This is a genomic window from Rathayibacter sp. AY1B7 (assembly GCF_002932735.1).
Classification (GTDB): domain Bacteria; phylum Actinomycetota; class Actinomycetes; order Actinomycetales; family Microbacteriaceae; genus Rathayibacter.
Window position 1 is genome coordinate 1 of the sequence record NZ_PSWK01000022.1, and the last position, 56511, is coordinate 56511.

Consider the following 56511-nt stretch of genomic DNA (forward strand, 5'->3'; position numbering starts at 1 on the left):
GACCCCGTCCCGCCCGGCCCTCGCCCGGTCTCGATCCGCCGCTCCGCGGCTACTCGACCAGCATCTACGGGCGCTCGCCCGGTCTCGATACGCCGCCGCGCGGCTACTCGACCACCAGGAGGACACCGGCGGCCGCAGGCTCGCCCTCCGATCCGCCACCCTCTCGCCGCACCCTCCGAGGCGAACCGGCGATCCGCGTGTCAGCGGATCGTCGTAGCCGGACGCACGACGCTCTCACGAACCCGGCCACCCTCCCCAGCCGACCGCGCCGAGCCGGTCGGGGACCGGCTCGGAATTCAATACAGACAGTTCGGCCCCAGCAGGCTCTTCAGCTCGCCGAAGAGGTCCGGGGTGATGCGCACGGGGAACGGGACCTCGAACACGCGGGCCGTGTCGCCCTTGATGAGCTTCAGCCGCACCTCGGTCTGGCCGGAGTGGCGGATGAGCACGTCGCTGAGCTGCGAGACCGTGTCGGTGGTCGCGCGCGATTCGGGCATCGAGACGGTGAGCGGTCCCGAGTCGCCGTCCTGGCTCATCTCGGGGGCGAACAGGCTGAACGCGTGCAGGTTCATCCCGTCGTCGCGCATGCTGACGCGGCCTCTGACGACGACGATGGAGTCGTTCGTGAGCGCCGGGGCGAACTCCTGGTACGCCTTCCCCATGAACATGCAGGTGATCTCGCCGCCGAAGTCCTCGACCTGGATCATCCCGTACTGGTTGCCGGACGCCTTGGCCATGCGGTGCTGGACGCTCGTCACCAGGCCCGCGACGACCACGGTCTCGCCGTCGGCGATCGTCTCCGAGATCAGCAGGTCGGCGATCGTGGTGCTGTAGTGCTTGGCGAGCTCGGTCTCGAGTCCGGCGAGCGGATGGTCGGACACGTAGAGCCCGAGCATGTCGCGCTCGAAGGCGAGCTTGTCGCGCTTGGCCCATTCGGGCCGCTCGGGCACCTGGATCGCGGCCTGCGGCTCGTCCCAGAGGCTGTCGAAGTCGAAGCCGACCTGGCCGTTCGCCTCGTTGCGCTTCTCCCCCACCGCCGCCTCGACGGCGTCCTCGTGCACCTCGACCAGGGCGCGGCGCGTCGAGCCGAGCGAGTCGAAGGCGCCGGCCTTGATCAGCGACTCGATGGTGCGCTTGTTGGTCACCTGCAGCGGCACCTTGCGGAGGAAGTCGTGGAACGTCTCGAAGCGGCCCTTCTCCTCGCGGGCGGCCCGGATGCCCTCGACGACGTTCATGCCGACGTTGCGGACGGCGCCGAGGCCGAAGCGGATGTCGGTGCCGACGGCGGTGAAGAAGCCGATCGACTCGTTGACGTCCGGCGGGAGCACCTTGATCCCCATCCGCCGGCACTCGTTGAGGTAGGCGGCCATCTTGTCCTTGGAGTCGCCGACGCTGGTGAGCAGCGCGGCCATGTACTCCGCGGGGTAGTGCGCCTTCAGGTACGCCGTCCAGTAGGAGACGACGCCGTACGCCGCCGAGTGCGCCTTGTTGAAGGCGTAGTCGGAGAAGGGCAGCAGGATGTCCCATAGGGTCTTGACGGCCTCCATCGAGTAGCCGTTGGCGATCATGCCGCCCGAGAAGCCCTCGAACTGCTTGTCCAGCTCGGACTTCTTCTTCTTGCCCATCGCGCGCCGCAGCAGGTCGGCCTGCGCGAGCGTGAAGCCCGCGAGCTTCTGCGCGATCGACATGACCTGCTCCTGGTACACGATCAGGCCGTAGGTCCCTCCGAGCACCTCCGAGAGCGGCTCCTCGAGCTCCGGATGGATCGGAGTGATCTCCTGCACGCCGTTCTTCCGCAGCGCGTAGTTGGTGTGGGAGTCGGCGCCCATCGGGCCCGGCCGGTAGAGCGCGAGGACTGCGGAGATGTCCTCGAAGTTGTCGGGCTTCATCAGCCGGAGAAGGCCGCGCATCGGGCCGCCGTCGAGCTGGAACACGCCGAGCGTGTCGCCTCGGGCGAGGAGGTCGTAGGCGGCCTGATCGTCGAGCTCGAGGTCCTCGAGCACGAGGTCCTGTCCGCGGTTGGCGCGGATGTTGTCGAGGGCGTCGTCGATGATCGTGAGGTTCCGCAGCCCCAGGAAGTCCATCTTGATCAGCCCGAGCGACTCGCACGCGGGGTAGTCGAACTGCGTGACGATCTGGCCGTCCTGCTCCCGCTTCATGATCGGGATGATGTCCAGCAGCGGATCGCTGGACATGATGACGCCGGCCGCGTGCACGCCCCACTGGCGCTTGAGGTTCTCGAGTCCGAGCGCGGTGTCGAAGACCAGCTTGGCCTGCGGGTCCTCGGCGATGACGTTGCGCACGTCGAGCGCTTCCTTGTAGCGCGCGTGGGCGGGGTCGTTGATGCCGCTGAGCGGGATGTCCTTGCCCATGATCGCGGGCGGCATGGCCTTCGTCAGCTTCTCGCCCATCCCGAACGGGAAGCCGAGGACGCGCGAGGCGTCCTTGAGAGCCTGCTTCGCCTTGATGGTGCCGTAGGTGACGATCTGCGCGACGCGCTCGTCGCCGTACTTCTCGGTGACGTAGCGGATGACCTCGCCGCGGCGACGGTCGTCGAAGTCGACGTCGAAGTCGGGCATGGAGACGCGGTCGGGGTTGAGGAAGCGCTCGAAGATCAGGCCGTGGCGCAGCGGATCGAGGTCGGTGATCTTCATCGCGTAGGCCGCCATCGAGCCGGCACCGGAGCCGCGGCCGGGACCGACGCGGATCCCGTTGCGCTTGGACCAGTTGATGAAGTCGGCGACGACGAGGAAGTAGCCGGGGAAGCCCATCTGCAGGATGACGCGGGTCTCGTAGTCCGCCCGGTCGCGCACCTCCTGGGAGATGCCGTCCGGGTAGCGCTCGCGCAGTCCGGCCTCGACCTCCTTCACGAACCACGTGTCCTCCGTCTCGCCCTCCGGCACGGGAAAGCGGGGCATGTAGTTCGCCGAGGTGTCGAACTGGACGTCGCAGCGCTCCGCGATGAGGAGCGTGTTGTCGCAGGCCTCGGGGTGGTCGCGGAAGACCTGGCGCATCTCGCGCGGCGACTTGAGGTAGAACTCGTCCGCGTCGAACTTGAAGCGCTTGGGGTCGTCGAGGGTGGTTCCGGACTGCACGCAGAGCAGCGCCGCGTGCGACGTCGCGTCGTGCGCGTGCGTGTAGTGAAGGTCGTTGGTGGCGACCAGCGGGAGGTCGAGGTCCTTCGCGAGCCGGATGACGTCGCCGATCACCCGCCGCTCGATGTCGAGGCCGTGATCCATGATCTCGGCGAAGAAGTTCTCCTTGCCGAAGATGTCGCGGTAGTCGGCGGCCGCCTGGCGGGCCTCCTTGTACTGGCCGAGGCGCAGGCGCGTCTGGACCTCGCCGCTCGGGCAGCCCGTGGTGCCGATCAGGCCCTCGGAGTACTGCGAGAGGATCTCGCGGTCCATGCGCGGCTTGAAGTAGTAGCCCTCGATCGACGCGCGCGAGGAGAGGCGGAAGAGGTTGTGCATGCCCGTCGTGGTCGAGCTGAGCAGCGTCATGTGGGTGTACGCGCCGGAGCCGGACACGTCGTCCCCTCCGCCGTCGCCCCAGCGGATGCGGGTCTTGTCGGAGCGGTGCGTCCCCGGGGTGAGGTAGGCCTCGGTGCCGATGATCGGCTTGATCCCCGCCGCCGTCGCGGTGCGCCAGAAGTCGAAAGCGCCGAACACGTTCCCGTGGTCGGTCACGGCGATGGCCGGCATGCCCTCCTCGACCGCCGCGTCGATCAGCGGCTTCACCCGCGCTGCACCGTCGAGCATCGAGTACTCGCTGTGCACGTGGAGGTGGACGAAGGAATCGTTACTCGGCAAGGATGCGCCTCCGGCGGACTGCGGGCAGGGGAGGGATGGCCGGCGACCCGGGAGGGCCCGTGGACACGGCGGGAAGAAGTCTAACCGCGCCGGACGCGGGTCCGGCCGGGAGAGCGCGGATCACTCCCCGCGCAGCACCTCGAGGGCGTGCACCAGGTCGTCGGGGTACGACGCCTCGAACTGCACCCACTCCCCCGAGCCCGGGTGGGTGAAGCCGAGCCGGACTGCGTCGAGCCACTGGCGGGTGAGGCCGAGCCGCTTCGAGAGGGTCGGATCGGCGCCGTACATCGCGTCGCCGACGCACGGGTGGCGCTGGGCGGCCATGTGCACGCGGATCTGGTGGGTGCGGCCGGTCTCGAGGTGGATCTCGAGGAGGGAGGCGAACGGGAAGGCCTCGATCGTCTCGTAGTGGGTCACCGAGGGCTTGCCGTCGGCGCGGACCGCGAACTTCCAGTCCGAGGACGGGTGGCGGCCGAGCGGGGCGTCGATCGTCCCGGCGAGCGGGTCGGGGTGGCCCTGCACGACCGCGTGGTAGACCTTCTCGACCGTGCGGTCGTGGAACGCGCGCTTGAGGTGCGTGTAGGCGCGCTCGGACTTCGCGACGACCATGAGGCCGCTCGTGCCGGCGTCGAGCCGGTGCACGATGCCCGCGCGCTCGGCCGCACCGGAGGTCGACACGGTGAAGCCCGCGGCGGCGAGGGCGCCGAGCACCGTCGGTCCCTCCCAGCCCACGGCGGGGTGCGCGGCCACTCCGACGGGCTTGTCGATCACCACGATGTCGTCGTCGTCGTGCACGATACCGAGGCCGGGGACCGCCATCGGCACGATCCGCGGCTCCTCGCGCGGGCTCCACTCGACGCTCAGCCAGGTGCCGGCGTGCACGCGGTCGCTCTTGTCGAGGACCCGTCCGTCGGCGCTCACTCCGCCCGCCTCGGCGACCTCGGCCGCGAAGGTGCGCGAGAAGCCGAGCAGCTTCGCGACGGCCGCGTCCACGCGGAGGCCGTCGAGCCCGTCCGGGACCGGCAGCTCTCGGGACTGCGCCATCAGCGTCCGCCGGGGCGGTCGGCGTCGCGGGCCGCCTCCTCGACGGAGGAGGCCGCTGCGGGGGCGCCCGCTCCGGGGGCGGCGGGAGCGCCGTTCTCGGACACGACCTGGTCCTGCTCGTCGCGGCCCGCGCGCTCACGGGTGCCGTCGAGGCCGACGCCCCGCACGCTCAGGAGGACGAACAGCGCCATCGCCGTGCAGATCGCGATGTCGGCGACGTTGTAGATCGCCGGGAGCAGCCACGGCGTGAAGAGGAAGTCGACGACGTGTCCGAGCCCGAAGGAGGGCTCTCGGAACAGCCGGTCGAAGAGGTTGCCGAGGGTGCCGCCGAGCAGCAGGCCGAAGAAGACGCCCCACGCGGTGGAGCGGATCCGGCGCGAGAACCAGATCACGGCGACGACGACGCACGCCGCGATGATCGAGAAGATCCAGGTCGACCCGCTCGCGAGGGAGAAGGCGGCGCCCGGGTTCTTCACGTAGTGCAGGATCAGGACGTCGCCGAGGACATGGACGTCCTCGCCCAGGGTCAGGTTCGTCGTGACCAGGAACTTCGCGGTCTGATCGATCGCGAAGACCGCGAGCGCGACGAGGCCGAGGGTGACGAGCACCCTCGGCCTGACGTCCGCTGCGGCGGGACTACGCCCCAAAGCCCGACAGCGAGGACTCCGTCGACGCCGGCTGGGTGTCGAGGTCGCGGAGCTGGCCCTCGATGTAGCTCTTCAGCTTCTGGCGGTACTCGCGCTCGAAGGTGCGGAGCTCGTCGATGCGGTGCTCGACCGTCGCGCGCTCCTCCTCGAGCTTCGCGACCTGCTGGCGCTGCTTGGCCTCGGCCTCGGCGACGATGCGGGCGGCCGTGGCACGGCCCTCGGCGACGAGAGCGTCGCGCTTCTCGGCACCCTCGCGCACGTGCTCCTCGTGGAGGCGGCGGGCGAGCTGCAGGAGTCCGCTGGAGCTCTCGGCCTCGTCGACCGGAGCCGACTGCGAGGAGCTGACGGGAGCGACGACCGGTGCGGGAGCCGGGGTGGGCTCGGGCTCGGGCTGCGGCTCCGGCTCGGGTGCCTCATCGACCACCGGGGCGGGAGCAGGAGTGCTCTCGCGCGGGGCGTCGGGGACTCGGGCGTCCGACGGGCGGCTGTCGCCGGAGGAGAGGCGCTGACGAAGCTCCTCGTTCTCCTGGTTCAGGCGGCGGAGCTCCACGACGACCTCGTCGAGGAAGTCGTCGACCTCGTCCTGGTCGTATCCCTCACGGAACTTGGTCGGCTGGAACCGCTTGTTGACAACGTCTTCGGGAGTGAGCGCCATGGCTTTCCACCTTCGATTTCAAGTAGGTACACGTTTAACAACGCGCGACTAAAGCTAGCAACTTCAGGCGCACGGCGCAGTGCTGACACCGCGGGGAACGTCCGGACGTGCCAACGATACAGGGACGGTCAGGCGCGCTGGAGCCACGTGGCGATGTACATGCCCACGATGACGCAGAGCATGGTGAGGCTCCAGCCGAAATCGAGCGCGATCGGACCGATCGAGACCGGCTTGATCAGGCGTCGGAAGAAGCCGATCGGCGGGTCCGTGACAGTGTAGACGCCCTCCGCGGCGACGAGGCCGGCACCGCGGGGGCGCCAGTCGCGTCGGATCACGCGGACGAGGTCGAGCACGAACCGCGCCCACATCGCGAAGAAGTAGAGCAGCAGCACGAAGTACAGGACGCTCCCGAGGAGCGAGACGACGGAGGTCACCGGGGGCCAGGGCTCCCCGGGATCAGGACTTCGCGAAGAACGACGCGTCGGCGTCGCTCTCGGCGGAGGCGGAGTCGCCGGCGACGGTGATGTGCGACGGCGAGAGCAGGAAGACCTTGCTCGTCACGCGCTCGATGCGGCCGTAGAGGCCCTGCGAGAGTCCGCTCGCGAAGTCGATGAGGCGGCGGGCGTCCGCATCGCTCATCTGCGAGAGGTTGATGATCACGGGGATGCCGTCGCGGAAGTTCTCCGCGATGACCTGCGCGTCGCGGTACTGCTTCGGGTGGACGGTGAGGATCTCGTTCATCTCGGCGGGTGCCGTCGCCTTCGGGGTCTGGGGGGTGGGCTTGCGGAGCGGGGTGACCGTCGCGCGGGGCTGCTGCACCGGCTCGACGGGAGGGACGGGCTGCACCGGGGAGACCGGTGCGCGGTGGGCCGTCGCCGGGGCCGCCTCGACGGGCTCTGCGCGCTCGTACTCGACCTCTTCGTCGGCGAGTCCGAGGTAGACCATCGTCTTCTTCAGCGGGTTGGCCATGGGGTGTCCTCCGTGTCGTGTGTGCTCCCACAGGTGGGTCACCACGAGGTTAGGTGCGGGCGGGGCGTTCTCCGGTGATTGCCGATCCGATTCGCAGGTGTGTCGCACCCTCCGCGATCGCCTCGGCGAAGTCGTTCGACATGCCCGCCGAGATCGCCGTGGCGGAGGGCTCGACGGCGCGCACGCGGTCGGAGATCGACCGGAGCCGGGCGAAAGCCGGACGGGGCTCCTCGTCCAGCGGAGCGACCGCCATCACGCCGCGCAGCGTGAGGCCGGGCGCCCCGGCGAGAGCCTCGGCGAGGGGCTCGACGTCGGCGGGCGACGCTCCCCCGCGGTCGGGATCCTCGGTGAGGTTGACCTGCAGGAACACGTCGAGCGGCTCCTCCCCCGCCTCCAGCAGCGGGACGAGCGCGAGCCGGTCGACGGAGTGGACCGCGTCGGCGTAGCGCCGCACCTGGCGCGCCTTCTTGCTCTGGAGCTGCCCGATGAAGTGCCAGCGCGCAGCAGTCCCCGCCAGCTCGGCCGACTTCTCCTGCGCCTCCTGGTGCCGGTTCTCGCCGAAGTCGACGACGCCCAGCTCGAGGAGGTCGCGGAGCAGCGACACGGGGTGGAACTTGGTCACCACGATGGTCGTGACCGAGGACGCCTCGCGACCGGCCGAGCGGGTCGCGTCGGCGACCCGCTCGGAGACCTCGGCCCAGCGCGCGGCCAGCTCCGGATCCGGCACGACTACTTGAGGAAGTCGGGGATGTCCAGGTCGCTGTCGTCGTCGTCGAAGGACGGGTCGGCGACAGGGGCCGGGGCGGCGACGGGGGTGCTCGACCAGATCGAGCCGGCCGCAGGAGCGGCGGCGGGAGCCGGGACGGGCTCGGCGGCCGACTCGCTCGCCGAGCTCTGCTGCTGGCGCGGCTGGGCGATCGCGGCCTGAGCGGTCCCGCCCGGCTCTCCGCCGTCGAAGCCCGCGGCGATGACGGTGACGCGCACCTCGTCGCCGAGCGTGTCGTCGATCACGGCACCGAAGATGATGTTCGCCTCGGCGTGCACCGCCTCCTGGACGAGGCGCGCCGCGTCGTTGATCTCGAAGATGCCGAGGTTCGAGCCGCCCTGGATCGAGAGGAGCACGCCGTGCGCGCCGTCGATGCTGGCCTCGAGCAGCGGTGAGGCGACGGCCAGCTCGGCCGCCTTGATCGCGCGATCGGCGCCGCGCGACGAGCCGATGCCCATCAGCGCCGAGCCCGCGCCCTGCATGACCGACTTCACGTCGGCGAAGTCGAGGTTGATCAGGCCGGGCGTGGTGATCAGGTCGGTGATGCCCTGGACACCGGCGAGGAGCACCTGGTCGGCGGTCGCGAAGGCCTCGAGCATCGAGATGCCGCGGTCGCTGATCTCGAGCAGGCGGTCGTTCGGGACGACGATGAGCGTGTCGACCTCGTTCTTCAGCGTCGCGACGCCGGCCTCGGCCTGCGTCTGCCGACGGCGTCCCTCGAACCCGAAGGGCTTGGTCACGACGCCGATGGTGAGGGCGCCGATCGACTTGGCGATCCGCGCGACGACGGGCGCGCCGCCGGTGCCGGTGCCGCCGCCCTCGCCCGCGGTGACGAAGACCATGTCGGCCCCCGCGAGGACCTCCTCGATCTCCTCGGCGTGGTCCTCGGCGGCGCGGCGGCCGACCTCGGGGTCGGCGCCGGCGCCGAGTCCGCGGGTCAGCTCGCGGCCCACGTCGAGCTTGACGTCGGCGTCGCTGAGCAGGAGCGCCTGGGCGTCCGTGTTGATCGCGATGAATTCGACACCGCGCAGGCCGAGCTCGATCATGCGGTTGACGGCGTTGACGCCGCCACCGCCGATGCCGACGACCTTGATCACGGCGAGGTAGTTCTGGTTTGAAGTCACGTCTCCGGCCTCCGGGCTGAACCTTAAACCTGTAGTTGAGGCTTAAAGTTATGCTGAGTATGCATTTGGGTTTCGGCTCCGACGGTAGGCGGAGTCCGGTCGCGCTCCCAGCAGACACGCCCGCAACGCTCGAAAGAACGCGCGGATCCGTCGCCGGTCAGGGCCGGGGCGCCACGACGGCGGCCTGGGGCGAGGACACGTCGTAGGTGCCGACGACGGCGGGGTCGGTCGCGGCCATCAGCTTCTCGAGCACGACGGCCTTGAGCGCCGACTCGTCCGACCCGCCCCAGACGACTTCCGTGCCGTTCTGCAGGGTGAGCGAGACGTCGTCGCCGGTCGTGGCCGTGGCGGCCGTCACCTGCGGAGCGAGCGACGCGGGCAGGGAGCGCAGCACCCGCGCGGTCGCGCGGAAGCCGGCTCCCGAGGCGTCGCCGGACGCGGTGGTGAGGACCGGGTAGCCGGGCTGCGCCGAGTCCGCCGTCTCGATGACGACTCCGGCCGCGTCCACGAGCTCGAAGCGGCCCCCCGCCGCGATCACGCCGAGGGGCGTGCGCTCGACGATCGACACCACGAGGGTGCTCGGCGGCCGGGTCTGCACCGAGTAGCTCTGGATGAGCGGGGACGCGCCCAGCACGCGGCCGACCTCGTCCCGGTCCACCAGGGTGAGCGGGACGCCGAGCTGGTCGTCGAGCTCGCTCTGCAGGGCGGCGGCGTCGACGCGCTGGGTGCCCGAGATCTCGATCGTGCGCACGGCCATGAGCGGCGAGAAGGCCGCGACTCCGACGATGAGGGCGAGGGCGACGAGCGATCCGGCCACGACCAGGGCGATCAGGCGGCGCCGACGCGCGCGCTTCGTGAAGCGGCGGACCTCCCCCCGCTCGTAGCGCCTCCGCTCGCGGGCGGCCCGGGAGACGGCCCGGTTCTCGGCACCGGGCAGGCGCAGGCCCGAGAGGGTGCGGCGGACCGCGCCCGCGCGCGACGGAGTGCGCTCGGCCGGCTCCGGGTCCACGCGGATCGCGGAGACGATCCGGATCGGCTCGGTGTCCGGCTCCGGCTCGCCGCCGCGCGCGGGGACGCTCCGACCGGGCGCCGGAGGGCGTCCGCCGTCGGGCCGCTTCACGGCCGCTCCCCCGCTTCGGGCGCGAGGACCGCGGTCATCGTGCGACCGGCGCGGCCTCGCTCGCGCCGAGCGACTCGAGCACCTGCGGGATGATCCGGTAGACGTCGCCGCAGCCGAGGGTGATGACGAAGTCGCCCTCGCGCGCGATGCCGGCCGTGAGGCGGGCCGCCTCCGCCCAGTCCGGGACGAACGAGACGTGCGACGGGTCGGCGAACTTCTCGCTGACCAGCGCTCCGGTCACTCCGGGCTCCGGATCCTCGCGCGCCCCGTAGACGTCGAGGACGATCGTCTCGTCGGCGTAGCGCTCGAGCGTCTCGGCGAACTCGCGGGCGAAGAGGCGGGTGCGGCTGTAGAGGTGCGGCTGGTGCACGGCGATGATGCGGCCCTCGCCGACCACGGTGCGCGCGGCGGAGAGGGCGGCGGCCACCTCGGTGGGGTGGTGGGCGTAGTCGTCGTAGACGCTGACTCCGCGGACCGCTCCGTGCAGCTCGAAACGGCGCTCCGTGCCTCCGAACGCCGACACGGCCTCGAGCGAGGCGGCCGGATCGAAGCCCAGGCCCACCAGCACTGCGAACGCGCCGGCCGCGTTGATCGCGTTGTGCCGGCCGGGGATGCGGAGGCGGGCCGAGTAGCGCCTGCCCTCGTACTCGACCGAGAAGCCGACGGGGCCGACGAGGTCGAGGTCGACGACGCGGACGTCCGCCCCCTCGGCCTCGCCGAAGGTCAGCACCCGTCCGCCGACCAGCCGCTCGGTGACGCGGACGGCGCCAGGGTCGTCGGAGGAGATGACGACGAGCTCGCTCGCGGAGGAGGCGAAGGTGACGAAGGCCTCCTCGAACGCCTCCAGCGATCCGTAGTGGTCGAGGTGGTCCGGGTCGACGTTCGTGATGAGGGCGACCGCGGTGTCGTAGAGGAGGAAGCTGCCGTCCGACTCGTCGGCCTCGACGACGAAGACCTCGCCGGAGCCGGCGGCGGAGGAGGTGCCGAGGCTCTCGATGATGCCGCCGTTGACGAAGCTGGGGTCGGCGTCGACGCCGAGCAGGCCGGTGACGATCATGCCGGTCGACGTGGTCTTGCCGTGCGCTCCGGCCACCGCGACCAGGCGCCTGCCGCGCACCAGCCAGGCGAGGGCCTGCGAGCGGTGCAGCACGGGCAGGCCGCGCTCCTTCGCGAGCAGGTACTCGGGATTGTCGGGCCACAGGGCGGAGGTGACGACGACCGCCTCGGCGTCCCCGAGGTTCGCCGCGTCGTGGCCGATGGCGACTGGGACGCCGAGCTCCCGCAGCTGCTCGATGGGGTGGGACTCGCGGACGTCGGACCCGGTGACCCGGTGCCCGGCGTGGTGGAACAGCCGGGCGATCCCGCTCATCCCGGAGCCGCCGATGCCGATGAAGTGGACCGAGCCGAGCTCGTCGGGGACGGTGATGCCGAGGTCGGGCTTGATCACGGGGCTCTCGCTTTCGGGTGGGTCGCGGCGGGCGGGAGGGGCCTCCCGCGGTGCGCCGGATCAGTGTAGACGGTGGGCGGGAGTGCTCTCACGAGCCGCGCGGAGCGGGCTCAGCGCGGAGCGGAGAGGGTCGACTCGATCAGGTCGACGAGCCGCCCGGAGCCGTCGCGGACTCCCACGCGGGCGGCCCGGCGCGCCATCTCGTCGCGACGGGCGGTGTCGCCCAGGAGCGGTACGAGCTCCCGCTGGACCCAGCCGGGGAGGAAGGCGGCGTCCTCGACGAGGACCGCTCCCCCGGCGTCGACGACGCCGCGCGCGTTGTAGCGCTGCTCGCCGTTGCCGACCGGGTACGGGACGTAGACCGCGGGCAGGCCGAGGGCTGTCAGCTCGCTGACGGTCGCCGCCCCCGCGCGGGAGACGGCCACGTCCGCGGCGGACAGCGCGAGGTCCATCCGGTCGCAGTAGGCGAGGAGGTGGTAGCCGGCCACCCCCGGGTCCGTGATCTCGGCGCGGTCGCCCGTGATGTGGAGGACCTGGAAGCCGGTGGCGACGAGATCCCGGGCGGCGGCGTGCACCGTCGCGTTGATCCGTCGAGCGCCGAGGGAGCCGCCGGTCACCAGGAGGGTCTGCCGGGACGGGTCGAGGCCCAGCGCCGCCATCGCCTCGTCGCGGCGCGCGGCCCGGTCGAGCTCGGCGATCTCGCGGCGCAGCGGCATGCCGACCACCTGCGCGTGCGGCAGGGGCGTGCCCTCGAAGGCCACGCCGACCGAGCGGGTCGCGCGCGCGCCGAGGCGGTTGGCGAGCCCGGGGCGCGCGTTGGCCTCGTGGACGGTGAAGGGGACGCCGGCGCGGCGGGCCGCCAGGTAGGCGGGTGCTGCCGCGTACCCTCCGAAGCCGACCACCGCGTCGATCCGCCGGTCGCGGATCGTCCGGACGATGCCGGCGATGGTCGCGCGGAAGGCTCCGGGGAACCGCAGCGCCGCCGCGTTCGGGCGGCGCGGGAACGGCAGCCGCGGGATCACCGAGAGCTCGTAGCCGCGGAGGGGGACGAGGCGCGCCTCGAGCCCCTCGGCGGTGCCGAGCACGAGCACTTCGTCGCGCGGGTTCCGCCTGCGGATCTCGTCGGCCGTCGCGAGCAGCGGATTGACGTGGCCGGCGGTGCCGCCGCCGGCGAGCAGGTAGCGGGTCACTCCGCCGCCGCCTTCCTGCGGCGCAGCACGCCAGCGCCGGGCAGGGGCGCGGTCTGGGTGCGGGCGAAGGAGAGGACGACGCCGATGGCGAGGAGCGAGCTGAGCAGGGCGGTGCCTCCGGAGGAGATCAGCGGCAGCGGGACCCCCAGCACCGGGAGCACCCCCAGGACGACGCCGATGTTGACGAACGCCTGGCCGATCAGCCAGACCATGATCGCGCCGGTGCTGATCCGCACGAACGGATCGGAGGACGCGTGGATGACGCGGAAGAAGGCGACCGCGAGGACCACGAACAGCGCCAGGACGACGATCGCTCCGATCAGCCCGAGCTCCTCGCCGATGATGGCGAAGATGTAGTCGTTGTCCGCGGCGGGCAGCCAGGACCACTTGGCCTTGGAGTTGCCGAGGCCCACGCCGAAGATCCCGCCGGAGGCCATCGCCCAGGTGCCGTGCACAGGCTGCCAGCACGAGTTCTGGTACTCCTCGACGTTGGAGCAGTCGCCGAGGAAGGACATGATCCGGGTGAGGCGGTTGTCGCTGGAGACGGCGAACAGCACCGCTCCGATCGCACCGACCACCACGATCGGCACGAGGACCTTCATCTGGACGTTCGCGTAGAAGAGTGCGGCGAGGACGATGCCCGCCATGATCACGACCGTGCCCAGGTCGCCTCCGATGAGGACCAGTCCGATCGCCGCGCCGCCGACGATCAGGACGGGGATGAGCGCGTCCTTCCAGTCCTTCGGCGACCGGTAGCGGCGGGCGAGCAGGAGCCCCAGCCAGAGGGCGAGCGCGAGCTTGATGATCTCGGAGGGCTGCATGCTGAAGGCGCCGAGGCGGATCCAGTTGCGGTTCCCGCCGACGGAGTTGCCGAGCGGTGTGAAGAGCACGAGGCACTGGAGGACGCAGCCGGCGATGAGCAGGATCGGCGTCACGCGCTTCCACACGCCGAGGGGCAGCCGCGAGACCACCAGCATCATCGGGATCCCGAGGAGGGCGAACCCGCCCTGGCGCAGGAAGCCCCCGAAGGAGTCGTCGCTCGACACGTAGGAGGTGACCGACGAGGAGGAGAGCACCATCGTCAGTCCGAACAGCACCAGGAAGAGCGTGGTGCCGAAGAGGAGGTAGAAGTTCGGCGAGTGGGAGGCGAAGACCTTCGAGAGGACGATCCGCGCGGAGCGGGCCCCGCTCCGGTCCTTCCCGCGCGGCTCAGTGCGCGAGCGGCCCGCGGGGCGGCTCGTCGTCGGAGCGGTCATCGGCTCCCCCTCCCAGGTGTGTCGCCACGGCGGCCGCGAAGGAGCGGCCCCGAGCCGCGTAGTCGAGGAACTGGTCCATCGAGGCCGCGGCGGGTGCGAGCAGGACGACGTCCCCCGAGCGGGCGAGCGTCGCGGCCGCCTCGACGGCCGCCTGCATCACCGCACCAGTGTCGTCCGGCACCGCCTCGCTCACGGGGAGGGCGGGCGCGTGTCGTCGGAATGCCGCGAGCAGCGCCGAGCGGTCGGCGCCGATCACCACGGCGCCCCGCAGGCGGCCGACGTGCGCGGCCACGAGGGCGTCCACGTCGACGCCCTTGAGCAGCCCGCCGACGACCCAGACGACCGACGGGTACGCGCGCAGCGAGGCGTCGGCGGCGTGCGGGTTCGTGGCCTTGGAGTCGTTCACCCAGGTCACCCCGTCGTGCTCGGCGACGACCTGGATGCGGTGGGCGTCGAGCTCGAAGGACGCCAGCGCGGTGCGGACGGCCGCGACCTCGATCCCGCACGCTCGGGAGAGCGCTGCCGCGGCGAGCACGTTCTGGACGATGTGCGGAGCGGCGAGGTTCCGTGCGGCGAGCTCGTCCACGGTGGTGATCTCGAGGGCACTGGTGCGGCGGTCCTCGAGGAAGGCGCGGTCGCAGAGGATGCCGTCGACGATCCCGAAGTCGCTCGGGCCGGGCACGCCGAGGCCGAACCCGATCGCCCGGGCGCCCTCCACCACCTCGGCGTCGAGGACCATCTGCTCGGTCGCCGCGTCGGCGCGGTTGTACACGCAGGCGACGCGGGTGCCGGCGTAGACCTTGCCCTTGGCCGCGCGGTAGGCGTCGAACGAGCCGTGCCAGTCGAGGTGGTCGTCGGCGATGTTGAGGCACGCGCTCGCGATCGGCTCGATCGCGCCCAGGTAGTGCAGCTGGTAGCTCGAGAGCTCCACGACGAGGACGTCGAAGCCCTGCGGGTCGCGGACCGCGTCGAGCACGGGCACGCCGATGTTGCCGCAGGGGGCGGCGCGGAGGCCGCCGGCCACGAGCATCGTCGCCGTGAGCTGGACGGTCGTGGTCTTCCCGTTGGTGCCGGTGACGGCCACCCAGTCGGCCGGAGTGCCGTCGGCGCGCACGACCTTGTCGCGGACGCGCCAGGCGAGCTCGACGTCGCCCCACACGGGGATCCCGGACTCCGCCGCCCACACGAGGATCGGGTGCGTCGGCCGGAAGCCGGGCGACACCACGACCAGCTCCGGTGCGAACGCGTGCAGCTCCTCCGGAGCGGAGTCGAGGCGGTCGGCCCGGTGCAGGCGGGCGCCGATCACCTCGAGCAGGCGCTCGCGCTCCTCATCGGCGCGGTCGGCGAGGACCAGCACCTCGGAGCCGAGCTCGGTCAGGGTGTCGGCCACCGAGAACCCGGTGACGCCCAGGCCCAGCACGGCGACGCGCAGGCCGCGCCAGTCCGAGTGCCAGCTGCGGAGGGAGTCGGGACGGGCGGGATCGGTCATGCCAGCGACAGCCATTCCAGGTAGAAGAGCCCGACTCCGGCGGCGACGAAGATGCCGGCGATGATCCAGAACCGGACCACGACGGTGATCTCGGCCCAGCCCTTGAGCTCGAAGTGGTGGTGGAGCGGGCTCATCAGGAAGATGCGCTTGCCCCGGGTCAGCTTGAAGTAGATCCGCTGGAGGATGACCGAGCCGGTCACGATGACGAACAGGCCGCCGATGAGGATGACCAGCAGCTCGGTCCGGGTGAGGATCGCCAGGGCCGCGAGCGCGCCGCCGAGGCCGAGCGAGCCGGTGTCGCCCATGAAGATCTGCGCCGGCGAGGTGTTCCACCAGAGGAAGCCCACCAGGGCACCGGAGACGGCCGCCGCGATGATGGCCAGGTCGAACGGGTCGCTCACCTGGTAGCACTTGTCGACGACCTCGGGGTTGAGGTGCTGGTCGAAGCACCACTGGTTCGACTGCCAGAACCCGATGATGACGTAGGAGCCGATCGCGAGGATCGAGGACCCGGTCGCGAGTCCGTCGAGCCCGTCGGCGACGTTCACGCCGTTCGACGTGCTGGTGACGATGATGCAGATCCACAGCACGAACAGGCCGATGCCGATCCAGCCGAGGGAGGCGAAGTCGAACGGCAGGTCGCGGATGAACGAGATCGAGGTGGACGCGGGGGTGAGCCCGTTGGAGTCGCGGACCATGATCGCGATCACCGCGAAGGCCGCGGCGACGATGACCTGCCCGGCGATCTTCGCCCAGCCGCCGAGGCCGAGGCTGCGCTGGTTGCGGGTCTTCAGGAAGTCGTCGACGAAGCCGACGAGTCCGAGCCCGACCATCATGAAGAGCACCAGCAGGGCCGACGGCGCGATCGCCCGGTTGCCGAACAGCATCCCGAGGAAGTAGCCGACCACGGTGCCGATGATGATGACGATGCCGCCCATCGTCGCCGTACCGTGCTTGACGTGGTGCGACTTCGGTCCGTCCTCGCGGATGAACTGGCCCCACTGCAGGCGGTGGAAGAGGCGGATGAACAGGGGCGTCATCAGGAGCGTGAAGGCTCCCGAGAACGCGCCGGACAGGAGGAGTGCCCTCATCGGTGACGCTCCCCGAGACGGTCGGCGAGGAAGCGCAGCCCCGCGGAGTTGGACGACTTGACCAGCACGGTGTCGCCGGGTCGCAGGTAGTCCTCGAGGAGGTCGAATGCCTCGTCGGAGGTCTCCGCGAAGACGGACTCGCCGCTCCACGATCCCTCGCGCTCGGCCGCGACGTGGATCCGGCGGGCGCCTCGGCCCACCACCACGATCTGGGAGATGTTGAGGCGCACGGCCAGCAGGCCCACGCGCTCGTGCTCCTCGTCGGCCCACTCGCCGAGCTCGCTCATCTCTCCCAGGACGGCGACGGTGCGCCCCCCGGGCTTCGCGATCTGGGCGAGGGTGCGCAGGGCGGCCGCGGTGGAGTCGGGACTCGCGTTGTACGCGTCGTTGATGACGCGGACGTCCTCGCCGCCCAGGACCTCCATGCGGCCGCGCTCGGCGAGGGTGACGGTCGCGAGAGCCTCGACGATCGCGGGCAGCGCCACTCCGACAGAGAGCGCGGCGGCGGTCGCCGCGAGGGCGTTCATCACGTGGTGCTCGCCGAGGACGCGCAGCAGGAGCTCGGCGCGAGCGGCCTCGCGGCCCTCCCCCGCCGAGACCTCGATGGCGAAGCGGGTGCCGTCGGCGGTCGCGTCGATGTCGACGGCGCGGACGTCCGCGCTCTCGCCGCGGCCGAACCAGAGGACCCGGGCGGCGGTGCGGCCCGCCATCGAGGCGACCCGGCCGTCGTCGGCGTTCAGCACGGCGACGTCGTCGGCGGTGAGGTCGGCGACCATCTCTGTCTTGGCCTCGAGCGTGCGCTCGATCCCGCCGAACTCGCCGGCGTGCGCGAGGCCCACGGCGAGGACGACGCCGACGTCGGGCCTGGCCATCCGGACGAGGCGGCGGATCTCGCCGACCGCGCTCGCGCCCATCTCGGCGACGAGGAAGCGCGTCGACTCGGACACCTGGAGCATCGTGATCGGCGCGCCGACCTCGTTGTTGAAGGATCCGCGCGGAGCGACCGTCTCTCCGACCCGCTCGAGGACGGTGCGGAGGAGGTTCTTGGTCGTCGTCTTGCCGTTCGAGCCGGTGACGCCGATGACGGTGAGCCCGCCCTTCGCGCGGACGCGCCGGACGACCTCGGTCGCCAGCGCTCCGAGCGCCTCGACGGAGTCGTCGACGAGGACCTGCGGCACGTCGAGGTCGAGCGGGCGCTCCACGATGAGGAGCGCGGCACCGCGCTCGAGAGCGGCGGGAGCGAAGAGGTGGCCGTCGGTGTGCTCGCCGCGCTTGGCGACGAAGATCCCGCCGGGCGCGATCTCGCGGGAGTCGGTCTCGGTCGCTCCGTCGATCACGGTGGCGGCCGTGGCGGACGAGCCGGCCAGGTGGAGGCGTCCGGTGACGGCCTCGGCGATCTCGATGAGGGTGAGGGCGATCATCTACAGCCAGCCCGCCTCGCGCAGCGCGTGACGGACGTCGTCTCTGGCCGAATACGGCATGTGCACTCCTGCGATCTCCTGGTGGTCCTCGTGGCCGGGCCCGGCGTAGAGGATCGAGTCCCCTTCGCGCGCGAGGGCGACGGCGGCACGCACGGCGGCGCGCGGGTCGGCGATCTCGTGGATCTCCCGGTCGGGCACGGCGGCCCGGGCGCCCTGGAGGAGCGCGGCGCGGATGGCGGCCGGATCCTCCCAGCGCGGGTGGAAGTCGGTGACGACCACGACGTCGGCGAGGCGGGCGGCGATGGCGCCCATGTCGCTCCGCTTGGTCGTGTCGCGGTCCCCGTCCGCCCCGAACACCATGAACAGGCGGCCGGGCGTGATGGTCCGCAGCGCCTCGAGCGCGTTCTGGAACGCGTCGGGGGTGTGGCCGTAGTCGACGTAGACGCGCGGTCCGCGCTCCCCCGAGACGAGCTCTGCGCGGCCCGGGATGTAGACGTCGAGACGGCTGTCCTCGAGCGCGTGCGCGACGGCGTCCAGGTCGAAGCCCGACTCCACCAGCATCACGATCGCCAGCGCGGCGTTGGACGCCATGTACCAGCCGATCAGCGAGACGGTGACGACGACGGAGCGGTTCTCGGGCCCCTCCAGGCGGAAGGTGGTGCTGTCGGGCGTCGCGTCCAGCACCGTCATCGACCAGTCGGCGGGCGTCGTCGGGGCGACTCCGACGACCGGCGAGCCGGCGAGTGTCGCGACGGGGATGCGGCTGCGCTCGGCGAGCTCGCGCCCCCAGGCGCTGTCGACCGTGACGACGCCGCGGCGTGCGCGCTCCGGCTCGAAGAGGTCGGCCTTGGCCTCGAAGTACTCGCGCAGATCGGAGTAGTCGTCGAGGTGGTCGTGGCTGAGGTTCGTGAAGCCGACGACGTCGAAGACGAGGCCGTCGATCCGGTGCCGCGTGAGCGCCTGCGCCGACACCTCGATGGAGACCGCGCGGACGGCGGACTCGCGCATCCGCGCGAGCAGGCCGTGCAGCTCGCTCGCCTCGGGAGTGGTCAGCGAGCTCACCACGGCGACGTCGCCGATCCGGCGCTCGGCGGTGGAGCTGAGGCCGGAGACGACTCCGAGCCGGCGCAGCAGCGCGTCGAGGATGTAGACGACGCTCGTCTTGCCGTTGGTCCCCGTCACGCCGAAGAGCGTCGGGACGTCCTCGCGGGTGCGGTGGATCCACGCGGCGACGTCGCCGAGGGCGGCCCGCGGGTCGGGGGTCACCAGCACGGGCAGGCCGCTGTCGGCGGCGAGCTCCGCTCCGGCCGGGTCGGTCAGCACGGCGACGGCTCCGGACGCCGCGGCGGCCGACGCGAAGGCCGCGCCATGGGCACGGCGTCCTGCGACACCGACGTAGAGGTCTCCGGACTCGACCTGGTTCGAGTCCAGCGTGACTCCGCTCACCTCGACGCCCTCGAGGCCGCGGACCGGGCCGAGGGAGAACTCGGCCACGAGCTGCGAGAGGCTCCGCGGCACGGGGTGCTCGGGGCGGAGGGAGGACTGCGGGCGAGGGTCGTGCACTGCCCGCTCTTTCTCTCGTACTGGTGCGTGGATCGTGGTCCCGGCGGGGCTCACCACGTCGTCGGGTACTCGACGGGCGGCACCGTGGACGGCTCCACCCGGTTGGTCTTGAGCACCTGGGTCATGACCTGCTGGAAGACGGGAGCCGTCGCCTGGGACGTGTTCATCTTAACCGGATCGGCGATGGTGACCGTCACGACGTACTCCGGGTCCTCCGCCGGCGCGAGCCCGGCGAGCGAGACGGTGTAGCTCTTCGAGTAGCCGCCCTTGCCGTCGGGCTGCTGCGCGGTACCGGTCTTGGTGGCGATGTTGTAGCCGTCGACGTGGATGTCGTTCGCCAGCCAGCCCTCGTTGTAGTGCGTCTGCAGCATGTCGACGACCTGCTTCGCGGCCGAGCTCGACACCACCTGGGTGCCCGTCGCATCGGGGACGTCCACGACGGAGCCGTCGGCCGTGGTGCAGCCGTCGATCAGCTGCGACGGGAGCCGCACTCCGCCGTTGCCGAGCGTCTGGTAGATGCTCGCGACCTGCACCGCGGTCGCCGAGACGCCCTGGCCGAACATCGTCGTGTAGTTCGTCTGGTTGTCCCAGTCCTGGTAGTCGGCGAGCAGGCCGCCCTCCTCGCCGGGGAAGCCGCTCGTGGTGGGCGTGCCGAGACCGAACTTCTGCAGGTAGTCGTAGCGGGTCTGGGCCGACAGGCGGGAGCCGAGCATCGAGATGCCGACGTTCGACGAGTCCTTGAGGATGCCGGTCAGCGTGTAGTTCGTCGGGGTGTGCGCGAAGTCGTCGCTGAACGAGGCGCCGTCCTTCTCGAAGGAGTCCGGGACGACGACCTGGGTCGTCGGGCCCGCCTGGCCCTGGTCGATCAGCATCGCGGCCGTCATCGGCTTGAAGGTCGAGCCCGGCTCGAACGGTGCGCGGAAGGCGCGCGAGCTGCGGTCGGCGGAGGCGCTCGCCTCGACGTTGTTGGGGTCGACCGTCGGCGTCTCGGCCACGGCGAGCAGCTTGCCGGTCTTGACCTCCTGCACCACGACGATCCCGTAGCTGCCGCCGACCTCGGCGACGCGCTGCGAGAGGACCTGCTGGGAGTAGTACTGGAGGTCGGAGTCGATGGTGAGCTTCAGCGTCCCGCCGTCGACGGCCGGGGTCTCCGAGACGGTGCTGCCCGGGATCCGGACGTAGTCGGCGCTGCGCTCGTAGCTCTCGGACCCGTTCTGCCCCGCGAGGCAGGTGTTCTCCGCGTACTCCATGCCCTCCTGGGCCGCTCCGTCCGCCCCGACGTAGCCGACGAGGTTGCCGGCCACCGCGCCGTTGGGGTAGCTGCGTCCCTGCTGGGTCTCGAAGTAGGTCCACGGGATGTCGAGCGCGACGAGCTTCTGGTAGGCCTCGAGGTCGAGCCCCTCCGAGAGGATCAGGTAGTTGGCCTTCGCGTCCTTCGCGAGCTCGGCGTCCACCGCTCCGGTGATCTGCTCGACCGACTGCCCGGTGATCGCGCCGATCTCGGAGGCGGCCTGCTGCACGCTGACCATGACCTTCTGGTCCTCGCCCAGCTCGCGCGGGAACTCGGCCACGTTCTTCGGCGAGGTCGTCAGCCGGTAGCGCGTGGTGGTGTCCGCGAGCACCGTCCCGGAGCGGTCCACGATGGGGCCGCGCTGGCCGTAGGTGACGACGCTGTTCGACTGGTTCTGGGCGGCCGCATCGGTGAGCTCGTTCGCCCGCACGATCTGGATGTCCACCAGCTTGCCGATGAAGAGTCCGACGACGGCGACGATGATGACGAACGTGACGGCCGTGCGGCGTCTGCTCGAGCGGTGGTGTCTCACTGCGGCGGTGTCCTTCTTGCTCCGGGCGGGCGGGCCGCCGTTCGTCGGGTCCGGATGGTCGTCGTGCGCCCCGCGGGGCGGGTGCCCGCGAGGAGGCGGACCGCGACGCCGTGCGTCAGTGCGTGATGGGCGCGGGCAGCTCGCCCTGCAACGGTACGGCCGCACCGTCGACAGCCGGGGAGGACGCGCTCGCGCCGGGCTGGAGAGCCGGGACGAGGGCGTTGGGCACGAGCGGCGCGGAGGCGGTGCCCGCGACTTCGCTCGACGCGGCGGAGGAGGGGTCGCCCAGCACGGCGCCGTCCGAGAGGCGGAGGTAGACTGGCGCGGTGTTGGCGACCATGCCCAGGCCCTGAGCGGCGGTGGCGAGGTTCTGCGGCGAGCTCAGCGTGTCGACGGCGTCCTGCTTCTCCGCGTTGCTGCGGGTGAGCGACTTCTGCTCGGTCTGCAGCGCCGAGATCTGGTAGGCCCCCTGCGAGAGGCCGACGCTCACCAGGAGCTGGACGACGATGATCGCGAAGAGGCCGGCGACGGCGACGATCCCGTAGACGAGCTTCGGGCGCGACTGCGCCTGACCGGCCGGGACGGCCTCGATGCGGGGGCGGGGCGCCTCCTCCTCGGGGCGTGCTCGGCGGGCGGTGTCGATGACGGCGGGGTCGATGACGGCGGTGGCGCTCATGCGGTGCTCCTGATCCTCTCGGCCGCGCGCAGACGCACGGGTGTCGCTCGGGGGTTGCGGGCCTTCTCGTCGTCGGAGGCGAGCTCGGCTCCGCGGATGACGAGTCGGAACTCGGGTCGGTGCTCCGGCAGCTCCATCGGGAGGCCGGCCGGGGCGGTGGAGGAGGACGCGGCCTGGAGCGCGCGCTTGACGATCCGGTCCTCGAGCGACTGGTACGCCTCGACGACGATCCGCCCGCCCTCGTTGATCCGGCCCAGCGCGGCGGGGATCGCCCGCTCGAGGACGGACAGCTCCTGGTTGACCTCGATCCGCAGCGCCTGGAAGACGCGCTTGGCGGGGTGGCCGTTCCGCTGGATCGCGACCGGGGTCGCCGCCTGGATGATCTCGACGAGACGGCCGGAGCGCTCCAGCGGAGCCTCGCGACGGGCCTCCACGATCTTCTTGGCGTAGCGCGCGGCGAGGCGCTCCTCGCCGTACTCGTGGAAGATGCGGCGCAGGGCGGTCTCGTCGTACTCGGCGAGGATGCTCGCCGCCGTGAGCGGGGCGGTCGAGTCCATCCGCATGTCCAGCGGCGCGTCCTTGGAGTAGGAGAAGCCGCGCTCGGTCTCGTCGAGCTGGAGCGAGGAGACGCCGAGGTCGAAGAGCGCACCGTCGATCGTGTCGATGCCCAGCTCGTCGAGCACGTCGGGCAGCTCGTCGTAGACGGCGTGCACGAGGTCGATCCTGGAGGCGTGGGCGGAGAGCCGCTCCCCCGCGAGCTGCAGCGCCTCGGGGTCGCGGTCCAGGCCCACGAGGTGCAGGCCGGGGAAGCGCTCGAGCAGCGCGAGCGAGTGCCCGCCCATGCCGAGCGTCGCGTCGACGACGACCGCCCCGTCGCGCTCCAGCGCCGGAGCCAGGAGCTCGACGCAGCGCTCGAGCAGCACCGGGAGGTGCCGCTCCTCGGTCGGGCGCGGAGCGCCCTTCGGAGTGTTCTCTGCCATGGCGGTCCCGCCGTTCCCGTTCCTGTCGTCCGATCCCCATCCACCTCGCGTCCGGACACCGGGGAAGGTGCGTCCGGGCGCCGAGTGGCTGGGAGTCGCGCGACAGGACCTAGAACAGGCCGGGGATCACCTCCTCCTGGGTGTCGGAGAACACGGACTCCTGCTCCTGCAGGTAGGTCTCCCAGGCGCCCTGCGCCCAGATCTCGGCGCGGTTGCCCGCTCCGATGACGGTGAGGTCGCGGTCGAGGCCGGCGTAGGCGCGCAGCGGAGCCGGAAGGGTCACGCGGTTCTGCTTGTCCGGCGTCTCGGCGCTCGCGCCCGAGAGGAACACCCGGAGGAAGTCCCGCGCCTGCTTGCTGGTCACCGGCGCCTGCCGGATCTTCTCGTGCATCACCTCGAACTCGGCCTGGCTGAACACGTACAGGCACCGCTCCTGGCCGCGCGTGACGACGACTCCGGAGGAGAGCTCGTCGCGGAACTTGGCGGGGAGGATCACGCGGCCCTTCTCGTCGAGCTTGGGGGAATAGGTGCCGAGGAACACGGACTGCCCCCCCACTTCTTCCGGCCAAGGATGGTGTGTCCTCCACAGTACTCCACTTCCCCCCACTCACAACCCCGGCGCGGCGCGGGGCGCGCCGGAGAGGCCCCGGTCATCCGCGTGTTTCCGCGGAATCGCGACAGTGGGGCGAAGTGGAGGGGGAATGCCGCGGGAGGGAGGCCGCGGGCACGAAAAAAGGGCCGATCCGTGAGGATCGACCCTGTGGTGGAGCGGAGGGGAGGCTAGCCGCGCCCGTCTCCGCGGTTGTCCCACCTGTCGTTCAGACGGTCCATGAAGCCGGACCCCTGGCGGTTGCCCGAGCGGGGCTTCGACGGACGGCCGACGTCGGGCAGGCCGGGCTCGGAGGAGCCGCCGGCGGCCGGGCGCATGGCCACGATCACGCCGCCGAGCATGAAGGCGAACCCGAGGATGCCGACGAGGGGCTGGCGCACGACCACGCCCGCGACGAGCACGGCGAGACCGAGGATGCCGAGCAGGATGCCGAGCACGAGGGCCCGGTAGTTGGTGCCGCCGCGCCCCTTGCCGACCGCCGCCACGAAATCGGCGTCGTTCTGGTAGAGGTTCCGCTCCATCTCATCGAGGAGCCGTTGCTCGTGTTCCGAAAGCGGCATCGTGACCCCTTCAGGGTGCGGCGTCGACCCTTTCGGGGATCGGCACCGGAATAGGCGGCGTCTGGGCTCGACCGGTCGGGCGGCGCTTCAGTGTAGACCGAGCCCGACGCAGGCACCAGGCACCTTCGGTGCATAGGCTGGTCGGGTGAACCACAGCTCTCGACTGGTCGATCGCGTCCAGCTCCGAATCGATGAATTCCTCACCGGGCGCACGCCAATTCTGCGCTCCATAGGAGAGGACGTCTCCGCCCTCGGCGACCTTTCGCGGGACTTTCTCAGCGGGGGCAAGCGGTTCCGCGCGCGCTTCTGCGAGGCGGGCTGGAACGCGGTGTCGAGCACCTCGAGCGAGGCCCATCCGAGCGGCTCCGATCCGATCGCGAGGGTGGGCGCCGGGCTGGAGCTGTTCCACGCCGCCGCCCTCGTCCACGACGACGTGATCGACAACTCCGACACCCGCCGCGGCGCTCCCGCGGCCCACCGGCGCTTCTCCTCCTTCCACGCCGACGGCGGCTGGACCGGCGACCGCGACGAGTTCGGCCGCTCGTCCGCGATCCTCCTCGGCGACCTCCTCCTGGTCTGGTCGGACGAGATCTTCGCCGCGGCGGAGTGGTCGCTCGGGGATCGAGTCGCGGCCGAGCGCGCGCGCGCCGAGTTCAACCTGATGCGCACCGAGGTCACGCTGGGCCAGTACCTCGACATCCTCGAGGAGAGCGCGTGGGTGCAGCACCCCGAGCACGAGCACCTGCAGCGGGCGGAGCGGGTGGTGGTCTACAAGAGCGCGAAGTACAGCATCGAGGCGCCTCTGGTGATCGGCGGCTCCCTCGCCGGCGGCGACGACGCTCAGCTGGACGCCCTGCGCCGCTTCGGGCTCCCGGTCGGGATCGCCTTCCAGCTGCGCGACGACGTCCTCGGAGTCTTCGGCGACCCGGCGGTGACGGGAAAGCCGGCCGGCGACGATCTGAGGGAGGGCAAGCGCACCGTGCTGCTCGGCCTCGCCCGCGGCGCGTGCTCGCCGGGCGAGCGGGCCGAGCTCGACGCGGTCGTGGGCCGGAGCGACGCCGACGCGGCGTCCATCGCGCGGGCGCAGGAGATCATCGCGGGCAGCGGCGCCCTCGAGCGGCTCGAGGAGCGCATCGACCAGGAGGTGGCAGCGGCGATCGCGGTCCTCCCCGACGCGCCGCTCCGCACGGAGGGCGTGGCGGAGCTGCGCGAGCTGGCCGCCCAGGTCACGGTCCGCACCTCCTAGGAGCGGACCAGCGGGATCAGGCCAGGGCCTGGGCGACCCGCCGGACCTCGGCCTTGCGGCCGGCGCGGAGGGCGACGATCGGGCTCGTGCCCAGGCTCTCCTCGACCGTCAGCATCCAGTCGACCGCCTCGTCGTCGGTGAAGCCGGAGTCGGCGAGCAGGATCGCGGTGCCGCGGATCTCGCTCATCGGCTCCCCGTCGCGGAGGAAGAGGGCGGGGACCTTCAGCACGCCGTCGCGGCGGGTGCCGAGCAGGTGGCGCTCCTCGAGGAGGCGGCGGACCCGGCCGGCGCCGAGCCCGGTCAGCTCCACGAGGTCGGGGACGGTCAGCCACTCGAGCTCGGAATCGGTCGAGGTGGCGGGGGAAGCGGACGAGTCGGTCACGCGTCAAGACTGCCACGAGCCCGGAGGGCCGCCAACTGCGGGCGCCCCGGAGAAGGAGTCGGGCCCGTCCTGCGCCGCCCGGGCGTCGCTCACCGGTTCCCCCGGGGGTCTTGCCTAGACTCGTCGCGTGACCACCAGCCAGCTCGACCCTCTCCTCGGCCGTCTCGTCGACGGCCGGTACGAGGTGCGCTCGAGGATCGCCCGCGGCGGCATGGCGACGGTCTACCTCGCGCACGATCAGCGCCTCGAGCGCCGCGTGGCGATGAAGGTCATGCACGGCCACCTCTCCGACGACGCGACGTTCAAGAACCGCTTCGTCCAGGAGGCGCGCTCCGCCGCCCGTCTCGCCCACCCGAACGTGGTCAGCGTCTTTGACCAGGGCCAGGACTCGGACATGGCCTACCTGGTGATGGAGTACCTCCCCGGGATCACCCTGCGCGACCTGCTCAAGGAGCGCGGCCGGCTGACCGCCCAGCAGGTCGTCGACATCATGCACTCCGTGCTTTCGGGTCTCGCCGCCGCGCACCGCGCCGGGATCCTCCACCGCGACCTCAAGCCCGAGAACGTGCTCCTCGCCGACGACGGCCGGATCAAGATCGGCGACTTCGGCCTCGCGCGCGCCGCCTCCGCCAACACCGCCTCCGGTCAGGCCCTCCTCGGCACGATCGCCTACCTCTCCCCCGAGCTGGTCACGCGGGGCACCGCCGACACCCGCAGCGACATCTACGCCATCGGGATCATGATCTACGAGATGCTCACCGGAGAGCAGCCCTTCACGGGCGAGCAGCCGATGCAGATCGCGTACCAGCACGCGAACGACTCCGTCCCGTACCCCAGCGCGACGGTCGCCTCCGTCCCCACCTCGCTCGACGAGCTCGTCCTCTGGGCGACCGAGCGCGACCCGGACATGCGGCCCCGCGACGCCGGTGTCATGCTCGCGCAGCTGCTCGAGGCCGAGCGGCTCATGGGCATCACACCGAGCGACCGCCGCGGCGACACGCAGGCGGTCACCCCGCTCCCGGCGCCCGTCGCCGATCCGGCGCCCGCGACGGCCGTCTTCGATACGGCGGAGCCCGGGCAGACCTCGGTCTTCGACCCGGCGCCGGCCCCCGGAGCGGTGCTCGTGGTCGACGAGGACGACGACACCGTCGCCCGGCTCGCGAGCAGGCGCCGCGTCCGACGGCGCCGCGGCGTCCTGCTCACGGTGGTCGTCCTCCTCCTGGCGCTCATCGGCGGCGGGACGGCCTGGTGGTTCGGCGAGGGACCCGGCGCGATCGTGTCGATCCCGGACGTCGTCAGCCAGTCGCAGCAGGACGCGACGGCTCAGCTGCAGGCGCAGGGCTTCGAGGTGCAGCCGCAGGAGACGCCCGACCTCACCGTGCCCGCGGGGACGGTGGTGAGCTCCGATCCGCCCGGCGGGCAGGGGGTGCACAAGGGCTCCGTCATCACGCTGACCGTCTCGAGCGGGCCGCGCCAGCTGCCGGTCCCGTCGCTCGCCGGCCTCTCGGAGGCCGACGCTGCCGCCGCGGTGACGGGCGGCTCCTTCACCGTCGGCGACGTCTCGAAGATCTTCGACGCCGACGTCGACGCGGGTGTGGTCGTCTCCGCCTCGCTGCCGGACGGATCGGCGCTGCCCGAGACGATGTCCGAGACCAGCACCATCGCGATGGTGGTGAGCCTCGGACCGATCCCGAACGTCGTCGGCCTCTCGATCGACGACGCGACGGCGAAGGCGGAGGCGGCCGGTCTCGCCCTCGACCGCAGCGGCGAGGACTGGAGCGACACCGTGGCCGCGGGCGTCGTCCTCACGCAGGCGAACCCGGAGGCGCCCGCCGTGACCGGCGACACCGTCTCGGTCGTCGTGTCGAAGGGGCCCGAGCCCGTCGCCGTGCCGAACGTCGTGGGGATGAACCGCGACGAGGCGAAGGCGGCCCTCGAGGCGGCGGACATGTCGTGGAGCTACTCCCTGACGACGCTCGGCCCGCTGATCGACGCGGCGCCGAACGAGCTGACCAAGGTCACGAACCAGTCCAACAAGGCCGGCGATCTCGTGCAGCGCGGCACGACGATCCAGCTGTCGATCACCATCACGACCTGACGCCGCCGGTCGAGCCCCTCGACGGGGACTCGACCGGCGGTCGGGGCCGGATCAGATCGCGCGGCCCCGGAGCTCCTCCGCCACGAGGAACGCGAGCTCGAGGGACTGCATGTGGTTGAGGCGCGGGTCGCAGACCGACTCGTACCGGGTGGCGAGCGTCGCCTCGTCGATGTGCTCCGAGCCGCCGAGGCACTCGGTGACGTCGTCGCCCGTGAGCTCGACGTGGATGCCGCCGGGGTGCGTCCCCGCGGCGCGGTGCGCCTCGAAGAAGCCCTTGACCTCGTCGACCACGTCGTCGAAGCGACGGGTCTTGTAGCCGGTCGGCGTCGTCAGGCCGTTGCCGTGCATCGGATCGGTCACCCACAGCGGCAGGGCGTCGCTCCGCTTGACGGCCTCGAGCAGCGGCGGGAGGGCGTCGCGGATCCTCCCGGCACCCATGCGGGTGATGAAGGTGAGGCGACCGGGCTCCCGCTCGGGGTCGAGCTTGTCGATCAGCTCGAGCATCGTCTCGGGCGTGGTCGACGGGCCGAGCTTCACGCCGATCGGGTTGCGCACCCGCGACAGGAAGTCGACGTGCGCGCCGTCGAGCTCGCGGGTGCGCTCGCCGATCCAGATGAAGTGGCTGGAGGTGTTGTACGGCGTGCCAGTCCGCGAGTCGATGCGCGTCATGGGGCGCTCGTAGTCCATCAGCAGGCCCTCGTGGCCGGTGTAGAACTCGGTGCGCTTCATGCCCTCGAAGTCGGCCCCGCACGCCACCATGAACTTGACCGCGCGGTCGATCTCGCGGGCCAGCTGCTCGTAGCGCTGGTTCTGCGGGTTCTCGGTGAAGCCCTTGTTCCAGTAGTGGACGAGGCGCAGGTCGGCGAATCCGCCCTGCGTGAAGGCGCGGATGAGGTTCAGCGTCGAGGCGGCGGTGTGGTAGCCCTGCACGATGCGGCGCGGGTCCGCGGCGCGCGACTCCGGGGTGAAGTCGTAGCCGTTGACGATGTCGCCGCGGTAGGCGGGCAGGGTCACGTCGCCGCGGGTCTCGAGGTCGCTCGAGCGCGGCTTCGCGAACTGGCCGGCCATCCGGCCCATCTTGATGACGGGCATGCTCGCGCCGTAGGTCAGGACGACGGCCATCTGCAGCACGGTCTTGACGCGGTTGCGGATCTGCTCGGCGGTCGCTCCGGCGAAGGTCTCGGCGCAGTCGCCGCCCTGCAGGAGGAACGCCTCGCCGCGGGCCGCGGCTCCGAGACGCTCGCGCAGCTGGTCCACCTCGCCGGCGAACACCAGCGGAGGGAGCGCAGCCACCTCGGCGGACGCCGCTCGCACGGCCTCCGCATCGGGCCACTGCGGCTGCTGCTTGATCTCGAGCTCGCGCCAATAGTCCAGGCCGGCGACCACGGAGGGGGCGGCGAGGACGTACGGTTCGTTCGGATCGATGACCACGAGGGTGTTCCCGGTTCTGACGGGCGCCAGCGGCGCGCGGAGGGCCGCCGTCCGGACGGACGGCAGCGGTTGACGAGCTTATCGCCTGGCAGGGCGCTCGGCCGGGAGGGGGCCCCGGCATCGAGCGGGCGCTCAGCGGGTGAGGGCCGCGCGCTTCTCCTTGACCGAGGTCGCGTAGACGTCGAGGTACTCCTGGCCGCTCAGGGCGAGGAGCTCGTACATGATCTCGTCGGTGATCGAGCGGAGGATGAACCGGTCGCCCTCCATGCCCTCGAAGCGGCTGAAGTCGAGCGGCTCCCCGAAGACGATGCCGATGCGGCCCAGCTTCGGCAGGCGCTTGCCGATGGGCATGATGCGCGCTGTGTCGATCATGGCGACCGGGATGACGGGCACGCGGGCCTCGAGGACCATGCGGGCGACTCCGGTGCGGCCGCGGTACATGCGACCGTCGGGGCTGCGCGTGCCCTCGGGATAGATGCCCAGGGCGTGGCCGCCCGCGAGGACGCGGAGGCCCGTGTTGAGCGAGGCCTCCGACGCCTTGCCACCGGAGCGGTCGATGGGCAGCATCCCCGTGGCGGTGAAGAACGTCCGCGTCGCCCAGCCCTTGAGGCCCTTGCCGGTGAAGTAGTCGCTCTTGGCGAGGAAGACCATGTTCCGCTCGATCACCAGCGGGAGGATCACGGAGTCGATGAAGGAGAGGTGGTTGCTCGCGAGGATCACGCCGCCGTTCTGCGGCACCTTGTCGGCACCGACCACCCACGGCCGGAAGATCGTCTTCAGGAGCGGGCCCGCGACGATGTGCTTCATGAACCAGTAGAACATCGGGCTCCTCGGCGGTGCGGCGGATCGGGTGCGGCGGGTGCCGCTAGAGGGAGCTCGCGTGCAGGCGCGCCAGGTCGGCGGCCCCCACGACTCCGGCGTCGTTGACGAGCTCCGCGATGCGGAACTCGGGCTCGGGGTGGTAGCCCCGGGCGGGGAGGTTGTCGAGGTAGGCCTGGCGGATGGGGTCCAGCAGGAGGTCGCCCGCCTGCGCCACTCCGCCGCCGATGACGAACATCTGCGGGTCGAGGACGGCGCTCAGACTGGCCGCCGCCTCGCCCAGCCAGTGGCCGAGCTGTCGCAGCGCCGCGAGGGCGCCGAGGTCGCCGGCGGTGATCAGCTCGGAGATGAGGTGGCCGTTCAGCTCGCCGCCGTTGCGGGCGCGGGCGTCGGCGATGCCCTGGCCGATTCCGCCCGCGTCGGCCAGCTCGCCGGCGAAGCGCTGGAGCGCGCGGCCCGAGCCGTACTGCTCGATGCAGCCGCGGGCGCCGCAGCCGCAGGGCAGGCCTCCGGGGACGACGCGCATGTGCCCGATCTCGGCCGCGGCGCCGAAGCCGCCGCGCAGGAGCCGGTCGTTGATGACGATCGCGCCACCCACTCCGGTGCCGATGGTGAGCATCAGCATGTCGCTGACGAGGCGGCCCGAGCCGTAGCGGAACTCGGCCCAGCCGGCGGCGTTCGCATCGTTCTCGATGATGATCGGCAGGTCGATGCGGGCCGAGAGCTTCTCGCGGAAGGGCTCGTTGCGCCAGTTGATGTTCGGGGCGTAGTAGACGATCGACTGCGAGGCGTCGATGAAGCCGGCGGCGGCGACTCCGACCGCGGAGACGTCTCCCGGGAGCAGGCCGGAGCGCAGATGCTCGACCATCTCGACCACGACGTCGACGATCAGCTCGGGGTGCCCGGCGGGAGTGGGCCGACGGTCCTCGCGGAGGATCCCCCCGAACTCGTCGACCAGGGCTCCGGCGATCTTCGTGCCGCCGATGTCGATCCCGATCGCGTGCACGCGAACCGCCTTCCCGTCGCCGCCGGCGCGGCAGCGTCGGCGGGCCGCCCTGAGCGGCGGCCAGGACGAGTGTAGTGACCGCGAGCGCTCCGATGCGGCTCAGCGGCGAGACCCGGCGACGCGTGTCGGCCCTCCTCGCGGAGCCACCCCTGGATCGTTACCCTGAACGGATCCACAGCTTGCGCCGCGCCGGTAGGGTGGAGACGACGTTCATTCAGGTACCGAAGGAGTTGCCGTGGACCAGTTCGATTCCCCCCTGGTGGTTCCGGCCGATCCCCAGGCCAACACGACCGCCCTCCTGCTGGACCGAGTCCGCGAGACGCCCGATCGCCCGCTCTTCGCGCTGCCCGACGGCGACGGATGGCGCGATGTGACGGCGCAGGAGTTCCTCGACCAGGTCACGGCCCTCGCGAAGGGCTTCGTCGCCGCCGGCCTCGAGCCGGGCGAGAAGGTCGGGCTGATCTGCAAGACGCGCTACGAGTGGACGCTGATCGACTTCGCCGTCTGGTTCGCCGGCGGGATCCTCGTCCCGGTGTACGAGACCTCCTCCCCCGCGCAGGTGCAGTGGAACCTCGCCGACTCCGGCGCGCACGCCGTGATCGTCGAGACTCCCGAGCACTTCGCCCGCTTCGACGAGATCCGCGCCGACCTTCCCGAGGTCCGACTCGCCTGGCAGATCGGGCTGGGCGATCTGGACAAGCTCGTCGCGCGCGGCGTCGACGTGCCGGACGCCGAGATCGAGCGCCGCCGCTCGCTGGCGACCGGCACCGACATCGCGACGATCATCTACACCTCCGGCTCCACCGGCCGCCCCAAGGGCTGCATCATCCGGCACTCGAACTTCGTCGAGCTCAGCCGCAACTCGGCGGTCGCCCTGACGGAGCTGATCCACCAGCCCGGCGCGTCGACGCTGCTGTTCATCACCACGGCGCACGTGTTCGCCCGCTTCATCGCGATCCTCTGCGTGCACGGCGGGGTGAAGGTGGGGCACCAGGCCGACACCAGGCAGCTGCTCCCCTCGCTCGCATCCTTCAAGCCGACGTTCCTCCTGGCCGTGCCGCGCGTGTTCGAGAAGGTCTACAACTCCGCCGAGCAGAAGGCCGAGGCCGGGGGGAAGGGGAAGATCTTCCGCCGCGCGGCCGACGTCGCCGTCGCCCACTCGATGGCGCTCGAGGCGGGCTCGGTGCCGCTCGCTCTGAAGCTGCAGTTCCTCCTCTTCGACCGGCTCGTCTACTCGAAGCTGCGCACCGCCATGGGCGGGAACGTCCGCTTCGCCGTGTCCGGCTCGGCGCCGCTGGGAGACCGGCTCGGGCACTTCTTCCACAGCCTCGGCATCAAGATCCTCGAGGGCTACGGCCTCACGGAGACGACGGCGCCCGCCACCGTCAACCGCACCGAGCGGTTCAAGATCGGCTCGGTGGGCCCGGCGATGCCCGGGGTCTCGATCCGGATCGCGGGCGACGGCGAGATCCAGGTGCGCGGCATCGACGTCTTCGGCGGCTACTGGAACAACGAGGCGGCGACGGCCGAGTCGTTCGACGGCGAGTGGTTCCGCACGGGCGACCTCGGAACCCTGGACGAGGACGGGTACCTGCGCGTCACCGGGCGGAAGAAGGAGATCATCGTCACCGCCGGCGGCAAGAACGTCGCTCCGGCGGCGCTGGAGGATCCGATCCGCGCGAACCCGCTGGTCGGCCAGGTCGTCGTCGTCGGCGATCAGCGCCCGTTCATCGCCGCTCTGGTCACGCTCGACTCCGAGATGCTGCCGACGTGGCTCGCCAACAACGGGCAGGACAAGGGCCTCTCACTCGAGGACGCGGCCGTGAACCCGGTCGTTCTGGCCGAGGTGCAGCGGGCCGTCGATGCGGCGAACGAGCGCGTGTCCCGCGCCGAGTCGATCCGGAAGTTCGTGATCCTCCCGAGGGAGTTCACGGAGGCGAGCGGTCACCTGACTCCGAAGATGAGCATCAAGCGCAACGTCATCCTCGCCGACTTCGCCGACACCATCGCCGCCGTCTACTCCGCCGCCCCCGCCACCGAGGGCATCTCCCTCCGCTGACCCCGCGCTCTCCCGCCGTTACCACCAGGCCGTCCCGATCGCAGCCGCCTCCGGGACAGCGCGCCCAGCTCTATCCCGTCGGCGGAACGCCCGACGCTCTCCTCGACGCGCCCCTGTCGCGGTGCCGACCGCGCCGGGCCGGGCAGGGACCGGCTCCCCCTCAACACAGCCGTATCCGGTGAAGCGCGTGCCAGCGCTTCACCGTCGGCGGAACGCACGACGCTCCATGGAACGCGCCCACCTCGAGCGGCCGACTGCGTGGAGCCGGGCAAGGACCGGCTCCCCACCAACACAGCCGTATCCGGGAAAGCGCGTCCCAGCGCTTTCCCGTCGGCGGAACGCACGACGCTCCACGGAACGCCCCCACCTCGAAAAGCCGACCGCGCGGAGCCGGGCAAGGACCGGATCCCCCTCAACACAGCCGTATCCGGGAAAGCGCGTCCCAGCGCTTTCCCGTCGGCGAAACGCACGACGCTCTACGGAACGCCCCCACCTCGCTGAGCCGACCGCGCCGGGCCGGGCAGGGACCGGCTCCCCCCTCAACACAGCCGTATCCGGGAAAGCGCGTCCCAGCGCTTTCCCGTCGGCGGAACGCACGACGCTCCATGGAACGCGCCCACCTCGAGAAGCCGACCGCGCCGGGCCGGGCAGGGACCGGCCCGGAATCGAACTCAGAACCAGTCGGATTCCCGGACGGCCTTCATGGCGGCGCGGCGGTCGTCCTTGGAGAGGCGGTCGAGGTAGAGGCGTCCGTCGAGGTGGTCGCATTCGTGCTGAAGGGCCTGGGCCATGAGGCCGTCGCCTTCGAGGACGATCTCGTTGCCGTCGAGGTCAGTGCCGCGGACCTTCGCGTGCGGGTAGCGGATCGCGGGGTACCAGAGGTTCGGGACGGAGAGGCAGCCCTCGTCGACCGGTTGCGGGTCTCCGCTGAGCTCGATGATCTCGGGGTTGAGGATGTAGCCGATGACGCCGTCGACGTTGTAGCTGAAGGCGCGGAGGTTGACGCCGATCTGGGGGGCTGCGACGCCGGCGCGTCCGGGCGGGCGGACGCTGTCGACGAGGTCCTCGACGAGGCCGCGGACGCCGGCGTCGACCGTCTCGATGGTCGTGGACGGGGTCTTCAGCACCGGGTCCCCGAAGATGCGGATCTGGCGTTCGGTCATGTGGTGCGCTCCCTCAGGGCCTCCTCCGCGCTCAGGAGGGCGTTCTCGACGACTTCGCTCGCTGCGGGGTGCGGCCAGTACTGGCTGCGGGCGAGTCCGCGGATGCCGGTGCCGGCGCTGGCGGCCTGGACGAGCGGCTGAATGAGGATACTGGCCTGCGGCCCGATGATGTGCGCGCCGAGGAGGGCGCCGTCGAGTCCGACGACCAGGAGGCAGGCGCTGGAGTCGTCCTCGAGCGCCCAGCCGAAGGCGGTGGAGCCGTACTCCTGGGTGACGGTGACGACGTCCAGGCCCTGGTCCCGCGCTTCGGCCGCGGTGAGCCCGAAGTGGGCGATCTGCGGGTGGGCGAAGATCGCGCCGGGCACCGGCGAGAGGGTGTCGGAGAGCAGCTCGCCCGGGTGCAGGAGGTTGTGCGCCACGAGGCGCGCCTCGTGGTTGGCGACGTGCTTGAGCTGCCAGCGGGACGACACGTCGCCGAGGGCGAAGAGGCCGGGCACGGGGTTTCCGCCGGAGAGGACGCGCTGCTCAGGGTCGACGCTGATCCGGCCGTCCTCGTGCAGATCGATCCCGACGGAGGCGGCGGCGACCGTGTCGCTGTTGGGGTCGCGGCCGAGGGCGACGAGGAGCAGGTCGGTCTCGACCGTCGTGCCGTCGCTGAGGGCGACGCGGAGCCCGTCAGGTCGGGCGTCGACGCTCTCGGCGCTCACTCCGGTGAGCACCGTGTACCGCTCGGCGGCGATCCCGGTGAACCGGCGCGAGACGTCCTCGTCGAGGGCGCGGAGGAGGCGGTCGCCGCGGACGGCGACGGTCACGGCCGTGCCGAAGGAGGAGAAGACGTGGGCGAACTCGACGGCCACCGCGCCGCCGCCGAGGATCAGCATCCGCTCGGGGAGCTCGTCGAGCCGCATGACGGAGGAGGAGTCCTGGATGCGGGGGTCCGGCTCGTACGCGGCGAGGAGCGGCCTGGGCCGCGAGCCGGCGGCCACGACCACCTGCGGCGCACTGATGCGGGCACCGCTGGCGCTGACGAGGACGTGCGGGCGGTCGCCGTCTCCGAGCGACTCGAAGCCGAAGCTCTCGCGGAGGACGGTCACGTTCGGGGAGCGCTGATCGCGGTACTCGAAACCGCCCTCGCTGATCGCGTCGATCCGGCCGAACACCCGGTCGCGCACCTCTGCCCACTCGGGGCGGCGGAGGCGGGAGTGGACGCCGATCGGGCCGCCCTGGTCGACGTCGGTGATCACGTCGGCGACATGGACGAACATCTTGGTCGGGATGCAGCCGGCGTTGAGGCAGGTGCCGCCGAACCACTCCCCGTCGTCGAGGATCGCGACCCGCAGGCCGTCGAACTCCGGACCGACGATCGAGTTGCCGGAGCCGGCCCCGATGACGATCAAGTCGAAGGAGTCGGTGGTCGCGTCGGGTCCGTCGGTGCGGTCCTGGAACGCGGCGGACGCCGCCTCGGAGCCCCGGGGCTCAGACACGTCGGACCGGCATGCCCTCGACCACGAGCGCGGCGAGCAGGCGTGCGGCGTCCTTCGTGCCCTCGCGCAGCTGCTCCCACTTCACCACGGATCCGGCGGCGAGCACCGGGTCGTAGGGGATGCGGACGATGTCGCGGACACGGGAGCGGAAGTGCGACTCGATCTCCTCCAGCTTCACCAGGCTCGTGCCCTGCGTCGCCGTGTTGAGCGCGACGACCGCGTTGCGCACCAGGGCGCCGTAGCCGTTCGCGTCCAGCCAGGTGAGGGTCTCGGAGGCCAGGCGGGCCTCGTCGACGCTGCCGCCCGAGACGATCACCACCGTGTCGGCGCGCTGCAGCGTGGGCCGCATCACCGAGTGCACGATGCCCGTGCCGCAGTCGGTGAGCATGATCGAGTAGAAGCGCTCGACCAGGTCGGCGACCACGTTGTAGTCGTCCTCGTCGAAGGCCTCGGAGAGCTGCGGGTCGGTGTCGGAGGCGAGGACGTCGAGGCGGGTCTCGTCGCGGGAGACCATCGTCGAGAACTCGGTGAACCCCGTCACGCCGGCCGCGCGGTTCACGACGTCGCGGACGGTCGCCCGCGTCTGCTTGGGGACGCGCTCGGCCAGGGTGCCGCGGTCGGGGTTCGCGTCGACCGCGATGATGCGGTCCTCGCGCGCGTCGGCGAGGGCCATGCCCAGGAGCGTCGTGACCGTGGTCTTGCCGACGCCGCCCTTGCGGGTCATGACCGGGACGAAGCGGGTGCCGCCCTCGAACTGCCGGCCGATCCGCTCGTCCATCGCCTTCCACGCCTTCACCTTCGCGGAGTCGCCGAGGTTGACCGTGTGGAAGGTCAGGCCGTAGAGGAAGCGGTGCCAGCCGCCCGTGGGAGCGGGACGGGTCTTGCGGTTGACCTCCAGGAGCCTGTCCGGGGTGAGCATCGACGCCGACTCGGGGACGGCGGCGCTCGGCGCGGACGGGGCGGGAGCGGCGCTCGAGGACTCGGCGCGGAGGCGGTCGCGGCGCGTGGGGACGGCGGCGGGCTCCCCCGCGGACTCGGACGCCGCGGGCTTCTCGGCGGACTCCGCTCGGGCGGGGATCCCCGCCGAGACCGGTCCGTTCGCGCCGGACGGGTGAGCGGGAGCCGGTGAGGGGGTCGGAGCAGGACTCGGCTCCGGGGGCGCGAGAGCGTGCGAGCGCGAGGGCGGCAGGCCGAGGCGGCCGACGTCGATCGCGTCCTCGTCCTCGACCGGAGCGGGGGCGGTGGAGCGGCGCCGCGGGCCGGGCGGGGTGATCCGCACGCCGTCGGGCAGGAGGGTCGGAGCGGTGTCGCTCGCTCGCGGGGAGTACTGACCCGATTCCCGAGCCGCGTCCATGGCGGTCCGCGGCGTGGGACCGGTGCCGGTGTCGGGCTGTTCGTCGTTGCGCTCATCCATGCGAACGAGCCTCCTTCCGCTCAGGACGAGTGTACCGGCGGGCCCGGATCGCGCCGGGCGGCTTGGTCGGAGCGCGCTCCGACTGCTAGTGCGGCCCGCTTCCGGAGGCGGCGCGGACGGCGCGTGCAGCGAACGGTTAGGTTCTGCCGCCCGGAGGAACGTAAAGTAGTCAGCCATGCATGTACTCAGCGTGAGCTCCCTCAAGGGCGGCGTCGGCAAGACCACGGTGACGCTCGGCCTTGCATCCGCGGCGTTCTCGAAGGGCCTGCGAACGCTGGTCGTCGACCTCGATCCCCAGTCCGACGTGTCGACCGGAATGGACATCAACGTCGCCGGCCACCTCAACATCGCCGACGTCCTGACGTCGCCGAAGGAGAAGATCGTCCGCTCGGCGATCGCCCCCTCCGGCTGGACCAAGGAGCACCACGGCACGATCGACGTGCTGATCGGCAGCCCCTCCGCGATCAACTTCGACGGGCCGCACCCCAGCATCCGCGACATCTGGAAGCTCGAGGAGGCCCTCGCGAGCGTCGAGGCCGACTACGACCTCGTGCTGATCGACTGCGCCCCCTCGCTCAACGCCCTGACCCGCACGGCCTGGGCCGCGAGCGACCGCGTCGCCGTCGTCACGGAGCCGGGCCTGTTCTCGGTGGCCGCCGCCGACCGGGCGCTCCGGGCGATCGAGGAGATCCGCCGCGGACTCAGCCCGCGCCTCCAGCCGCTGGGCATCATCGTCAACCGCGCCCGCGTCCAGTCGCTGGAGCACCAGTTCCGGATCAAGGAGCTGCGCGACATGTTCGGACCGCTCGTGCTCAGCCCGCAGCTCCCGGAGCGCACCTCCCTCCAGCAGGCGCAGGGCGCGGCGAAGCCCGTGCACGTCTGGCCCGGGGAGAGCGCTCAGGAGATGGCGCACAACTTCGACCTGCTGCTCGACCGCGTGATCCGCACCGGTCGCATCGGCGAGCAGGTCCCCGCCGCGACCTAGGGCCGGCGGGTCCGCCGGACTCCTCCGGCTCGAGGTCTCGGGACGCGGGCGATGCTCGGTGCCCGAGGAGTGCCAGGGACGGCGCCGGCGGACGCTCGGCGTCGGAGTTCAGCGCGGGCTCTCGATGCGCGGGCGGAGCCCATCGTCGGATCCGCAGGGCGGGACACGGACGGAGCCCGTCATCGGACCCGCATGCTAGCGGGCGTGATCGGCGGGGAGCTCGCGTCCGGCGGACGGATCACGCGGGCGGGGCCCGCCATTCGACCAGCTCGGTGAGACTCGGGTGCCGCCCGTTGCCCGCTCAGCACGGCTGCAGGCAGGTCCGCTCCTGATCAGCTGAGCGCGCGGAGGAGACCCCGGAGTCCCCGGGGCCGCGGCCGACCCGCGAGGGGTGGGCGGTCAGCCGACGCGGCGGGAGGCGCGGCGCTGGGCGAGCTCGTCGCCCGGGTCGACCGACTGATGGTCGAGCTCGACGAGGCTCGACTCGACTTCGCGGAGGACCTTGCCGACGGCGATGCCGAAGACGCCCTGGCCGCGGCTGAGCAGGTCGATGACCTCGTCGTTCGAGGTGCAGAGGTAGACGCTCGCGCCGTCGCTCATCAGGGTCGTCTGCGCGAGGTCGTCGACCCCTGACTCGCGGAGCTGGTTGACCGCCGTGCGGATCTGCTGGAGCGAGATCCCGGTGTCGAGCAGGCGCTTGACCAGCTTCAGCACGAGGATGTCGCGGAAGCCGTAGAGGCGCTGCGTTCCGGAGCCGGACGCGCCGCGCACGGTGGGCTCGACGAGCTCGGTCCGCGCCCAGTAGTCGAGCTGCCGGTAGGTGATCCCCGCGGCGCGCGCCGCGACGGCCCCGCGGTAGCCCGCGTCGGCGTCGAGCTCGGGCAGTCCGTCGGTGAACAGGACGAGGTCGCGCTGGCCGCTGACGTCGCGGCTGACTTCTCTCATCCCTGTGCCTCTCGGATCCGGACGCCGGATCCTCCGAACGCGCTCCCTACCGTACCGACCGGCGCAGGCCGAGTGAACGACATCGGCCTCGGCGCCGCGGCGTGTCGCACGGGCCGCCCGACGGCCGGCGGCGCGGCCCTCACGAGCGGGCGATCCGCGAGAGGGCGCTGCGCACCATCGCCCCGCGGATCGTGCCCAGCTGGGTCGCGAGCCCCACCGCGTTCTCGGCAGCGCCGGCGGAGCCGGACGCCTCTCCGCGGCGGGCGCTGGAGGCGACGACGCTCTCGATGAGCGACATCTCGCGCTCGACGGCGACGCGGAGCGGTCGGAGATGGCGGGGCTCGATACCGGATCGGCCGAGGTCGACGAGCGCCTTGAGCGTCGTCACGGCCTCGTCCCCGAACACGTCGCCGCCCCGCACGAGCCCGGCGGCGATGGCCTCCTGGACGAGAGCGGGCGTGGCACCGGACTCGGCCGCGAGGCCCTCGCGGGTCAACCGCGTGGCGGGGCCGAGGAGCGAGGCGCTCGGACCCCCGACACCGGCCGGCAGGGCGGGCTCGCGTCCGGCGTCGATGTCGTCGAGGTATCCGCGGATGACCTTGAGGGGGAGGTAGTGGTCGCGCTGCAGAGCGAGGATCATCCGGAGCCGCTCGACGTCGGAGCCCGAGAACTTGCGGTAGCCGGAGTCGGTGCGGGCCGGCGAGACGAGCCCCTGCTCCTCGAGGAAGCGCAGCTTGGACGGGGTGACGTCCGGGAACTCACTGGTCAGCCTGGCCAGCACCTGCCCGATGCTCAGCAGAGCGGCGGAGCCGGTGGGGAGGGCGCGCGCGGAGGAGCGGCCCACGGCTCACGCGTCCGGAGCGGCGACGAGGTCGGCGCGGGACGCGTAGAAGGTGAGTCGGAACTTGCCGACCTGCACCTCGGAGCCGTCGGTGAGGATCGCGGACTCGATCCGGACCCCGTCGAAGTAGGTGCCGTTCAGGGAGCCGAGGTCGTGGACCTCGAACGCCGTGCCGCGGCGGACGAACTCGGCGTGCCGGCGCGAGACCGTGACGTCGTCGAGGAAGATGCCCGCGTCGGGGTGACGGCCGACCGTCGTGGAGTCGGTGTCGAGGAGGAAGCGGGCGCCGGTGTTCGGTCCGCGCCGCACGACCAGCAGCGCGGATCCCGAGGGCAGAGCGCCGACGGCCTCGGCCTCCTCGCGCGACGCGCGGTTGTCGAGAGCGGCGAGCTGGGCACCGATGTCGTCGGTGAACGTCAGAGTCGTCTCCGTCGACGGCTCACCGGGAACGGAATTGTGCTGGGCGGATGATGCTCCACCGACGGGCTCGACCAAGACGTACCTCCTATCAGGTCAGCGTATCCGAATCGTGACCCTCGTCGGACCCCTGAGCACCTGTGCGGACCCCCAGGACGAGGTCCCGCGTCTGGACGGCGTAGACGATCCCGGCCCACCAGTAGAGGAACGCGCCCCACAGCGCGAAGGCCCAGGCGATGGGGAGCGAGGCGGGCGCGAGGTTCGGGAACGCCTGCCCCAGCATGATCAGCGGGAGCGCGTAGAAGAGGCAGAAGGTCGCGAATTTCCCCAGGTGGTGCACGGGAAGCGGTCCGTAGCCGTTGTTCGCCAGGACGACCGCCAGGACCACGAGCATCAGGTCGCGGGCGAGCAGCACGGCGACCAGCCACCAGGGCACCAGTCCGCGGGCCGCGAGGCCCAGGACGGTGGCGAAGATGTAGAGCCGGTCGGCGGCCGGATCGAGGACGCGTCCGAGGCGCGTCATCTGGTCGAAGCGGCGCGCGATCCAGCCGTCGAGGTAGTCGGTGAGGCTCGAGACCACGAGGGTCAGGAGCGCGAGCGCGTCCTCACCGAGGACCACGAGCACGAGGAACACCGGCACCAGGGCGAGGCGCACCATGCTGAGGACGTTCGGGACCGTCCAGATCCGGTCCTCACCGGTGCGCGCCATGCGCCCAGCCTAGGCGGGGCGCACGGCGGCGTGGTCAGCGCTTGTCGCGCCAGACCCGCTCGAACGGCAGGCGCCAGGCGTGCGGCGCGATCAGCTGGTGGATGGCGTTCGGCCCCCAGGAGCCGGGCGCGTAGAGACGGACGGGCGGCGGATCCTGCAGGAGCGGCGCGGAGACCTCCCAGAGCCGCTCGATGCCCTCCGCGGTGGTGAACAGCGTGTGGTCTCCGCGCATCGCGTCGAGGATCAGGCGCTCGTAGGCCTCGAGAGCGTCGCCCGCGCGGTCGGTCTCCTGGAGCGCGAACTGCATGCTCAGCTTGTCGAGCCGCATGCCGGGACCGGGGCGCTTCCCGTAGAACGAGAGCGAGACCTTCGAGGCGTCCGCCAGGTCGAAGGTGAGGTGGTCCGGGCCGTGGGCACCGACTCCGGAGCCCTGCGGGAACATGCTCTTCGGGGGCTCGCGGAACGCGATCGAGATGATGCGCTGGCCCTCGGCCATCCGCTTGCCGGTGCGGAGGTAGAACGGCACTCCCGCCCAGCGCCAGTTGTCGATCTCGCACTTCAGCGCGACGAAGGTGTCGGTCTCGGAGTCGGCGGCGACGCCCGGCTCGTCGCGGTAGCCGATGTACTGGCCGCGCACCACGTTCTCGGGGTTCAGCGGACGCATCGAGCGGAAGACCTTGTTCTTCTCCTCGCTGATGGCCTGGGGCTCCAGCGCGGTCGGCGGCTCCATAGCCATGAACGCCAGCACCTGGAAGAGGTGGGTGACGACCATGTCCTTGTACGCGCCGGTGGACTCGTAGAACTCGGCGCGACGGTCGAGCGTGAGGCGCTCGGGGATGTCGATCTGGACGTGATCGATGAAGTTGCGGTTCCAGATGGGCTCGAAGAGGCCGTTGGCGAAGCGGAAGGCGAGGATGTTCTGCGCCGGCTCCTTGCCGAGGAAGTGGTCGATCCGGAAGATCTGCTCCTCGCTGAAGGTTTCGTGGAGCTCCGCGTTGAGGACGACCGCGCTCTCGAGGTCGACGCCGAACGGCTTCTCCATGATGATCCGCGAGCGCTCGACCAGCCCGGCCTCGGCGAGCATCCGCACGACGGAGAGAGCTGCCCTGGGCGGGACGCTGAGGTAGTGCAGCCGGCTCACGTCCGGGCCGAGGACCGCCTCGGCGTCGGTCACGGCGGCGGCCAGCGCGGCCGGACCGGCGGACTGCGGGACGTAGCGGAGCTTGGACGCGAACTCGTCCCACTGCGCCGGCGTCAGGGAGCGGCTCCCGAACTCGTCGTAGGCCAGCTTCGCGAAGGCGCGGAACGAGGCGTCGTCGTGCTCCTCGAGCGAGGTGCCGACGATCTGCAGGTCCGGTGCGAGGGAGGAGAGCGCGAGGTGGGCCATCCCCGGGATGAGCTTGCGCCGGGCCAGGTCGCCGACGGCGCCGAACAGCACGACGACATGGGGTGCCGCCTGCTCGGTCTGGACGGCGGGAGCGGGGGGTGCGGTTGTCACGGTCACCCCTCGATCATTCCAGTTCGGATCGTGACGCAGGCGTCATGTGCTCGATACGCACCGCCGCTAAGGTCTCTCCCGTGCATCCGTTCTCCGACGCGTCCGCCGCGACCGCAGCACCCGCCTCCGCCACCGCCCCCTCCTCCGCCGACGGGACGACCGCGCCTCCGCTCGACGAGAGGATCCGCGCCGACGTCCACCTGCTGGGCGAGCTGCTCGGCCAGGTGCTCCGCGAGTCGGGCGAGCCCTCCCTCTACGAGGACGTGGAGCGCCTGCGCGCGCTCACGATCAGCGCCTACGACAGCGGCGACGCCGCCGGGACCGCGGAGGCGGAGGAGTTCGTCGCCTCGCTCACGCTCGAGCGCGCCGAGGAGGTCGCCCGGGCGTTCACCTGCTACTTCCACCTCGTCAACGTGGCGGAGGAGTTCCACCGCGTCCGCGTGCTGCGCCGGCGCGAGGCCGACGCCGGCGCGCAGTCGCCCGAGGACTCGATCCTCGCCTCGATGCGCCGGCTGACCGGGGAGCTCGGGGAGGACGAGGCGTTCGCGCGCCTGTCCCGACTGGAGTTCCGCCCGGTCCTCACGGCGCACCCGACCGAGGCGCGCCGCCGCGCAGTGGCCTCGACCATCCGCCGCATCAGCGACCTGCTCGAGCAGCGCGACGACCCGCGCATGGGCGGCGTCGTGCTGGTGGAGATCCGCCGCAGGCTGCTGGCCGAGGTCGACACGCTGTGGCGCACCGCTCCGCTGCGCGAGTCCAAGCCCACTCCCCTCGACGAGGTGCGCACCGCGATGAGCGTCTTCGACGAGTCGCTGTTCTCGGTGCTCCCCCGCGTCTACCGCCGCCTCGACGACGCTCTGCTCGGCGAGGGCTCGGGCACCCGGGCTCCGGTCGCACCGGCCTTCGTCCGCCTGGGCACCTGGATCGGCGGCGACCGCGACGGCAATCCCTTCGTCACCGCCGAGACGACCCTCGCTGCGGTGGACATCGCCTCCGAGCACGTCCTCATGGGCCTCGAGCGGGTCGCCCGCCGCGTGGGCCGCGCGCTGACCCTCGACGCGTCGACCACTCCCCCGTCGGCCGCCGTCGAGGCGCTCTGGGCCTCCTGCGTCGAGCGGGCTCCCGAGCTCGCCGCCGACATCGCCGAGCGCTCGCCCAACGAGGCGCACCGCCGCGTCCTGCTCTTCGCGGCCGAGCGCCTGGCCGCGACCCGCTCCGAGGGGCCGCTGGCCTACTCCGCCGCCGCCGAGCTGCTGGCCGAGCTGCGCACCCTCCAGGAGTCCCTGGTCGAGGCCGAGGACGTCCGCGCCGCCTTCGGCGACCTCCAGGACTTCGTCTGGCAGCTCGAGACCTTCGGCTTCCACCTCGCCGAGATCGAGGTGCGCCAGCACTCGAAGGTGCACCGCGAGACGATCGCCGCGATCCGCGCCGGCGAGGAGCTCGACGAGCGCGGCCTCGAGGTCCTGTCGGTGTTCCGGGCGATCGCGAAGGTCCAGGAGCGCTTCGGCACCGACGCGGCGAGGCGGTACATCGTCTCCTTCACGCAGTCGGCCGACGACCTGCGGACGGTCTTCGAACTGGCCGAGGCGGCGACCGACGGCAAGCCGCCGATCATCGACGCGGTCCCGCTCTTCGAGACCTTCGCCGACCTCGACGCCTCGACCGACATCCTCGCCGAGATGATCCGCCTCCCCCAGGTGCAGGCGCGCCTCGCGGCCACCGGCAACCGGCTCGAGGTGATGCTCGGCTACTCCGACTCGTCGAAGGACGTCGGACCGGTCTCGGCGACGCTCGCGCTCTACGACGCGCAGGCGCGCATCGCGCAGTGGGCGGCCGACGAGGGCATCGTGCTCACGCTGTTCCACGGTCGCGGCGGAGCGCTCGGCCGCGGCGGCGGGCCGGCCAACCGGGCCGTCCTCGCGCAGCCGCCCGGATCGGTGGACGGCCGCTTCAAGCTGACGGAGCAGGGCGAGGTCATCTTCGCCCGCTACGGCAACCCGGACATCGCCACCCGGCACATTGAGCAGGTGGCGGGAGCGACGCTGCTCGCCTCCTCCCCCGCGGTCGGCGAGCGCAACGCGGGCGCCGCGGAGCGCTTCGCCGAGGTGGCGGCGACGATGGACCGCGAGTCGCGCCGCCGCTTCTTCGAGCTCGTGAAGGCCGACGGCTTCGCGCCGTGGTTCGCCCGGGTCACCCCGCAGGAGGAGGTGGGCCTGCTCGCCCTCGGCTCGCGTCCGGCCCGCCGCGGCCTCTCCGTCGAGTCGCTCGAGGACCTGCGAGCGATCCCGTGGGTCTTCGCCTGGACCCAGGCCCGCGTCAACCTGACCGGCTGGTTCGGGCTGGGCAGCGCGCTCGAGGCCGTCGGTGACCTCGACCTGCTCCGCGAGGCCTACGCCTCCTGGCCGCTTTTCACGACGATGGTCGACAACGTCGAGATGTCGCTCGCGAAGACCGACGAGGGCATCGCCCGCCGGTACCTCGCCCTCGACTCCCGCGACGGCCTCGCCGGACTCGTGCTCGACGAGATGGCGCTCACCCGCCGGTGGGTGCTCTCGATCACCGGCGAGGAGAGCCTGCTCACGGGCCACCGCGTGCTCGGCCGTGCCGTGCGCCTGCGCACCCCGTACGTCAACGCGCTCTCGCTCCTGCAGCTGCGCGCACTGAAGGCGCTCCGCACCGACCCGGGCGGATCCGGGACGGAGCAGAACCAGCGGCTGCTCCTGCTCGCGGTCAACGGAGTCGCGGCGGGTCTGCAGAACACCGGCTGATCGCGGCTCGGAACGACGGACCCCCGGCGGCCTCACGGCTGCCGGGGGTTCTCGTGCGTCTGCGGGCGCCTCCCGCCTGCGGAGCGGATCGAAGCGCCGCGCGGATCAGGCCTGCGGAGCGGCGCCGGCCTCCTGAGCGGCCTTCGCCTCCTCGTACTGGCGGCGCACCTCGACCATGTCGAGGCCGCGGACCTGCTCGATCAGGTTGTCGAGCGCGGGGGCGGGCAGGGCGCCGGGCTGAGCCATCAGCGGGATGCCGTCGCGGTACACCACGAGGGTGGGGATGGAGGAGATGCCGTAGCTCGCGGCGAGCTGCTGCTGGTCCTCCGTGTCGACCTTCGCGAACGTGATGTCGGCGTTCTTCTCGCTCGTGGCCTCGAAGACCGGAGCGAACTGCTTGCACGGGCCGCACCAGTCGGCCCAGAAGTCGATGAGGACGATGCCGTCGGCGATCGTCTGGTCGTGGGAGTCGAGGGTCATCGCAGTCGTAGCCATGGGGGATGCAACCGGGTGCCCCCGCGGCCTATTCCCGGGCGGGATCGAGGAGGTCGAGCAGCGACCGCGGACCGACCACGGCGGCCCCGAGCGCCTCGACGCGGGCGGCCAGCCCCCGGTCGGCCGTCACGACGACCGCGGTCTCGAGCGCGCCGACCAGCTCGACGATCGCGTCGTCGCCCGAGCCGTCGGCCGCGTGGACCGTCAGCCGCTCCATGAGAGCGCCCGGCTCCGGACGGGCGGCGCGCGCCGCTCCCTCGAGCACCACGGCGATGCGCGGCCAGACCGTGTCGGCGTCGATCCCCAGGAGACGGCCGGGGACGCCGGCCTCCGCGAGGCGGGCCAGGGAGGCGAGGAGGCGCTCCGCGGCGCCGGCTCGGTCGCGCCACCAGCCGTCGGGGCGTGAGCCGACCACGTTGGCGGCGTCCACGACGAGCACCGGGATCGAGGAGCCGAGCGCGCGCAGGCCCGGCCAGGCCGCTCCGAAGCCCGGGTGCAGCGGCAGGGAGTCGACCTCGTCGGGGGCGACCCAGCGCAGCTCGGTGCTCTCGGCGTCGCTGATGCGGGGAGTGAAGTGCTCGCGGGACTCGGCCAGGACTGTGGAGTAGCTCCACGGTCCGATCACGACGACGCTGGAGAGCACGGGCAGGATCAGGTCGGCGGGGACGCCCGCCTCCTCCTCCGACTCCCGGAGGGCCGCCTCGAAGGCCGTCTCCTCGGGGTGACGGGCGCCGCCGGGCAGCCCCCAGGTGTCCCCGAAGTGGCTCCAGCTGACGCGGTGCTGGAGCAGGACGCGTCCCGACGGATCGCGCAGGAGGAGGCCGGCGGCGCCGAAGCGCCCCCAGAAGCGGCGTCCGTCGCCGATCTCGACCCAGCCGTCGCCGAGCGACGCGTCGAAGGGGTGGCGCGGGAGCACGGCGTCCGCGCCGGGGTCCTCGCTGGTCATGCCCTCCAGCCTCCCACACCGCGCCCGCCGCGCCCGACCCCGACGGGCTGGCAGAATCGGACGATGCGCCGCTCGAGACCCCTCCGCCTCGCGACGCTCGCCTGGCTCGCGCTGATCGCCCTGATCACGCTGACGCCCGCGCCCTACCCGGCCGGGGAGCCCAACGCGCTGATCCGCGGGATCATCGCCTTCCTCGCTTCCACGCCGCTCACCGGCTGGTTCGACTTCGACGTGGCGGAGTTCACTGCGAACGTGCTGCTCTTCGTGCCGCTCGGTGCGCTGATCGCCGCGCAGCTGCCGGCGGGTCGCCGCCTGTGGGCCGCCGTCATCGGGCTCGCCGTGTCGGCGGCCGTCGAGACCGCGCAGCTGCTGTGGCTGCCGACCCGCGTCTCCGACGTGCAGGACCTCGTCTCGAACGGCAGCGGCTCCCTGATCGGCGCCCTGCTGACGATCGCGCTGCTCCGCTTCTCCCCCCGCCGCCGCTCCCGGAAGGACCGCACCGCCCATGCCCGCTGAGACCCTCGTCGTCCTCGACCGACCCTCCCTCGACGCCGAGGCGCACTCGCCGGGAGGACCCGCGCACCGCATCGATCCGAGCGGGCGCGGCGATCTGGACGTCACCGACCTCGGCTTCACCCGCGGCGACGGCGTGTTCGAGACGATCAACCTGGTCGACGGACGGCTGCAGGCGCTCGACGCGCACCTGGACCGCCTCGAGCGCTCGGCCCGGATGCTCGACCTGCCCCGGCCGGACCGGCCCGCCTGGCTCGAGGCGATCGGAGCGGCGGTGGCCGCGCACCCGCCCGTCGCCGAGGCGATGGTGAAGACGATCCTGACCCGCGGCGTCGAGGGCGGCGGGCGGCCCACCGGCGTCGTCTTCGTCCAGACCAGCCCGGACTTCGGCCCGGCCCGCCGCGACGGCGTGCGCGTAGTGCTGCTGGACCGCGGGCTGCGCTCGGACGTGCAGTCGACGTCCCCCTGGCTGCTCGCCGGCGCGAAGACGCTCTCGTACGCGGTGAACCGTGCGGCCGTGCGGGAGGCCGCCCGGCGCGGTGCCGACGACGCCCTGTTCGTGTCGAGCGACGGCTACCTGCTCGAGGGGCCGACCTCGAACCTCGTGCTGCTGACGGGCGGGGAGCTCGTGACTCCTCCGCCGAGCCTCGGGCTGCTGCCCGGCACCACGCAGGCCGACCTGTTCGCGCTCGCGCCGGGCCTCGGCCTCGGGACGGCGGTGCGTCCGCTGCGCTCGGGCGATCTGGAGGCGGCGGACGCGGCGTGGCTGGTCTCGAGCGCGCGCAACGCCGCTCCCGTCCGCGCCGTCGACGGGACCGACCGCCGCGTCGACGCCGACCTCTCGGCCCGGATCAACGCCGCGCTGCTCGCCCGCTGAGACTCCGATCCTCCCCGTGGGACGCCCCGCGCCGAGCGCGGACGGCGTCCCGGAGGAGAAGAGGGCTCAGGAGAGGCCGTCGACGTCCGCGGGGCCGCGGCTGATCAGTCCGCCGCGGACGTGCTCGACGGTGGGGTCGAGCTGGACCGGATCGCGCTCGTCCGCCGCCTCGTCGTTGATCACGGCCGAGACGATGCCGCGCCAGTCGGTGCCCTCGGCCACGGCGTCCTCGGAGCCGACGCGGCGCGTGACGAACACGGCCTCCGACTCCTCGCCCGCGTGCGAGATGACGGCGAGGACGCCGACGGTGCGACCGCCCGGGTGCTCGATCCGCCACTCCTCGTGCCCGGACGGGACGAGCGAGAACTCCAGGCCCGCGTGCGGGAAGCCGGTGGGGCGCAGCTCGGACGGGGATCCGCTCTGCGGAGGCGCGCCGCGGGTGGGGACCCCGGTGCCCTCGCCGCTCGTCGTGCTCATGCCGACGTCGCCGCGGGTTCCGCCGGCTCCGGAGCTGTCGTTCGCCGCGACCATGCGGTCGTCGCCGCTCCGCAGCGCGTCGTCCGCTCCGGTGTAGATGCTGTCGTCTCGGTTCATGGGAACCTCCTTGTCGGCGGCCAGTGTAGGACCGCGGGGTGGGTGGCGAGCGGGCGCCGTTCGTAGACTGGGTGGATGCAGATCCCGGTGACCGGTGCCGTGCGGGTGGACGCGTGGCTCTGGGCGGTGCGCATCTACAAGACGCGCTCCGCCGCGACGACCGCGGCCCGGGCCGGCCACATCCGCGTCAACGGCGAGCGGGCCAAGGCGGCGCAGACCGTGCGGGTGGGCGATGAGGTCCGCGCCCGGATCGGCGGCTTCGACCGGGAGCTGATCGTCCGCGGACTCGTGGTCAAGCGGGTCGGTGCGCCGGTGGCCGCCGAATGCATGGAGGACCGGACGCCCCCGCCGCCACCCCGGGAGTCCGCGCCGGGCGTGATCGTCCGTGACCGCGGAGCGGGCCGCCCGACGAAGCGCGACCGGCGCGACATCGAGCGCCTCCGCGGATTCTGACCGCGCGACCCGGCAGCGGCCTCACGGGGCGAGCGCGCGCAGGCGCTCCAGGAGCCCCTCCGCCGCCTCGTCGAGGAACCGCTGCTGCAGCTCGTCGCCGACCTGGACGAGGGCGATGTCGGTGAAGCCCGCCTCGATGTAGGGCACGAAGCTCTGGGCGAGCTCGTCGAGGTCGGGGCCGCAGGCGATCTGCTCGGCGACGTCCTCCGGGCGCACGAACTGGCTCGCTCCGGCGAAGCCGGCGGGGGTCGGCAGATCGGAGTTGACCGCCCAGCCGCCGGCGAACCAGCGGAACTGCTCGTGGGCCAGCGCCACTCCCTGCTCCTTGTCCGGCGCCCAGCAGATCGGGATCTGGCCGATCGTGCGCGAGGGGGCGGCGTCCGCACCGCGGACCGCGGTCCACTGCGAGATCAGCTCGGCGTCGGGCTCGGTCGTGATGAGGTGGTCGCCGATCGGCGCGAAGCGGGCGATCGACTTCTCCCCCGAGACCGCCAGGCCGATCTCGACCGGCTTGTCCGGCAGGTCCCAGATGCGGGCGGAGTCGACGCGGAAGTACTCGCCCTCCCAGGTCACCAGCTCGCCGGTGTGCAGCTCGCGGATGAGGTGGACGGCCTCCTCGAGCATGTCCTGGCGCACGGCGACCGAGGGCCAGCCCTCGCCGACGACGTGCTCGTTGAGGTTCTCGCCCGAGCCGAGGCCGAGCGTGAAGCGGTCGTCGGAGAGGATCGCGAGCGTCGCGGCCTTCTGCGCGACCACGGCCGGGTGGTAGCGGATGGTCGGCGCGGTGACGTAGGTCGTGAGGTCGATGGTCGACGTGGCCTGCGCGACCGCTCCGAGCAGCGTCCAGGCGTAGGAGGCGTGCCCCTGCTCGGTCAGCCACGGCGAGTAGTGGTCGCTCGAGACCGCGAACTCGAAGCCGAGCCTCTCGGCGTCGACCGCGTAGCCCACCAGCTGCTTGGGTCCGCTCTGCTCGGTCATCAGGGTGTATCCGAATCGCACCATCGTCCGTCCTCGTTCCGCTCGTCGTGGATGCCCGAGGGCACGTCCCATGGTGGGCGGGGCGCCGGATGCGCGCTAACCCCTTGCCGCGGTCGCGAGCGGCGGCTAGCGCGGCGTCAGACGAAGCGGATGCGGTTCTGCACGCGGGTGCGGACCTCGAACGACTCGCCGTACCCGCCGAGCCGCGGGTCGTCCGTGCCGGAGCGCAGCAGCTGCGGCAGCAGCGAGCGGCGGATGACGACGGCGCCCTGGTGCCTGCCGCGCTCGACCTGCTCGAACGGCTGCTCCAGCGCGTCGTCCGGCACGACCACGACGCTCGTCGAGAAGCGGACGCCCAGCTCGCGGCCGAGACGGCGCGCGGCCTTCGCGAGCGAGGCGATCGGCTTCTCGTCCTCGGCGATCCCGGGGCCCTCCAGCTCGCCCTTCTTCAAGCGGACCGGGTCGCCCCAGTCGGCGGAGGTCAGCGCGAGCAGGCCGGCCGGCCCGAGCACGAGGTGGTCGATCTTGAGCCCGCCGTCGCCGACCGCGACGTCGTTCCAGATCGTGTAGGCGATGCCGAGCGCGCCGACGAGCGCGGCCGTCGCCTCCTCGGCCTGAGCCTTCGCGAGCCAGGAGCGGATCTCGCGAGGAGCGGAGCGGACGATCGCCGGGTCGAAGGGGTCCTCGGTCTCGACGCCGCGGCCGAGCCACTCGCGCACCAGGCGCAGGTAGTACTCGCGCGCCGCGCCTCCCGGGTGACCGTAGGAGCGGGCGCGCACGGCCGAGGCGGTCTGCGGGCGCGGCGAGCCGGTGTACGGCGACTGCGGGGAGGACCTCCCGGGGGCGGGAGCGCCTCGGTCGTAGTCGCCGCGGGCGGAGGCGCTGCCGATCCGCTCCCAGGCGAGCTGCACCGCGTGGAACGACGCGGCGTCGCCTCCCGTGTCCGGATGGGTCTCGCGGAGGCGGAGCCGGTACGCCCGGCGGAGCTCGTCGTCGGACGCGGTGGCGGCGACGCCCAGCACCTCGTAGGGGGTGCGGGCGGCGTGGCTGTCGGGCATGTGCTTCCGGGAGGGTCGGGGCGGGGGGGTTCCGAGTGTATCGACGCGGGCCGGGCGCCCGGTGGGAGCGCGCACCGCGTCGGCTCGGAACGCGCCGAGCGCCCAGCGGGGGAACGGGCGCCCGGCGGGGGTCAGTGCGCGAGCAGCTCGCGCACCCGCGGGATGACCTGCGTGCCGTAGAGCTCGATGTTGCGCATGATCGCCGGGTGCGGCAACGTCCCGGCGCTGTACTTGAGGTCGAAGCGGTCGATGCCCAGGGCCTCGACCGTTCGCGCGATCTTCCGGGCGACCGTCTCGGGCGAGCCGAGGTGGATGGCGCCGTCGGGGCCGGCCTCCTCCTCGAAGCGCTCGCGGGTCATCGGGGACCAGCCGCGCTCGCGGCCGATGGCGTCCATCATCGCCTTGTGGTGCGGGAAGTACAGCTCGCGCGCCTCCTCGTCGGTGTCGGCGACGAAGCCGGGCGAGTGCACGGCGACCGGGAGGCGGGGCTGCTCGAGCTGGTCGAGCGCGCGGCCGAAGAGGTCGACGTAGGGGCGGAAGCGGGCCGGCGAGCCGCCGATGATCGCCAGGACGAGCGGGAAGCCGTACCGGGCGGCGCGGACGACCGACTCGGGGCTGCCGCCGACGCCGATCCAGGTGCGGAGAGTGCCGTTGTCGAGGGTCGGGTAGACGCTCTGCTCGGTGAGCGCGGGGCGGGTCGTGCCCTGCCAGGTGACCGGGCCGCCCTTTATCAGAGCGTGGAAGAGGTCGAGCTTCTCCTCGAAGAGGACCTCGTACTGCGCGAGGTCGTAGCCGAAGAGCGGGAAGGACTCGGTGAAGGAGCCGCGGCCGAGGATGACCTCGGCCCGGCCGCCGGAGAGTCCGTCGAGGGTGGCGAAGCGCTGGTAGACGCGCACCGGGTCGTCCGAGGAGAGGACCGTCACGGCGGAGCCGAGGTGGATGCGCTCGGTGCGGGCCGCGATGGCGGCGAGCACGACGTCCGGTGCGCTCACGGCGAAGTCGGCGCGGTGGTGCTCGCCGATCCCGAAGAAGTCGATGCCGACCCGGTCGGCCAGGACTCCCTCCTCGACCACGTCGCGGAGGACCTGGCCGTGCGGCAGCGGGGCGCCGTCGGGGCCGGCGGTGACGTCGCCGAACGTGTCGACGCCGAACTTGACTTCATGCATACTCATGGACTTCTGCAACCTCCGGGGGTCGACGGCTATTCCTGCGGGCGGGGTCCGACGTCCCCGGGCAGGAGCGCGTCGGAAGAGACGATCCCCGCCTCGAGCGCCGGCTCGCGGTAGGCGCGCCCGAGCGAGGCGACGGTGTCGTGCGCGTTCAGGCCGCTCGGGTTCGGCAGCACCCAGAGCGGCGCGCCCGCCACGTCCTCCTCCTGCCTGCCCTGCACCGCCCTGCGGCGTCCGAACGCGATCCGGTAGGCGGTGATGCCGACGACCGCGACGGCCCGGGGACGCACCCGCTCCACGGTGGCGACCAGCCGCTGAGCGCCCTCGCGCAGCTCCTCCGCGGTCAGCTCGTCGGCGCGGGCGGTCGCCCGGGAGGCGAGATTGGTGATGCCGACGCCGCGGGAGACGAGCTCCGCGCGGTCCGCGGCGCTCATCCCCTCGGACACGCGCGGCGCGCGCTCGAGGATCCCGGCCGCGACGAGCGCCGGGTAGAAGCGGTTGCCGGGGTGGGCGAAGTGCGCGCCGGTGGCGGCGGTCCACAGTCCCGGGTTGATGCCGACGAAGAGGAGCCGGACGTCGTCGCCCAGCAGGTCCTCGACGGTGCGGTCCTGGAACGCTGCGAGCTCGGCGCGGGTGAACGGCATGCGACCATCCTGCCGCGGCGCAAGTCCTCTCGGCTCGGGGTCGCCGGTGCCAGCATGGAGGCATGACGAACGCATCCCAGGACCACCCGATCCAGCACGGCAGCGACGACGCGCAGCTCGACGAGAAGCTGCGCGGCGTGCTGCTGCAGGTCGCCGGCGACGCCGAGCTGCGACCGGAGGAGGACGTCGAGACCCTGCTGCGCCAGCGCCTGCGCGACACGCGGATCTCGATCTCGGACGAGGCGATCCCGGGGCTCGCCAAGCGCATCCCCGGCCTCATGCAGCGCGGGGGCGGCGACGTGAACCCCGGGGCGCACTAGCCCCGAGGGACGGGCGCGGGCCGAGCGGCCGCTCGGGCCCGCGCCGGCTCGCGCTACTCGGGGACCGCCGGGCCCTTGCGGTGGTGGTCGAACACCAGGCTCGTGCGCGTCGAGGCCACCGCCGGGTTCGCCGAGAGGTTCGAGACCACGAAGTCCCGCACGTCGCTGGAGTCGCGGACCGCGACGTGGATGATGAAGTCCTCCGACCCGCCGAGGAAGAACACCTGGACCACCTCGGGCAGCGCGCGGATCTCCTCCGCGAAGCGCGTGATCGCCTGGCGCTGGCCGACACGGATGCTGACGCTGATCAGCGCCTGCAGGGTCAGGCCGAGCGCCGCCGGGTCGAGCTCGGCGGTGAAGCCGGTGATGACGCCGCGCTCGACGAGGCCCCGGACGCGTGCGACGCAGGTCGACGGGGCGATGCCGGCGCGCTCGGCGAGCCGGCTGTTGGGCGTCCGCGCGTCGGCGCGGAGGAGGCGCACCAGGGTCCGGTCGACCGGATCCAGGTCGTCGAGGTCGTGCAGATCCTTCGGTGGCATGCGCCCGCTCCCTCACTCCGCCGACGAACCTTCGGCCCGTGCGGTGACTTCCGACCGATCCTGCGGAGTTCCTCCGCTCCGGGCACGATCTTCGCACGATGGGGGCAGAGCCGGTGCAGGATCGGCGCCCACCGCCCGCCCCGCGGGCCGCAGCGAAGGAGCCGCCGTGCGCGTCGGGATCCCCACCGAGATCAAGAACAACGAGAACCGGGTCGCCGCCACTCCGGCCGGCGTCCACGAGCTGGTGCGCCGCGGCCACGAGGTCCTGGTCGAGGCCGGCGCGGGCCTGGGCTCCCGCGTGTCGGACGACGACTTCCGCCGCGCCGGCGCCCGCGTCGTCGACGGGCCCGATGAGGTCTGGGGCGAATCCGAGCTGGTCCTCAAGGTCAAGGAGCCGATCGAGGCCGAGTACCCGCGGATGCGCCGCGACCAGGTGCTCTTCACCTACCTCCACCTCGCCGCCTCCCGCCCGTGCACCGATGCGCTGCTCGCCGCCGGGACGACCTCCATCGCCTACGAGACGGTCCAGCTGGACGACCGGCGGCTGCCGCTGCTCTCGCCGATGAGCGAGGTCGCCGGGCGCCTGTCGATCACGGTCGGCGCGTACCACCTCATGAGCGCCGTCGGCGGACGGGGCACGCTGCTCGGCGGGGTCCCCGGCACTCCGAAGGCGAAGGTCGTCGTGATCGGCGGCGGCACGGCCGGCGAGCACGCCGCGGCCAACGCCCTCGGCATGGGGGCCGACGTCACGATCGTCGACCTCTCGCTCCCCCGCCTCGCGCAGCTCGAGAACCGCTTCCAGGGCGCGATCCAGACCCGCGCCTCCTCGGCCTACGAGATCGCCGCGCAGCTGGCCGACGCCGACCTCGTGATCGGATCCGTCCTCATCCCGGGCGCCAAGGCGCCCAAGCTGGTAACCGACGAGATGGTCGCCACGATGAAGCCGGGCTCGGTGCTGGTCGACATCGCGATCGACCAGGGCGGCTGCTTCGAGGGCTCGCGTCCGACCACGCACGACGACCCGGTGTTCCCCGTGCACCGGAGCGTCTACTACTGCGTCGCGAACATGCCCGGCGCCGTCCCCGAGACCTCGACCCGCGCGCTCACCAACGCGACGCTCCCCTACGCGCTCGCGCTGGCCGACCGCGGGTGGCGGGCCGCCCTGGCCGCCGACCCGGCGCTCGCCCGCGGCCTGAGCACCCACGACGGCCGGGTGACGAACACCGCCGTCGCCGCGGCCTTCGGCCTCCCGGCCGTGCCGGTGGAGTCGCTGCTGCTCTAGGCGCCCGCGGGCGCGAGGCCGAGCCCCCCGAGGATCTCGGCGATCTCCTCCTCCGGAGCGCCGCCCACGTCGACCGTGACGTGGAGCTCGTCGTCGCCGAGGGGCTCGAGCGCCTCGAACTGCGAGTCGAGCAGCGTGGTCGGCATGAAGTGGCCGACCCGCGAGGCGAGCCGCCCGGCGATACGGTCCCTCGATCCCGCGAGGTGCGCGAAGACGAGGTCGTCGCGGCGCAGGACGTCGCGGTAGCGGCGGCGCAGGGCAGAGCAGGTCACGACGACCGAGCCGCCCTCGGCGATCCGCTGGTCCACCACGCGGGCGATCTCGGCCAGCCAGGGCGCCCGGTCCTCGTCGGTCAGCGGGATGCCGGCGTGCATCTTGTCGACATTCGCCTGCGGGTGCAGGTCGTCCCCCTCGAGGAACTCCCAGCCCAGTCGGCGCGCCAGGAGCGACGCCACGGTCGACTTGCCGCTGCCGGAGACGCCCATGACGACGACGGCGCGGACGGGGACGGTGGGAAGAGCGGTCATCAGATACCTCCTACGAAGAGACCGATCAGGAGGACCCCGGCGAGCCCGGTCACCGAGACCAGGCACTCCATCACGGTCCAGGTCTTGAGCGTCTGGCCGATGCTGAGCCCGAGGTACTCCTTCACCAGCCAGAACCCGGCGTCGTTGACGTGCGACAGGAACACCGAGCCGGCGCCGATCGCGAGCACCATGAGGGCGACCATCGGCCCGTCCATGGTCTCGGTCAGCGGCTGGAAGATCCCTGCGGCGGTCACGGTGGCGACGGTCGCGGAGCCGGTGGCGACGCGGATCACGACGGCCACGAGCCAGGCGAGCAGCAGCGCCGAGGCGCCGCTCCCCTCCGCGAGCTGGGCGACCACCCCGCCGATCCCGGTGTCGACGAGGACCTGCTTGAAACCGCCGCCCGCGCCGACGATGAGCAGGATGCCCGCGATCGGCGGCAGCGAGCTCGAGAGCGAGGCCTGCAGCTCGGTGCGGTTCATCCGGCCGCCGCGTCCGAGCAGGACCAGACCGGCCAGGAGCGCGATCCCCAGCGCGATGGTCGGTGTGCCGAGGAAGTCGAGGGCGCCCTTCCAGGCGTCCGTGGATCCGGGGGCCGCGATGTCGGCGAT

The 56511-nt window shown here is 72.0% G+C and carries 53 protein-coding genes (1 of these 53 only partly in view); 10 read left to right on the top strand and 43 right to left on the bottom strand.

Annotated elements, in window-relative coordinates:
• Window positions 1-296: 296 nt before the first annotated feature.
• From dnaE to C5C95_RS12425, 21 genes are all read right to left on the bottom strand, one after another.
• Window positions 297-3758 (bottom strand): DNA polymerase III subunit alpha, encoded by a 3462-nt coding sequence (gene dnaE / locus C5C95_RS12325; protein WP_244229655.1) that lies wholly within the window; start codon window positions 3756-3758, stop codon window positions 297-299.
• 171 nt (window positions 3759-3929) lie between these two features.
• Window positions 3930-4853, bottom strand: a complete 924-nt coding sequence (locus C5C95_RS12330; RefSeq protein ID WP_104233341.1) for an RluA family pseudouridine synthase — start codon at window positions 4851-4853, stop codon at window positions 3930-3932.
• Complete coding sequence (gene lspA, locus C5C95_RS12335) at window positions 4853-5461, bottom strand: signal peptidase II (protein WP_104273469.1); 609 nt, start codon at window positions 5459-5461, stop codon at window positions 4853-4855. Before lspA ends, C5C95_RS12330 begins: the two co-directional genes overlap by 1 nt.
• 28 nt (window positions 5462-5489) lie before the next feature.
• Complete coding sequence (locus tag C5C95_RS12340; RefSeq protein WP_104267391.1) at window positions 5490-6155, bottom strand: DivIVA domain-containing protein; 666 nt, start codon at window positions 6153-6155, stop codon at window positions 5490-5492.
• A gap of 128 nt (window positions 6156-6283) precedes the next feature.
• Complete coding sequence (locus tag C5C95_RS12345) at window positions 6284-6589, bottom strand: YggT family protein (protein WP_258059242.1); 306 nt, start codon at window positions 6587-6589, stop codon at window positions 6284-6286.
• Between the two features lie 22 nt (window positions 6590-6611).
• Entirely contained in the window at window positions 6612-7124 is a 513-nt protein-coding gene (locus C5C95_RS12350; protein ID WP_104222599.1) for a cell division protein SepF, read from the bottom strand.
• A 49-nt stretch (window positions 7125-7173) separates the two neighbouring features.
• Window positions 7174-7851, bottom strand: a complete 678-nt coding sequence (locus C5C95_RS12355; protein ID WP_104222598.1) for a YggS family pyridoxal phosphate-dependent enzyme — start codon at window positions 7849-7851, stop codon at window positions 7174-7176.
• Between the two features lie 2 nt (window positions 7852-7853).
• Window positions 7854-9014, bottom strand: a complete 1161-nt coding sequence (ftsZ, locus tag C5C95_RS12360) for a cell division protein FtsZ (RefSeq protein WP_104222597.1) — start codon at window positions 9012-9014, stop codon at window positions 7854-7856.
• Window positions 9015-9171: 157 nt separating this feature from the next.
• Window positions 9172-10134, bottom strand: coding sequence for a cell division protein FtsQ/DivIB (locus tag C5C95_RS12365; RefSeq protein ID WP_104324542.1), 963 nt, complete (start codon window positions 10132-10134; stop codon window positions 9172-9174).
• A gap of 34 nt (window positions 10135-10168) precedes the next feature.
• Window positions 10169-11581 carry a UDP-N-acetylmuramate--L-alanine ligase gene (murC, locus tag C5C95_RS12370; RefSeq protein WP_104269150.1) on the bottom strand — a complete coding sequence of 471 codons (1413 nt, stop codon included), beginning with the start codon at window positions 11579-11581 and terminating at the stop codon, window positions 10169-10171.
• Between the two features lie 110 nt (window positions 11582-11691).
• Window positions 11692-12771 carry an undecaprenyldiphospho-muramoylpentapeptide beta-N-acetylglucosaminyltransferase gene (murG, locus tag C5C95_RS12375; protein WP_104324543.1) on the bottom strand — a complete coding sequence of 360 codons (1080 nt, stop codon included), beginning with the start codon at window positions 12769-12771 and terminating at the stop codon, window positions 11692-11694.
• A complete protein-coding gene (ftsW, locus tag C5C95_RS12380; RefSeq protein WP_104324544.1) occupies window positions 12768-14027 on the bottom strand; it encodes a putative lipid II flippase FtsW in 1260 nt (419 codons plus the stop codon). Before ftsW ends, murG begins: the two co-directional genes overlap by 4 nt.
• Entirely contained in the window at window positions 13981-15516 is a 1536-nt protein-coding gene (gene murD / locus C5C95_RS12385; protein ID WP_104324545.1) for a UDP-N-acetylmuramoyl-L-alanine--D-glutamate ligase, read from the bottom strand. Before murD ends, ftsW begins: the two co-directional genes overlap by 47 nt.
• Window positions 15513-16607 (bottom strand): phospho-N-acetylmuramoyl-pentapeptide-transferase, encoded by a 1095-nt coding sequence (gene mraY, locus C5C95_RS12390; protein WP_104222591.1) that lies wholly within the window; start codon window positions 16605-16607, stop codon window positions 15513-15515. Before mraY ends, murD begins: the two co-directional genes overlap by 4 nt.
• Window positions 16604-18028: a UDP-N-acetylmuramoyl-tripeptide--D-alanyl-D-alanine ligase gene (gene murF, locus C5C95_RS12395; RefSeq protein WP_104324546.1), complete on the bottom strand. Its 1425-nt coding sequence runs from the start codon at window positions 18026-18028 to the stop codon at window positions 16604-16606. The genes mraY and murF overlap by 4 nt, the downstream gene beginning before the upstream one ends.
• Window positions 18029-19591, bottom strand: coding sequence for a Mur ligase family protein (locus C5C95_RS12400; RefSeq protein ID WP_104238697.1), 1563 nt, complete (start codon window positions 19589-19591; stop codon window positions 18029-18031).
• A 50-nt stretch (window positions 19592-19641) separates the two neighbouring features.
• Window positions 19642-21414, bottom strand: a complete 1773-nt coding sequence (locus C5C95_RS12405; protein ID WP_258072664.1) for a penicillin-binding protein 2 — start codon at window positions 21412-21414, stop codon at window positions 19642-19644.
• A 115-nt stretch (window positions 21415-21529) separates the two neighbouring features.
• Window positions 21530-22090: a hypothetical protein gene (locus C5C95_RS12410; RefSeq protein WP_104222588.1), complete on the bottom strand. Its 561-nt coding sequence runs from the start codon at window positions 22088-22090 to the stop codon at window positions 21530-21532.
• Window positions 22087-23070 carry a 16S rRNA (cytosine(1402)-N(4))-methyltransferase RsmH gene (gene rsmH, locus C5C95_RS12415; RefSeq protein ID WP_104324547.1) on the bottom strand — a complete coding sequence of 328 codons (984 nt, stop codon included), beginning with the start codon at window positions 23068-23070 and terminating at the stop codon, window positions 22087-22089. Before rsmH ends, C5C95_RS12410 begins: the two co-directional genes overlap by 4 nt.
• A gap of 109 nt (window positions 23071-23179) precedes the next feature.
• Complete coding sequence (mraZ, locus tag C5C95_RS12420; RefSeq protein ID WP_104222586.1) at window positions 23180-23611, bottom strand: division/cell wall cluster transcriptional repressor MraZ; 432 nt, start codon at window positions 23609-23611, stop codon at window positions 23180-23182.
• A gap of 239 nt (window positions 23612-23850) precedes the next feature.
• The gene (locus tag C5C95_RS12425; protein ID WP_104233350.1) at window positions 23851-24240 is read right to left on the bottom strand and encodes a DUF3040 domain-containing protein; all 390 of its coding nucleotides are present in this window, start codon (window positions 24238-24240) and stop codon (window positions 23851-23853) included.
• A gap of 145 nt (window positions 24241-24385) precedes the next feature.
• Between C5C95_RS12425 and C5C95_RS12430 the strand changes: the two genes are divergently transcribed.
• On the top strand, window positions 24386-25486 hold the full coding sequence (locus C5C95_RS12430; RefSeq protein WP_104222584.1) for a polyprenyl synthetase family protein: 1101 nt from the start codon (window positions 24386-24388) through the stop codon (window positions 25484-25486).
• Between the two features lie 16 nt (window positions 25487-25502).
• On the opposite strand, the gene C5C95_RS12435 is transcribed toward C5C95_RS12430, so the two are convergent.
• Window positions 25503-25868 carry an Rv2175c family DNA-binding protein gene (locus C5C95_RS12435; protein WP_104222583.1) on the bottom strand — a complete coding sequence of 122 codons (366 nt, stop codon included), beginning with the start codon at window positions 25866-25868 and terminating at the stop codon, window positions 25503-25505.
• Between the two features lie 127 nt (window positions 25869-25995).
• On the opposite strand from C5C95_RS12435, the gene pknB reads away from it, so the two are divergent.
• Entirely contained in the window at window positions 25996-27966 is a 1971-nt protein-coding gene (gene pknB, locus C5C95_RS12440; protein ID WP_104324548.1) for a Stk1 family PASTA domain-containing Ser/Thr kinase, read from the top strand.
• 51 nt (window positions 27967-28017) lie between these two features.
• On the opposite strand, the gene C5C95_RS12445 is transcribed toward pknB, so the two are convergent.
• The 3 genes from C5C95_RS12445 to C5C95_RS12455 form a co-directional block, all read right to left on the bottom strand.
• Complete coding sequence (locus tag C5C95_RS12445; protein ID WP_104222617.1) at window positions 28018-29352, bottom strand: class II 3-deoxy-7-phosphoheptulonate synthase; 1335 nt, start codon at window positions 29350-29352, stop codon at window positions 28018-28020.
• A 177-nt stretch (window positions 29353-29529) separates the two neighbouring features.
• Entirely contained in the window at window positions 29530-30219 is a 690-nt protein-coding gene (locus C5C95_RS12450) for a 1-acyl-sn-glycerol-3-phosphate acyltransferase (RefSeq protein ID WP_104222581.1), read from the bottom strand.
• Window positions 30220-30262: 43 nt separating this feature from the next.
• Window positions 30263-31222, bottom strand: coding sequence for an ROK family glucokinase (locus C5C95_RS12455; protein WP_104222580.1), 960 nt, complete (start codon window positions 31220-31222; stop codon window positions 30263-30265).
• Between the two features lie 235 nt (window positions 31223-31457).
• Here C5C95_RS12455 and C5C95_RS12460 point away from each other — a divergent pair, with 235 nt between their 5' ends.
• Window positions 31458-33281 carry a long-chain fatty acid--CoA ligase gene (locus C5C95_RS12460; RefSeq protein ID WP_104324549.1) on the top strand — a complete coding sequence of 608 codons (1824 nt, stop codon included), beginning with the start codon at window positions 31458-31460 and terminating at the stop codon, window positions 33279-33281.
• A gap of 671 nt (window positions 33282-33952) precedes the next feature.
• On the opposite strand, the gene def is transcribed toward C5C95_RS12460, so the two are convergent.
• Genes def through C5C95_RS12475 form a run of 3 tightly spaced genes read right to left on the bottom strand, consistent with a single transcriptional unit; the run spans window position 33953 to window position 37342 of the window.
• Entirely contained in the window at window positions 33953-34444 is a 492-nt protein-coding gene (def, locus tag C5C95_RS12465; protein WP_104250747.1) for a peptide deformylase, read from the bottom strand.
• Complete coding sequence (locus C5C95_RS12470) at window positions 34441-35928, bottom strand: mycothione reductase (RefSeq protein WP_104324550.1); 1488 nt, start codon at window positions 35926-35928, stop codon at window positions 34441-34443. Before C5C95_RS12470 ends, def begins: the two co-directional genes overlap by 4 nt.
• Window positions 35921-37342, bottom strand: a complete 1422-nt coding sequence (locus C5C95_RS12475) for a MinD/ParA family protein (RefSeq protein WP_258063289.1) — start codon at window positions 37340-37342, stop codon at window positions 35921-35923. The genes C5C95_RS12470 and C5C95_RS12475 overlap by 8 nt, the downstream gene beginning before the upstream one ends.
• Window positions 37343-37517: 175 nt before the next feature.
• Here C5C95_RS12475 and C5C95_RS12480 point away from each other — a divergent pair, with 175 nt between their 5' ends.
• Window positions 37518-38327 (top strand): ParA family protein, encoded by an 810-nt coding sequence (locus C5C95_RS12480; protein WP_104222576.1) that lies wholly within the window; start codon window positions 37518-37520, stop codon window positions 38325-38327.
• A 399-nt stretch (window positions 38328-38726) separates the two neighbouring features.
• Here C5C95_RS12480 and C5C95_RS12485 read toward each other — a convergent pair whose 3' ends face one another.
• The 5 genes from C5C95_RS12485 to zwf all read right to left on the bottom strand — a co-directional run bounded on the left by C5C95_RS12485 (window position 38727) and on the right by zwf (window position 42737).
• The gene (locus C5C95_RS12485; protein ID WP_104222575.1) at window positions 38727-39272 is read right to left on the bottom strand and encodes a MerR family transcriptional regulator; all 546 of its coding nucleotides are present in this window, start codon (window positions 39270-39272) and stop codon (window positions 38727-38729) included.
• A gap of 139 nt (window positions 39273-39411) precedes the next feature.
• Complete coding sequence (locus tag C5C95_RS12490; RefSeq protein ID WP_104222574.1) at window positions 39412-40116, bottom strand: MerR family transcriptional regulator; 705 nt, start codon at window positions 40114-40116, stop codon at window positions 39412-39414.
• A gap of 3 nt (window positions 40117-40119) precedes the next feature.
• Window positions 40120-40608, bottom strand: coding sequence for an FHA domain-containing protein (locus C5C95_RS12495; RefSeq protein ID WP_104222573.1), 489 nt, complete (start codon window positions 40606-40608; stop codon window positions 40120-40122).
• A 13-nt stretch (window positions 40609-40621) separates the two neighbouring features.
• Window positions 40622-41239 (bottom strand): CDP-alcohol phosphatidyltransferase family protein, encoded by a 618-nt coding sequence (locus tag C5C95_RS12500; protein ID WP_104324551.1) that lies wholly within the window; start codon window positions 41237-41239, stop codon window positions 40622-40624.
• A 34-nt stretch (window positions 41240-41273) separates the two neighbouring features.
• A complete protein-coding gene (gene zwf / locus C5C95_RS12505; protein ID WP_104225448.1) occupies window positions 41274-42737 on the bottom strand; it encodes a glucose-6-phosphate dehydrogenase in 1464 nt (487 codons plus the stop codon).
• Window positions 42738-42781: 44 nt separating this feature from the next.
• Here zwf and C5C95_RS12510 point away from each other — a divergent pair, with 44 nt between their 5' ends.
• A complete protein-coding gene (locus C5C95_RS12510; protein ID WP_104324552.1) occupies window positions 42782-45505 on the top strand; it encodes a phosphoenolpyruvate carboxylase in 2724 nt (907 codons plus the stop codon).
• A gap of 105 nt (window positions 45506-45610) precedes the next feature.
• On the opposite strand, the gene trxA is transcribed toward C5C95_RS12510, so the two are convergent.
• Both trxA and C5C95_RS12520 read right to left on the bottom strand, forming a co-directional pair.
• Entirely contained in the window at window positions 45611-46000 is a 390-nt protein-coding gene (gene trxA / locus C5C95_RS12515; RefSeq protein ID WP_104225382.1) for a thioredoxin, read from the bottom strand.
• A 28-nt stretch (window positions 46001-46028) separates the two neighbouring features.
• Entirely contained in the window at window positions 46029-46946 is a 918-nt protein-coding gene (locus C5C95_RS12520; protein ID WP_104250743.1) for an NUDIX domain-containing protein, read from the bottom strand.
• Between the two features lie 63 nt (window positions 46947-47009).
• Between C5C95_RS12520 and C5C95_RS12525 the strand changes: the two genes are divergently transcribed.
• Together C5C95_RS12525 and C5C95_RS12530 are read left to right on the top strand one after the other, a co-directional pair.
• The gene (locus C5C95_RS12525) at window positions 47010-47462 is read left to right on the top strand and encodes a VanZ family protein (protein ID WP_104222568.1); all 453 of its coding nucleotides are present in this window, start codon (window positions 47010-47012) and stop codon (window positions 47460-47462) included.
• Window positions 47452-48336, top strand: a complete 885-nt coding sequence (locus C5C95_RS12530) for an aminotransferase class IV (RefSeq protein WP_104324553.1) — start codon at window positions 47452-47454, stop codon at window positions 48334-48336. The genes C5C95_RS12525 and C5C95_RS12530 overlap by 11 nt, the downstream gene beginning before the upstream one ends.
• Before the next feature lie 66 nt (window positions 48337-48402).
• Here the strand turns inward: C5C95_RS12530 and C5C95_RS12535 are convergent, their stop codons facing one another.
• A complete protein-coding gene (locus C5C95_RS12535; RefSeq protein ID WP_104225386.1) occupies window positions 48403-48930 on the bottom strand; it encodes a hypothetical protein in 528 nt (175 codons plus the stop codon).
• 75 nt (window positions 48931-49005) lie between these two features.
• Between C5C95_RS12535 and C5C95_RS12540 the strand changes: the two genes are divergently transcribed.
• Window positions 49006-49383: an RNA-binding S4 domain-containing protein gene (locus C5C95_RS12540; RefSeq protein WP_181027140.1), complete on the top strand. Its 378-nt coding sequence runs from the start codon at window positions 49006-49008 to the stop codon at window positions 49381-49383.
• A 21-nt stretch (window positions 49384-49404) separates the two neighbouring features.
• On the opposite strand, the gene C5C95_RS12545 is transcribed toward C5C95_RS12540, so the two are convergent.
• The 4 genes from C5C95_RS12545 to C5C95_RS12560 all read right to left on the bottom strand — a co-directional run bounded on the left by C5C95_RS12545 (window position 49405) and on the right by C5C95_RS12560 (window position 53232).
• Window positions 49405-50385, bottom strand: a complete 981-nt coding sequence (locus tag C5C95_RS12545; RefSeq protein ID WP_104247153.1) for a TIGR03557 family F420-dependent LLM class oxidoreductase — start codon at window positions 50383-50385, stop codon at window positions 49405-49407.
• A 113-nt stretch (window positions 50386-50498) separates the two neighbouring features.
• The gene (locus tag C5C95_RS12550; RefSeq protein ID WP_104247154.1) at window positions 50499-51419 is read right to left on the bottom strand and encodes a DnaJ domain-containing protein; all 921 of its coding nucleotides are present in this window, start codon (window positions 51417-51419) and stop codon (window positions 50499-50501) included.
• A 131-nt stretch (window positions 51420-51550) separates the two neighbouring features.
• A complete protein-coding gene (locus C5C95_RS12555) occupies window positions 51551-52585 on the bottom strand; it encodes an LLM class flavin-dependent oxidoreductase (protein WP_104318951.1) in 1035 nt (344 codons plus the stop codon).
• A 35-nt stretch (window positions 52586-52620) separates the two neighbouring features.
• Window positions 52621-53232: a mismatch-specific DNA-glycosylase gene (locus C5C95_RS12560; RefSeq protein ID WP_104222562.1), complete on the bottom strand. Its 612-nt coding sequence runs from the start codon at window positions 53230-53232 to the stop codon at window positions 52621-52623.
• A gap of 62 nt (window positions 53233-53294) precedes the next feature.
• On the opposite strand from C5C95_RS12560, the gene C5C95_RS12565 reads away from it, so the two are divergent.
• The gene (locus C5C95_RS12565; RefSeq protein ID WP_104222561.1) at window positions 53295-53552 is read left to right on the top strand and encodes a hypothetical protein; all 258 of its coding nucleotides are present in this window, start codon (window positions 53295-53297) and stop codon (window positions 53550-53552) included.
• Between the two features lie 53 nt (window positions 53553-53605).
• On the opposite strand, the gene C5C95_RS12570 is transcribed toward C5C95_RS12565, so the two are convergent.
• Window positions 53606-54091: an Lrp/AsnC family transcriptional regulator gene (locus C5C95_RS12570; RefSeq protein WP_104222560.1), complete on the bottom strand. Its 486-nt coding sequence runs from the start codon at window positions 54089-54091 to the stop codon at window positions 53606-53608.
• Window positions 54092-54257: 166 nt separating this feature from the next.
• Between C5C95_RS12570 and ald the strand changes: the two genes are divergently transcribed.
• Window positions 54258-55373, top strand: a complete 1116-nt coding sequence (gene ald, locus C5C95_RS12575; protein WP_104324554.1) for an alanine dehydrogenase — start codon at window positions 54258-54260, stop codon at window positions 55371-55373.
• Here ald and C5C95_RS12580 read toward each other — a convergent pair.
• A complete protein-coding gene (locus C5C95_RS12580) occupies window positions 55370-55900 on the bottom strand; it encodes a gluconokinase (RefSeq protein WP_104324555.1) in 531 nt (176 codons plus the stop codon). The genes ald and C5C95_RS12580 overlap by 4 nt on opposite strands.
• Window positions 55900-56511, bottom strand: partial view of a GntP family permease gene (locus C5C95_RS12585; protein WP_104324556.1) — the end only. It continues 783 nt past the right edge of the window; the window shows 612 of its 1395 coding nt (coding positions 784-1395); its start codon lies beyond the right edge, outside the window; its stop codon occupies window positions 55900-55902. The genes C5C95_RS12580 and C5C95_RS12585 overlap by 1 nt, the downstream gene beginning before the upstream one ends.

What these genes read in the sequence shown, in the direction of transcription:
- dnaE (WP_244229655.1), bottom strand. Translation starts at nt 3,758, where the DNA reads ATGCTCGACGGTGCAGCGCGGGTGAAGCCGCTGATCGACGCGGCGGTC.
- C5C95_RS12330 (WP_104233341.1), bottom strand. Translation starts at nt 4,853, where the DNA reads ATGGCGCAGTCCCGAGAGCTGCCGGTCCCGGACGGGCTCGACGGCCTC.
- C5C95_RS12340 (WP_104267391.1), bottom strand. Translation starts at nt 6,155, where the DNA reads ATGGCGCTCACTCCCGAAGACGTTGTCAACAAGCGGTTCCAGCCGACC.
- C5C95_RS12350 (WP_104222599.1), bottom strand. Translation starts at nt 7,124, where the DNA reads ATGGCCAACCCGCTGAAGAAGACGATGGTCTACCTCGGACTCGCCGAC.
- ftsW (WP_104324544.1), bottom strand. Translation starts at nt 14,027, where the DNA reads ATGACCGCTCCGACGACGAGCCGCCCCGCGGGCCGCTCGCGCACTGAG.
- murD (WP_104324545.1), bottom strand. Translation starts at nt 15,516, where the DNA reads ATGACCGATCCCGCCCGTCCCGACTCCCTCCGCAGCTGGCACTCGGAC.
- mraY (WP_104222591.1), bottom strand. Translation starts at nt 16,607, where the DNA reads ATGAGGGCACTCCTCCTGTCCGGCGCGTTCTCGGGAGCCTTCACGCTC.
- murF (WP_104324546.1), bottom strand. Translation starts at nt 18,028, where the DNA reads ATGATCGCCCTCACCCTCATCGAGATCGCCGAGGCCGTCACCGGACGC.
- C5C95_RS12410 (WP_104222588.1), bottom strand. Translation starts at nt 22,090, where the DNA reads ATGAGCGCCACCGCCGTCATCGACCCCGCCGTCATCGACACCGCCCGC.
- rsmH (WP_104324547.1), bottom strand. Translation starts at nt 23,070, where the DNA reads ATGGCAGAGAACACTCCGAAGGGCGCTCCGCGCCCGACCGAGGAGCGG.
- C5C95_RS12425 (WP_104233350.1), bottom strand. Translation starts at nt 24,240, where the DNA reads ATGCCGCTTTCGGAACACGAGCAACGGCTCCTCGATGAGATGGAGCGG.
- C5C95_RS12450 (WP_104222581.1), bottom strand. Translation starts at nt 30,219, where the DNA reads ATGTTCTACTGGTTCATGAAGCACATCGTCGCGGGCCCGCTCCTGAAG.
- def (WP_104250747.1), bottom strand. Translation starts at nt 34,444, where the DNA reads ATGACCGAACGCCAGATCCGCATCTTCGGGGACCCGGTGCTGAAGACC.
- C5C95_RS12475 (WP_258063289.1), bottom strand. Translation starts at nt 37,342, where the DNA reads ATGGATGAGCGCAACGACGAACAGCCCGACACCGGCACCGGTCCCACG.
- C5C95_RS12480 (WP_104222576.1), top strand. Translation starts at nt 37,518, where the DNA reads ATGCATGTACTCAGCGTGAGCTCCCTCAAGGGCGGCGTCGGCAAGACC.
- C5C95_RS12485 (WP_104222575.1), bottom strand. Translation starts at nt 39,272, where the DNA reads ATGAGAGAAGTCAGCCGCGACGTCAGCGGCCAGCGCGACCTCGTCCTG.
- C5C95_RS12500 (WP_104324551.1), bottom strand. Translation starts at nt 41,239, where the DNA reads ATGGCGCGCACCGGTGAGGACCGGATCTGGACGGTCCCGAACGTCCTC.
- C5C95_RS12510 (WP_104324552.1), top strand. Translation starts at nt 42,782, where the DNA reads ATGTGCTCGATACGCACCGCCGCTAAGGTCTCTCCCGTGCATCCGTTC.
- trxA (WP_104225382.1), bottom strand. Translation starts at nt 46,000, where the DNA reads ATGGCTACGACTGCGATGACCCTCGACTCCCACGACCAGACGATCGCC.
- C5C95_RS12520 (WP_104250743.1), bottom strand. Translation starts at nt 46,946, where the DNA reads ATGACCAGCGAGGACCCCGGCGCGGACGCCGTGCTCCCGCGCCACCCC.
- C5C95_RS12525 (WP_104222568.1), top strand. Translation starts at nt 47,010, where the DNA reads ATGCGCCGCTCGAGACCCCTCCGCCTCGCGACGCTCGCCTGGCTCGCG.
- C5C95_RS12530 (WP_104324553.1), top strand. Translation starts at nt 47,452, where the DNA reads ATGCCCGCTGAGACCCTCGTCGTCCTCGACCGACCCTCCCTCGACGCC.
- C5C95_RS12535 (WP_104225386.1), bottom strand. Translation starts at nt 48,930, where the DNA reads ATGAACCGAGACGACAGCATCTACACCGGAGCGGACGACGCGCTGCGG.
- C5C95_RS12540 (WP_181027140.1), top strand. Translation starts at nt 49,006, where the DNA reads ATGCAGATCCCGGTGACCGGTGCCGTGCGGGTGGACGCGTGGCTCTGG.
- C5C95_RS12545 (WP_104247153.1), bottom strand. Translation starts at nt 50,385, where the DNA reads ATGGTGCGATTCGGATACACCCTGATGACCGAGCAGAGCGGACCCAAG.
- C5C95_RS12550 (WP_104247154.1), bottom strand. Translation starts at nt 51,419, where the DNA reads ATGCCCGACAGCCACGCCGCCCGCACCCCCTACGAGGTGCTGGGCGTC.
- C5C95_RS12555 (WP_104318951.1), bottom strand. Translation starts at nt 52,585, where the DNA reads ATGCATGAAGTCAAGTTCGGCGTCGACACGTTCGGCGACGTCACCGCC.
- C5C95_RS12560 (WP_104222562.1), bottom strand. Translation starts at nt 53,232, where the DNA reads ATGCCGTTCACCCGCGCCGAGCTCGCAGCGTTCCAGGACCGCACCGTC.
- C5C95_RS12565 (WP_104222561.1), top strand. Translation starts at nt 53,295, where the DNA reads ATGACGAACGCATCCCAGGACCACCCGATCCAGCACGGCAGCGACGAC.
- C5C95_RS12570 (WP_104222560.1), bottom strand. Translation starts at nt 54,091, where the DNA reads ATGCCACCGAAGGATCTGCACGACCTCGACGACCTGGATCCGGTCGAC.
- C5C95_RS12580 (WP_104324555.1), bottom strand. Translation starts at nt 55,900, where the DNA reads ATGACCGCTCTTCCCACCGTCCCCGTCCGCGCCGTCGTCGTCATGGGC.